The 57,671-nt window shown below is 45.8% G+C and carries 61 protein-coding genes (1 of these 61 cut by a window edge); 51 read left to right on the top strand and 10 right to left on the bottom strand.

Annotated elements, in window-relative coordinates:
* The 38 genes from JC525_RS09060 to JC525_RS08875 form a co-directional block, all read left to right on the top strand.
* Window positions 1–567, top strand: partial view of an MT-A70 family methyltransferase gene (locus JC525_RS09060; RefSeq protein ID WP_198815542.1) — the 3' portion only. It extends 6 nt beyond the left edge of the window; only the last 567 of its 573 coding nucleotides appear in the window; its start codon lies off the left edge, out of view; its stop codon occupies window positions 565–567.
* Complete coding sequence (locus tag JC525_RS09055; protein WP_198815541.1) at window positions 564–752, top strand: hypothetical protein; 189 nt, start codon at window positions 564–566, stop codon at window positions 750–752. Before JC525_RS09060 ends, JC525_RS09055 begins: the two co-directional genes overlap by 4 nt.
* The gene (locus JC525_RS09050) at window positions 752–1,186 is read left to right on the top strand and encodes a hypothetical protein (protein ID WP_198815540.1); all 435 of its coding nucleotides are present in this window, start codon (window positions 752–754) and stop codon (window positions 1,184–1,186) included. The genes JC525_RS09055 and JC525_RS09050 overlap by 1 nt, the downstream gene beginning before the upstream one ends.
* Window positions 1,183–1,338, top strand: a complete 156-nt coding sequence (locus JC525_RS09045) for a hypothetical protein (RefSeq protein ID WP_198815539.1) — start codon at window positions 1,183–1,185, stop codon at window positions 1,336–1,338. The genes JC525_RS09050 and JC525_RS09045 overlap by 4 nt, the downstream gene beginning before the upstream one ends.
* Window positions 1,335–1,904, top strand: a complete 570-nt coding sequence (locus JC525_RS09040; RefSeq protein WP_198815538.1) for a recombination protein NinG — start codon at window positions 1,335–1,337, stop codon at window positions 1,902–1,904. Before JC525_RS09045 ends, JC525_RS09040 begins: the two co-directional genes overlap by 4 nt.
* A 21-nt stretch (window positions 1,905–1,925) precedes the next feature.
* Window positions 1,926–3,086: a hypothetical protein gene (locus JC525_RS09035; protein ID WP_198815537.1), complete on the top strand. Its 1,161-nt coding sequence runs from the start codon at window positions 1,926–1,928 to the stop codon at window positions 3,084–3,086.
* Entirely contained in the window at window positions 3,086–3,367 is a 282-nt protein-coding gene (locus JC525_RS09030) for a hypothetical protein (RefSeq protein WP_198815536.1), read from the top strand. Before JC525_RS09035 ends, JC525_RS09030 begins: the two co-directional genes overlap by 1 nt.
* Window positions 3,367–3,891 carry a deoxynucleotide monophosphate kinase family protein gene (locus JC525_RS09025; protein ID WP_198815535.1) on the top strand — a complete coding sequence of 175 codons (525 nt, stop codon included), beginning with the start codon at window positions 3,367–3,369 and terminating at the stop codon, window positions 3,889–3,891. Before JC525_RS09030 ends, JC525_RS09025 begins: the two co-directional genes overlap by 1 nt.
* Before the next feature lie 12 nt (window positions 3,892–3,903).
* Complete coding sequence (locus JC525_RS09020; protein ID WP_198815534.1) at window positions 3,904–4,422, top strand: hypothetical protein; 519 nt, start codon at window positions 3,904–3,906, stop codon at window positions 4,420–4,422.
* Window positions 4,419–4,640 (top strand): hypothetical protein, encoded by a 222-nt coding sequence (locus tag JC525_RS09015; protein ID WP_198815533.1) that lies wholly within the window; start codon window positions 4,419–4,421, stop codon window positions 4,638–4,640. Before JC525_RS09020 ends, JC525_RS09015 begins: the two co-directional genes overlap by 4 nt.
* The gene (locus tag JC525_RS09010; RefSeq protein ID WP_198815532.1) at window positions 4,637–4,894 is read left to right on the top strand and encodes a hypothetical protein; all 258 of its coding nucleotides are present in this window, start codon (window positions 4,637–4,639) and stop codon (window positions 4,892–4,894) included. The genes JC525_RS09015 and JC525_RS09010 overlap by 4 nt, the downstream gene beginning before the upstream one ends.
* A 118-nt stretch (window positions 4,895–5,012) precedes the next feature.
* Window positions 5,013–5,324, top strand: a complete 312-nt coding sequence (locus tag JC525_RS09005) for a hypothetical protein (protein ID WP_198815531.1) — start codon at window positions 5,013–5,015, stop codon at window positions 5,322–5,324.
* A gap of 42 nt (window positions 5,325–5,366) precedes the next feature.
* Window positions 5,367–5,819, top strand: a complete 453-nt coding sequence (locus tag JC525_RS09000; protein WP_198815530.1) for a hypothetical protein — start codon at window positions 5,367–5,369, stop codon at window positions 5,817–5,819.
* Between the two features lie 104 nt (window positions 5,820–5,923).
* Window positions 5,924–6,340 (top strand): glycoside hydrolase family protein, encoded by a 417-nt coding sequence (locus JC525_RS08995; protein ID WP_198815529.1) that lies wholly within the window; start codon window positions 5,924–5,926, stop codon window positions 6,338–6,340.
* Entirely contained in the window at window positions 6,337–6,570 is a 234-nt protein-coding gene (locus tag JC525_RS08990; protein ID WP_198815528.1) for a hypothetical protein, read from the top strand. The genes JC525_RS08995 and JC525_RS08990 overlap by 4 nt, the downstream gene beginning before the upstream one ends.
* Complete coding sequence (locus JC525_RS08985) at window positions 6,567–7,067, top strand: hypothetical protein (protein ID WP_198815527.1); 501 nt, start codon at window positions 6,567–6,569, stop codon at window positions 7,065–7,067. The genes JC525_RS08990 and JC525_RS08985 overlap by 4 nt, the downstream gene beginning before the upstream one ends.
* A gap of 1 nt (window position 7,068) precedes the next feature.
* The gene (locus JC525_RS08980; protein ID WP_198815526.1) at window positions 7,069–7,308 is read left to right on the top strand and encodes a hypothetical protein; all 240 of its coding nucleotides are present in this window, start codon (window positions 7,069–7,071) and stop codon (window positions 7,306–7,308) included.
* The gene (locus JC525_RS08975; protein ID WP_198815525.1) at window positions 7,308–7,841 is read left to right on the top strand and encodes a terminase small subunit; all 534 of its coding nucleotides are present in this window, start codon (window positions 7,308–7,310) and stop codon (window positions 7,839–7,841) included. Before JC525_RS08980 ends, JC525_RS08975 begins: the two co-directional genes overlap by 1 nt.
* A gap of 3 nt (window positions 7,842–7,844) precedes the next feature.
* A complete protein-coding gene (locus tag JC525_RS08970; RefSeq protein WP_198815524.1) occupies window positions 7,845–9,284 on the top strand; it encodes a terminase in 1,440 nt (479 codons plus the stop codon).
* On the top strand, window positions 9,284–11,452 hold the full coding sequence (locus JC525_RS08965; RefSeq protein ID WP_198815523.1) for a cell envelope integrity protein TolA: 2,169 nt from the start codon (window positions 9,284–9,286) through the stop codon (window positions 11,450–11,452). The genes JC525_RS08970 and JC525_RS08965 overlap by 1 nt, the downstream gene beginning before the upstream one ends.
* Window positions 11,452–11,649: a hypothetical protein gene (locus JC525_RS08960; protein ID WP_198815522.1), complete on the top strand. Its 198-nt coding sequence runs from the start codon at window positions 11,452–11,454 to the stop codon at window positions 11,647–11,649. The genes JC525_RS08965 and JC525_RS08960 overlap by 1 nt, the downstream gene beginning before the upstream one ends.
* A gap of 28 nt (window positions 11,650–11,677) precedes the next feature.
* Complete coding sequence (locus JC525_RS08955) at window positions 11,678–12,505, top strand: hypothetical protein (RefSeq protein ID WP_198815521.1); 828 nt, start codon at window positions 11,678–11,680, stop codon at window positions 12,503–12,505.
* A gap of 197 nt (window positions 12,506–12,702) precedes the next feature.
* Entirely contained in the window at window positions 12,703–13,704 is a 1,002-nt protein-coding gene (locus JC525_RS08950; protein WP_198815520.1) for a N4-gp56 family major capsid protein, read from the top strand.
* 97 nt (window positions 13,705–13,801) lie between these two features.
* A complete protein-coding gene (locus JC525_RS08945; RefSeq protein ID WP_198815519.1) occupies window positions 13,802–14,206 on the top strand; it encodes a hypothetical protein in 405 nt (134 codons plus the stop codon).
* Window positions 14,206–14,841: a phage adaptor protein gene (locus JC525_RS08940; RefSeq protein WP_198815518.1), complete on the top strand. Its 636-nt coding sequence runs from the start codon at window positions 14,206–14,208 to the stop codon at window positions 14,839–14,841. The genes JC525_RS08945 and JC525_RS08940 overlap by 1 nt, the downstream gene beginning before the upstream one ends.
* Before the next feature lie 3 nt (window positions 14,842–14,844).
* On the top strand, window positions 14,845–16,449 hold the full coding sequence (locus JC525_RS08935) for a hypothetical protein (RefSeq protein WP_198815517.1): 1,605 nt from the start codon (window positions 14,845–14,847) through the stop codon (window positions 16,447–16,449).
* Entirely contained in the window at window positions 16,449–18,461 is a 2,013-nt protein-coding gene (locus tag JC525_RS08930; RefSeq protein WP_198815516.1) for a hypothetical protein, read from the top strand. The genes JC525_RS08935 and JC525_RS08930 overlap by 1 nt, the downstream gene beginning before the upstream one ends.
* Window positions 18,461–18,796, top strand: coding sequence for a hypothetical protein (locus JC525_RS08925; protein ID WP_198815515.1), 336 nt, complete (start codon window positions 18,461–18,463; stop codon window positions 18,794–18,796). The genes JC525_RS08930 and JC525_RS08925 overlap by 1 nt, the downstream gene beginning before the upstream one ends.
* Entirely contained in the window at window positions 18,796–19,221 is a 426-nt protein-coding gene (locus tag JC525_RS08920; RefSeq protein ID WP_198815514.1) for a hypothetical protein, read from the top strand. Before JC525_RS08925 ends, JC525_RS08920 begins: the two co-directional genes overlap by 1 nt.
* A gap of 106 nt (window positions 19,222–19,327) precedes the next feature.
* Entirely contained in the window at window positions 19,328–21,418 is a 2,091-nt protein-coding gene (locus JC525_RS08915; RefSeq protein ID WP_198815513.1) for a sialate O-acetylesterase, read from the top strand.
* On the top strand, window positions 21,418–22,071 hold the full coding sequence (locus JC525_RS08910) for an immunoglobulin-like domain-containing protein (RefSeq protein ID WP_198815512.1): 654 nt from the start codon (window positions 21,418–21,420) through the stop codon (window positions 22,069–22,071). Before JC525_RS08915 ends, JC525_RS08910 begins: the two co-directional genes overlap by 1 nt.
* 12 nt (window positions 22,072–22,083) lie before the next feature.
* Complete coding sequence (locus tag JC525_RS08905) at window positions 22,084–22,323, top strand: hypothetical protein (RefSeq protein ID WP_198815511.1); 240 nt, start codon at window positions 22,084–22,086, stop codon at window positions 22,321–22,323.
* An 85-nt stretch (window positions 22,324–22,408) separates the two neighbouring features.
* Window positions 22,409–25,024, top strand: coding sequence for a hypothetical protein (locus JC525_RS08900; protein ID WP_198815510.1), 2,616 nt, complete (start codon window positions 22,409–22,411; stop codon window positions 25,022–25,024).
* Complete coding sequence (locus JC525_RS08895; protein WP_198815509.1) at window positions 25,024–25,482, top strand: GNAT family N-acetyltransferase; 459 nt, start codon at window positions 25,024–25,026, stop codon at window positions 25,480–25,482. The genes JC525_RS08900 and JC525_RS08895 overlap by 1 nt, the downstream gene beginning before the upstream one ends.
* Entirely contained in the window at window positions 25,475–26,416 is a 942-nt protein-coding gene (locus tag JC525_RS08890) for a hypothetical protein (RefSeq protein WP_198815508.1), read from the top strand. The genes JC525_RS08895 and JC525_RS08890 overlap by 8 nt, the downstream gene beginning before the upstream one ends.
* Window positions 26,417–26,427: 11 nt before the next feature.
* Window positions 26,428–26,949 (top strand): hypothetical protein, encoded by a 522-nt coding sequence (locus tag JC525_RS08885; protein ID WP_198815507.1) that lies wholly within the window; start codon window positions 26,428–26,430, stop codon window positions 26,947–26,949.
* Complete coding sequence (locus JC525_RS08880) at window positions 26,942–27,961, top strand: hypothetical protein (RefSeq protein WP_198815506.1); 1,020 nt, start codon at window positions 26,942–26,944, stop codon at window positions 27,959–27,961. Before JC525_RS08885 ends, JC525_RS08880 begins: the two co-directional genes overlap by 8 nt.
* The gene (locus JC525_RS08875) at window positions 27,962–30,061 is read left to right on the top strand and encodes a hypothetical protein (RefSeq protein WP_198815505.1); all 2,100 of its coding nucleotides are present in this window, start codon (window positions 27,962–27,964) and stop codon (window positions 30,059–30,061) included.
* Here JC525_RS08875 and JC525_RS08870 read toward each other — a convergent pair.
* The 4 genes from JC525_RS08870 to JC525_RS08855 form a co-directional block, all read right to left on the bottom strand.
* Window positions 30,058–30,768, bottom strand: a complete 711-nt coding sequence (locus JC525_RS08870) for a hypothetical protein (RefSeq protein ID WP_198815504.1) — start codon at window positions 30,766–30,768, stop codon at window positions 30,058–30,060. The genes JC525_RS08875 and JC525_RS08870 overlap by 4 nt on opposite strands.
* A gap of 31 nt (window positions 30,769–30,799) precedes the next feature.
* Entirely contained in the window at window positions 30,800–31,063 is a 264-nt protein-coding gene (locus JC525_RS08865) for a hypothetical protein (RefSeq protein ID WP_198815503.1), read from the bottom strand.
* Complete coding sequence (locus JC525_RS08860; protein ID WP_198815502.1) at window positions 31,063–31,728, bottom strand: hypothetical protein; 666 nt, start codon at window positions 31,726–31,728, stop codon at window positions 31,063–31,065. The genes JC525_RS08865 and JC525_RS08860 overlap by 1 nt, the downstream gene beginning before the upstream one ends.
* Before the next feature lie 217 nt (window positions 31,729–31,945).
* On the bottom strand, window positions 31,946–32,749 hold the full coding sequence (locus tag JC525_RS08855) for a BRO-N domain-containing protein (RefSeq protein ID WP_198815501.1): 804 nt from the start codon (window positions 32,747–32,749) through the stop codon (window positions 31,946–31,948).
* A 380-nt stretch (window positions 32,750–33,129) separates the two neighbouring features.
* Here JC525_RS08855 and JC525_RS08850 point away from each other — a divergent pair, with 380 nt between their 5' ends.
* Window positions 33,130–33,429, top strand: a complete 300-nt coding sequence (locus JC525_RS08850; protein ID WP_198815500.1) for a hypothetical protein — start codon at window positions 33,130–33,132, stop codon at window positions 33,427–33,429.
* Window positions 33,430–33,567: 138 nt separating this feature from the next.
* Here the strand turns inward: JC525_RS08850 and JC525_RS08845 are convergent, their stop codons facing one another.
* The gene (locus JC525_RS08845) at window positions 33,568–33,966 is read right to left on the bottom strand and encodes a hypothetical protein (RefSeq protein WP_198815499.1); all 399 of its coding nucleotides are present in this window, start codon (window positions 33,964–33,966) and stop codon (window positions 33,568–33,570) included.
* Window positions 33,967–34,581: 615 nt separating this feature from the next.
* Between JC525_RS08845 and JC525_RS08840 the strand changes: the two genes are divergently transcribed.
* Window positions 34,582–35,574 carry an isoaspartyl peptidase/L-asparaginase family protein gene (locus JC525_RS08840; RefSeq protein ID WP_198815580.1) on the top strand — a complete coding sequence of 331 codons (993 nt, stop codon included), beginning with the start codon at window positions 34,582–34,584 and terminating at the stop codon, window positions 35,572–35,574.
* Between the two features lie 162 nt (window positions 35,575–35,736).
* A complete protein-coding gene (locus tag JC525_RS08835; RefSeq protein ID WP_120959734.1) occupies window positions 35,737–36,156 on the top strand; it encodes a CBS domain-containing protein in 420 nt (139 codons plus the stop codon).
* Between the two features lie 64 nt (window positions 36,157–36,220).
* On the opposite strand, the gene JC525_RS08830 is transcribed toward JC525_RS08835, so the two are convergent.
* From JC525_RS08830 to JC525_RS08820, 3 genes are all read right to left on the bottom strand, one after another.
* On the bottom strand, window positions 36,221–38,569 hold the full coding sequence (locus JC525_RS08830; RefSeq protein WP_198815579.1) for a phytase: 2,349 nt from the start codon (window positions 38,567–38,569) through the stop codon (window positions 36,221–36,223).
* A 5-nt stretch (window positions 38,570–38,574) separates the two neighbouring features.
* Window positions 38,575–39,693: a metallophosphoesterase gene (locus JC525_RS08825; RefSeq protein WP_233095082.1), complete on the bottom strand. Its 1,119-nt coding sequence runs from the start codon at window positions 39,691–39,693 to the stop codon at window positions 38,575–38,577.
* A gap of 81 nt (window positions 39,694–39,774) precedes the next feature.
* Window positions 39,775–42,480, bottom strand: coding sequence for a TonB-dependent receptor (locus JC525_RS08820; RefSeq protein WP_198815498.1), 2,706 nt, complete (start codon window positions 42,478–42,480; stop codon window positions 39,775–39,777).
* A 462-nt stretch (window positions 42,481–42,942) separates the two neighbouring features.
* Here JC525_RS08820 and JC525_RS08815 point away from each other — a divergent pair, with 462 nt between their 5' ends.
* The 6 genes from JC525_RS08815 to JC525_RS08790 all read left to right on the top strand — a co-directional run bounded on the left by JC525_RS08815 (window position 42,943) and on the right by JC525_RS08790 (window position 51,950).
* The gene (locus tag JC525_RS08815) at window positions 42,943–43,854 is read left to right on the top strand and encodes a diguanylate cyclase domain-containing protein (protein WP_198815497.1); all 912 of its coding nucleotides are present in this window, start codon (window positions 42,943–42,945) and stop codon (window positions 43,852–43,854) included.
* A 49-nt stretch (window positions 43,855–43,903) separates the two neighbouring features.
* Entirely contained in the window at window positions 43,904–45,157 is a 1,254-nt protein-coding gene (locus tag JC525_RS08810) for an AraC family transcriptional regulator (protein WP_198815496.1), read from the top strand.
* Window positions 45,158–45,432: 275 nt separating this feature from the next.
* Window positions 45,433–46,779 carry a Na+/H+ antiporter NhaC family protein gene (locus JC525_RS08805; protein ID WP_198815495.1) on the top strand — a complete coding sequence of 449 codons (1,347 nt, stop codon included), beginning with the start codon at window positions 45,433–45,435 and terminating at the stop codon, window positions 46,777–46,779.
* A gap of 100 nt (window positions 46,780–46,879) precedes the next feature.
* Window positions 46,880–50,887 (top strand): ATP-dependent RNA helicase HrpA, encoded by a 4,008-nt coding sequence (gene hrpA / locus JC525_RS08800; RefSeq protein ID WP_198815494.1) that lies wholly within the window; start codon window positions 46,880–46,882, stop codon window positions 50,885–50,887.
* Window positions 50,888–51,069: 182 nt separating this feature from the next.
* Window positions 51,070–51,372 carry a PilZ domain-containing protein gene (locus JC525_RS08795; RefSeq protein WP_120959722.1) on the top strand — a complete coding sequence of 101 codons (303 nt, stop codon included), beginning with the start codon at window positions 51,070–51,072 and terminating at the stop codon, window positions 51,370–51,372.
* A gap of 326 nt (window positions 51,373–51,698) precedes the next feature.
* Window positions 51,699–51,950, top strand: a complete 252-nt coding sequence (locus JC525_RS08790) for a DUF2061 domain-containing protein (RefSeq protein WP_198815493.1) — start codon at window positions 51,699–51,701, stop codon at window positions 51,948–51,950.
* A gap of 95 nt (window positions 51,951–52,045) precedes the next feature.
* Here the strand turns inward: JC525_RS08790 and JC525_RS08785 are convergent, their stop codons facing one another.
* Entirely contained in the window at window positions 52,046–53,239 is a 1,194-nt protein-coding gene (locus JC525_RS08785; RefSeq protein WP_198815492.1) for a class I SAM-dependent rRNA methyltransferase, read from the bottom strand.
* A gap of 151 nt (window positions 53,240–53,390) precedes the next feature.
* Here JC525_RS08785 and JC525_RS08780 point away from each other — a divergent pair, with 151 nt between their 5' ends.
* On the top strand, window positions 53,391–54,368 hold the full coding sequence (locus JC525_RS08780) for an NAD(P)H-quinone oxidoreductase (protein WP_198815491.1): 978 nt from the start codon (window positions 53,391–53,393) through the stop codon (window positions 54,366–54,368).
* Window positions 54,369–54,559: 191 nt separating this feature from the next.
* Here JC525_RS08780 and rnhA read toward each other — a convergent pair whose 3' ends face one another.
* Window positions 54,560–55,030, bottom strand: a complete 471-nt coding sequence (gene rnhA / locus JC525_RS08775) for a ribonuclease HI (RefSeq protein WP_198815490.1) — start codon at window positions 55,028–55,030, stop codon at window positions 54,560–54,562.
* 97 nt (window positions 55,031–55,127) lie between these two features.
* On the opposite strand from rnhA, the gene dnaQ reads away from it, so the two are divergent.
* The 3 genes from dnaQ (at window position 55,128) to JC525_RS20105 (ending at window position 57,623) form a co-directional block, all read left to right on the top strand.
* On the top strand, window positions 55,128–55,847 hold the full coding sequence (gene dnaQ / locus JC525_RS08770) for a DNA polymerase III subunit epsilon (RefSeq protein ID WP_198815489.1): 720 nt from the start codon (window positions 55,128–55,130) through the stop codon (window positions 55,845–55,847).
* 54 nt (window positions 55,848–55,901) lie between these two features.
* Window positions 55,902–57,398 carry a TIGR03503 family protein gene (locus JC525_RS08765; RefSeq protein WP_198815488.1) on the top strand — a complete coding sequence of 499 codons (1,497 nt, stop codon included), beginning with the start codon at window positions 55,902–55,904 and terminating at the stop codon, window positions 57,396–57,398.
* Window positions 57,399–57,494: 96 nt separating this feature from the next.
* Window positions 57,495–57,623 carry a hypothetical protein gene (locus tag JC525_RS20105; RefSeq protein WP_269822341.1) on the top strand — a complete coding sequence of 43 codons (129 nt, stop codon included), beginning with the start codon at window positions 57,495–57,497 and terminating at the stop codon, window positions 57,621–57,623.
* The last annotated feature ends 48 nt before the right edge of the window (window positions 57,624–57,671 follow it).

Raw genomic sequence — 57,671 nt, 5'->3', positions numbered from 1 at the left:
AAATACAAGGTTATTTACGCCGATCCACCTTGGGCGTTTAACAACAAGAAGACAGGCGGTTCAATGAAGTCCGGCGCTTCACAGCAATACGATGTAATGAGCCTTGAAGATATGAAGCAAATGGACGTTAAGAGCCTTTGTGATGATAACTGCTTGTTGGTTATGTGGTACGTAGGCGCAATGCCAGATGAAGCGCTTGCACTAGCTAGAGCTTGGGGCTTTAGGGTAACAAATATGAATGGCTTTGTATGGGATAAAGAAACCAAACACGGCAAAGACTTTTTTGGAATGGGCCATATTACTCGCGCTTCCACTGAGTCTGCATTAGTGGCCGTGAAAGGTAAAACCTCCACGCTCATTAAAGACCGCTCTATTCGCTCACGCATCCGCGCAAAAGTAACAGGTCATAGCGCCAAGCCAAACGAGTTTCGCCACGCTATTGAAAAGCTGTGCGGTGATGTACCTCGCTTAGAAATGTTTGCCAGAACGCAATCGCCAGGCTGGGAAGTGTTCGGTAATCAAGTTGACGAAAGCATTCAGATAGGCAGCAAGGAGCAAGCAGCATGAACTTAGAACAGATGAAAGAATCACGGGCATTACGCATTAAGCGAGAAACGCAAAGCGAAGAATTGCAAAGACGCAAACTGGCAAGAGAAAAAATCGAAGAAAACCGCCTTATGGCATCTTGCCCACTGTCAGAAGAAGAGCGCCTATCACGCGAGATAGATGCGCTAATGAGTGAGGTGGCGTAGTGAAAGGCCAGTTCCGAATCATCAATAGCCAGCATTCACTAGATAGCGCTATACAAGAAATACGCAGCACTTGGGAATTGGCAAAGTGGCTGATGATGCAGCTTACGACCGAGAAGCAGCGCAGTCAGTTACAAAACAATTCACTTCATCTTTGGTGCAATCAGTTAGCGCAAACGCTCAACGAATTAGGTTATGACGTAAAGCGCTTCATGGCTGAAGTATCACAACGCTCTGAAGTGCCATGGTCAGGGGGTAGCGTGAAAGAGCTAATTTGGCGCCCAACTCAGCTTGCTTACATGGGCAAGACCTCAACAACGCAAGCCAGCACTAAGGACTATGTAGTTATCGGTGACATTATCAATAAAGCCATAGGTGAAAACATGGGGATCTATGTGCCTTGGCCTAGCAAAGAGAATATGGGAGCAAGGCAGTGATTACACCAACAAGAACGGTTTGTTATGTGATTCACGAAAAGCCAGGCCATGAAGAGTGGGTGAGATTTAGCGTTAGGCAGTTTATGAGATGGGATGACTTTGGATGGTTGGGAGATATCAGGCGAATCATAGTTAGGGAAGAGCTTCTATGAAATCACGCCGTTGCTCACACTGCAAAAAGAAAGGACCACAAGAGGAAATGCTACTTAGGCAGCTAAAAGCTTTTTGCAATCAAGAGTGCTTTATAGGGTGGGCGGCAGCTAACGTTTCTAAACTGGCTAAAGAGGGGCGAAAAATTGAATCGAAGCGACTCAAGGCAAAGAAAGAGAAGCTTAAAACAAAGGGCGAACACCTTCGGGAAGCACAAACTGCCTTCAACGCCTATATCCGGTTACGGGATGAAAAAGAGCCGTGTATCAGTTGTGGTAGGTATCACACTGGGCAAAACCATGCTGGGCACTACCGAAGTGTAGGCAGTGCGCCAGAATTGCGCTTTGAAGAAAGCAACGTGTGGAAACAATGTGCCCCCTGCAATAACCATCTATCAGGCAATTTAACCAACTATCGCATTAATCTCATTAAAAAAATCGGACTCAAAAAAGTGGAGTGGCTAGAAGGCCCACACGAACCCAAACGTTACACCATTGAACAAATACAAGAAATCAAATCGCATTATCGCAAGCTATACCGCGAAATGCTTAAACAAAACGCGGCATAAGCCGTGCGCTAAGGTGAAATGATGGCAGCGAAGAAGATTACACACGAAGAACTGCGCGAGGAACTGCGAGCAGGCAGAACGGCAACGGAGATAGCTAAAGCTTACAACATGACACACAGCGTAGTGTTAAGGCGCATTAAGGCACTGAAGGCAACAGGTTACGACCCTGCTAACGATAGGGATTATAACAACCCTGAAAACCAATTAGTTTCTGGCTACTCAACCTTAGTTCGCCACAAGCACAAAGATGATAGCAGCACAGGTCGCGTCATGGAGTGGGTAAAAACTAATGTACACATTAGCAAACAGGTAGAAACCGCTGGCGCTATTGTTGAAAGCATGATTGCGGATGTTAAGCCTTTGCCGGTTATCCCCTTTGAAAACAAAGTTGCCACCTCTGACCAATTCACCGTAATTCCAATTGGCGATCCGCACATTGGCTTAATGACGTGGAGCAAAGAGGTGGGCGAAGATTGGGATTTAAACATTGCAGACCGCGTATACCGCAAAGTCTTCAAGCGCTTGCTATCAAATCTACCCGATACCGAAGAATGTGTTTTAGTTAATACGGGTGATTTCTTCCACGCCGATAACATTCAAGGTGAAACCAGCCGCAGTAAACACAAGCTTGATTTAGATGGGCGTCACGGTAAATGGCTCGATGCTGGCTTTGTCATTATCCGCATGTTTATCGATGCCTGTTTGCGCAAATACAAGAAAGTCGAGTTCATCAACGTGCCAGGCAACCACGATGATATTTTAGGTCGTGCTATCGGCTCTTACGTATGGCAGCTTTACCGCGACAATCCGCGCATTAATGTGCAAAAAGGTGATAGCCCCTTCCAGTACGTTAAACGCGGCAAAGTTCTACTTGGCTTTGCGCACGGCCACACATGCAAGCTTTCCTCACTGCCTGGCAAGATGGCAGATGATCAATACAAGCTGTGGGGTAAAACCACATACCGCCACTGGATATGTGGGCACGTTCACCACAACTCATGGACACAGTTTAAAGAACACCCTGGCTGCAAAGTCGAGACAGTTGGCATTATCCCCCCAAAAGACGCTTACGCGCACGGTGGCGCATACGGCGCAGACCGAGGCATTCAAGGCATCATCTTTGATAAGAAGATCGGCTACTCACCTAAACGTATTGAAGAAACGGTAAGGAGTACGGATTAATGAGCGCTCTAGTTATCTTCATCAGTCAATTCTCAGTGGTGTTCTTGCTGGGTATTCAAAGTCAGATGGTAAGGGATGCAAATTGCATTGGTGCCGCAGTGGGCAGTGTGCTTATTGGGTTTAGTCAGTTCTTTGTATTTTCTATCATAGGCGGGTTAGCGGCAGGGGATATGTTTACGCCGGAGGGAATAGCATTTATGACTTCAGGGCCATTAGCAATAGTAGCATCTATTAAAACTCACCCATACATGGTGAAGCACGTTTTTAAGGGGCGTAAATAATGATTATCGGTTTAACTGGCAAGGCCCGAAGCGGTAAAGATACGGTAGCTGAGCACTTAAAAGAGGCTTACAAGTTTCACCACTATTGGTTCAGCAAGCCGATGAAGGAAGCCGCCGCGTCAATATTTGGCTGGGATGCTCGACACTTGTATGGCGGCCTGAAAGAAGAAGTCGATCCGCTTTATGGCGTTTCACCTCGCGTAGCACTTCAAACGCTAGGAACTGAATGGGGCAGAAACTCTATCAATTCAGACTTATGGATATTACGCGCACAAAAAGAAATGGAGCAGCACACCAATATAGTAATTAGTGATTGTCGTTTCGATAACGAAGCTGAAGCAATCATTGAGGCTGGCGGCATCGTTATTGAAATATCAAGAGAGAGCGCTAATCAAGTAGCCGCGCATTCTTCAGAAAGCGGAATAGGCAGCAAATTGATTAACTATCACATTGAAAATAACGGCACGCTCACTGACCTATATCGTTCAGTGGATAATTTTCTTATTGATGCTATTGCAGCGTAAAGGTGAATCACTATGTCACACCCAATCAGAGAAATAAGCAAAATGACAACGAAATCAAAGCAGATTGACGGTATGGGGTTTGGTGGTATGGCTCCTGATGTGAATGAGGTTGCTGGCGCACTGGCAATGAAGCATCCCGATACGGGTAACAAGTTAAACCGCCATGCGTATTACTTAGCCAGGTTATTGTATGCTGATGATAGAAGTTCTCGCGTTCATGTTAAAGCCGGTGTAATGAGCGTAATGATAGAGAAAGAGATTGATTTGCCTGATGTGTCAGTAGCCAAGCTAATCAATTGCGCTATCCAAGAAATCCAATCGCCAATCATGCGCCTAAACCGTAAGACGGGCGAGCAAGAACTTAAACCAACCAGTAAAAGCGAAATATGCCGCAGGCTAGGCATTAAGGGTAATAAGCTTCCGGTTAAAATAGAGGATGCTTACAACGCGATACTTCAGCAGTTATTTGAATGGAACAGTGAAGCATTGAGCCACGTTAACGCAGCTATGAGAGAAGATGAAGCGGCATGAATGAGCAATTAATAGCAAGTGCGATTTTAGCGGCAGCGTATGTAGTCTTTGCTCCGATGCTACTAGTTATATTTAATCCAGTATGCAATGGGTTTAAGGAAGATTACAAAGAAGCTTTCATGGGCTTTCATCTCATAATGTTTTTCCTTGGGGGGTGTGTGAGCATTGTGCACGGCATATTTTGGGCGCTAGGTGTGCTTTTGGAGCAAGCAGCATGAGTAATGATAAAAAGGGGCGTGACCTAAGTGATGATGAGTTTTGGAGGCGTTTAGAGAAGCGAGCAGCAAAGCTCCATCAAGAGGGTGGCTTGAAGTATGACGAAGAAAAAGAAACAAAGAAAATCATGGAAGAAACTGGCATGAGCTTTTATCAGGCGCGTGAAATGGTGAGGGATGCGGCTCCCCATAACCAAGAGTATAAACATAGGAAGCCTGAGGGTATGTCTTGGGGAACTTACTGGAAGTGTTATTAAAAATAAATTTAAAATTATTTTATAATTTGTGTTGACAAATAAAAAATAGAGGTGTATCTTTAACTCATACCAACGAGGTATACCGACTCAGCGGAACTGAGAATTTGAGGAAAATAAAATGAACAACTTAAACGGAACTGAAAAACAAAATGCATGGGCCACTGACATTATCAGTAATAAAGGCGGCCTGGATACCATCGTAGATGGTGAGCGCAAATCTCTTTTCATTGAATTTGCATCAGCTGAGTTCATCATTGACAATCGTAACTACGCGCTCGATGCAATGATAAATCTCTTTTTTAACCCGCTTATCAGTCACGCGTTAAACATCGAATCAGCATTTGGCATCGAGGAAGATTCAGACGAATGGTTTGATAAAGAAGATGCGCTTGACGATCTCCCTGAGGCGCGCAAAGTAGTTAAATATTAATCACAGGCCCGCTAATTGGCGGGCTTTATTATGGGGCTTCAAATGATGAATAAACTTACTATCGCTCAGTTTGTCGAACATTTAAATGATTATGGGTTGACAGAATACACTCAGAAATCACAGATTATTACAGCCAAAACCGCGGATAGCCACGGCATCGTAATCGAGGAAGACGAAGAGATTCTTTGCACAGGTGAATCTGTTTGTAATTTTTTGGCGAATTATCCAGATTTTGATTTTGATAAAGAGGTTGACCCTAACGTTGTGAGTAAATGCATTAATGCAATGATTGGAATGGATAGCAGGCCACACCATAACGCGGGCCGTAGAAATGCGGCCAAGCCAGAATCAGAGAAAGCCACGGCAACGATACACATGCGTTGTCATCCAGATGATAAGGCGCTAATCGTTCGTAATTTAAAACCAGGCGAAACCATTGCCAGCTTTATGATTGGGGTAGCCGTTGAAGAGGCTGAAAAACGACAAAATCAGTAGTTGACTCACTGACGAGCTTTGCTTAATATATCCCCATACTAGCATTAATTCACTCAAAGCCCTGACCTAACCAGTCGGGGCTTTTTCGTTTCTGCCGGAAAATTATGAATTATCACGCCACTATCGAGCAAATCAAACGCCACGAGGGGTTGGAGTTGCGCCCGTACAAATGTACTGCTGGCAAATGGACGATTGGTTATGGCAGAAACCTAGAGGATAACGGCATTAGCCCCAGCGAGGCAGAGGAAATGCTACTCACTGATATGTGTGAGGTTGAGGAGCAACTTTTCAACGAGGGTTTACTTGATGGGTTAAACGATGCGCGTAAAGCAGTCCTCATTAACATGGGTTATCAGCTTGGCGTAAGTGGGCTATTCAAATTCAAAAACATGATTGCCGCACTCGATAGAAAAGAATACGAACTCGCTGCAAAAGAAATGCTTGATAGCCGATGGGCGAAACAGACGCCCAATCGGGCTAAAGAGTTAGCAGACCAAATGCTAACAGGTGAGTTTCAATGATCATTAATTTCAAGCCAATAAGCCAACTCCCTACCGTGCCAGAGAGTGACTACAGCCCTGAAGTGTTGCTTTACAGCTCTTGTGATGGTTATCACCTATCTCATGCCTTCTTTTGTCCGGTAAGCGGCGAGTTTCAGCACTTTGCCGACTTTACAGAAAGAAAAATAGAAAACCCGAATAATTATAAGGCTTGGGCATTTTTGACGGGCGAACCAGAGGTGATTAGATGAACTGGTCAGACTTAGGTAAAAAGGTTGCTGATGTAGCGCCTTTACTTGGCACCGCTTTGGGCGGTCCGGTCGGTACTGGCATTGGTTCAGTAGTTGCCGCTGCTTTTGGCACTGGTAACAATCCTGATGATATAGCCAAAGCTATTGATGCTGATATTAATTCGCACCTAATACTAAAAGAACTGCAGTTAACGCACAAGCAAAAGCTTGAAGAAATCGCGCTAGAAACTACACGAGCGGAATTGCAAGATAAGCAGAGCGCACGAACCGCTCACAAAGATAGCAAGATGCCTGCAGCAGTGACCATTGTTATGAGTATCTTAGCCACGCTTTACGGCATTGGCCTTTTCTTCATTGAGTTCCCTGATTCAAACAGAGATATGATTAACTACTTCGGCGGCCAGATGATCACATTATGGGTCGCCAGTGTTGTGTATTGGGTTGGCACGACTCGCTCAAGCAGTGATAAAACAAAAATGATGGCTGCTAGAGGTTAGAATGAGCAATGAAAAGTTTCACATTGAGAAATCAATCTCAGTCGGTCACATACTCACCACACTGGTTCTGATTATCGGCGCGTTCACGTATTTCACTGATTTTGATAAACGCATATCAGCCACAGAGCAGGAAATACAGTTCATCAAAGCGCAGCGGGTCGAGGACGCGAGGCGCATAGAGAAACGATTAGACAGTATTGACGCAAAGCTAGATAGAATCCTCGAAGGCAGTAACAACTAATGACCACTAAGAAGCTGACAGCAAAGCAAGAAATGTTTGTCAGTGAGTATCTAAAAGACCTCAACGCTACACAGGCCGCAATACGCGCAGGGTACAGCGAGAAAAGCGCAAGAGATGCAGGTTGTGAAAACCTTACAAAACCCAACATCCAAGAAGCTATCGCAAAAGGTAAAAAAGAGCGCCTAGAAGATAACAAGGTTGATGCTAACTACGTACTCAAACGCCTTATTGAAATCGATGAAATGGACGTGTGCGAAATTTTAGATAATACGGGCAACTTCAAGTCTATCGTTGAGTGGCCTAAATGCTGGCGTAGAACAATCTCAGGCTTAGACATTCAAGAGATAATGAATGGCGAAGTTGAAACCGTGATGCGCAAAATAAAATGGCCTGACAAAGTGAAGAACCTAGAGCTATTAGGTAAGCACATTGATGTACAGGCATTTAAAGAACAACACAAAGTAGAAGGTGAAATAGACATGGTTTCACCACTACTTGCAGCACGTAAACGATTAGAAGCCGCTAAAAAGTAAAGTATGGAAAACCCTGAAGTAGAACTCGTTAATGATATTGCTGAGTTTTACGCAGACCCGCTCGGTTACGTTTTATACGCATTCCCCTGGGGTGAGAAGGGTGGGCCACTAGAAGACTTTGATGGCCCTGATAAATGGCAGCGCGAACAACTCTTATCTGTTGGCAAAGCCATTCAAGACGACCCCGAAACCACGATTCAGGAGGCCATTGCTTCAGGTCACGGTATCGGTAAATCAGCAGAAACTAGCTGGATTATATTGTGGGCAATGAGTACCCGACCTCACCTAGCAGGCTGGGTTACTGCAAACACTCAGTCGCAACTTAAATCAAAAACATGGCGTGAATTATCGGTGTGGCACAAGCGCGCTATTAACGCGCATTGGTTTGAGTGGACAGCGACCCGTTTCTTTCATGTAGAGCATCAAACTACGTGGGGGCTAGACGCTATACCATGGAGCGAACATAACTCAGAAGCCTTTGCAGGGCTACATGCTGAATACGTTCTTATGATTATGGACGAGGCATCAGCAATAGCCGATGTGATTTGGGAAGTTGCTGAGGGCGCTATGACAACGCCACGCGCAATGTGGTTCTGTTTTGGTAACCCAACAAGAAACACCGGCAGATTTAGAGAGTGCTTTAGGAAATACCGCCATCGTTGGAATGGGCGCAAGATTGACTCGCGCACATGTAAAATGACCAACAAATCAAAATTGAAAGAGTGGGAAGACGATCACGGCGTTGACTCTGACTTCTTTCGCATTCGTGTTCGTGGTGAGTTCCCTAACTCAGACGTAAATCAGCTAATAAACACGCTGGCGATTGAACGAGCAGCAAAAACGAAGCAACTCGTATCCGGCCCGTTAAAAATTGGGGTTGACCCTGCTAGATTCGGTGATGATGAAACCTCAATCATTCGCCGCAGGAACCGCAGCGCATATAAAGTTAAAAGCTACAAAGGGCTTTGTACGATGACGCTAGCAGGTATCATCGTAAACATTATCAAAGAAGAAAGTCCTGACCAGGTTGCAATTGATGTGGGCGGATTAGGTGCTGGCGTTTACGACAGATTAGTTGAGCTTGGTTACAAAGATATTGTTGTTGCCGTTAATTTTGGCGGCACTGCTAACGACCCCGAGCGCTATTACAACAAACGCTCTGAAATGTGGGGTGAAATGAAGGATTGGATTGAGGACGATGTGCTTCCTGTCTCCATTCCCGATGATGACATGCTGCAAACCGACCTAGAAACACCGCTTTACTCTTATGACTCAAAAGGGCGTCTTGTTCTAGAGAAAAAAGACGACATGAAAAAGCGTATCGGACGCAGCCCCGACAAAGGCGACTCGCTGGCCCTCACATTTGCCGAGCCGATTAAAGTTAAGAAAAAACAAACTTCCGCACCCACTCACACTGTCATTGATTCGACCACAGGTTACTAATGCAATCAGAAGATTTACAACAGCAGCCTCTTTCTGAAGAGGAGCTTGCAGCCGAGCGCGAAAAAGCCGAACTCGAAATGGCAGAGCGTTTGAGTGTGTTTGGTACACGCCTATCACGCACCGCAGAAGAACAGGCGCAGAAACGTGCTACCACTGAGCAACGCTGGCTAGAAGACTTACGCCAATATCACGGCAAATACAGCGAAACCGAGCAAAGCATATTAAAAGACTCTTCGGGCAGTTCTGTTTTTGTAAACATTACGCGCAATAAAGCCAATGCTGCTGAAGCGCGCTTGCAAGATATGCTATTTCCTACTGATGATAGGAATTGGTCCATCAAACCCACACCCGTTCCTCAGTTAGATGATTTAGAGAAGCAAGGCGCAGAAGTCGCAGAGCAGGCAAGGGCAATTAAACGCCTAGCCGAAGAGCGCTGCGAAAAGATGCAGACTGAGATTGACGACCAGTTAACCGAGTCGAAATATCAAGCTAAGGCGCGAGATATGATCCACGACAAGGTGGTATTGGGTACTGGCGTTCTGAAAGGGCCGGTTATCGTTGGACGCACTAAGCAGCGTTGGGATACGGATGAAAGCGGCGTATCGATGCTGTCAATCAGTGAAGATTTACGCCCTGCCGTAGAGCATGTATCAATTTGGGATTTCTACCCTGATATGTCGGGCGCTGATGAATTTACATTCGAGCGGCACCGTTGGTCAAAGCGCCAACTGCGTGACTTCGCTAAATTGCCTGGTGTATTGCAACAGCAATTACAAGTAGTGGCTGGACTCGGCAAAGGCCAAACCTCCATACTCGACAGAATGAACGATGTGCGCTCGATAACGGGCCTCGATTCAATCAGTCAGTCGAATTACTACGAAATTTGGGAATATCACGGCCCCATCAAAAAGCGTGAGTACATCGATGCAATGACAAGCGCAAATGAGCCGCTTGATGATACTGAGATTGATGAACTTAACGATGAAATTGAAGCCGTGGTGTTTTTCTCTGGCAACCATGTGCTTAAAGTCGTGGTTAACCCGATGGATACGGACGAGCGCCCTTACAGCGTATCGTGTTGGGAAAAAGACGATGCCAGCCCGTTTGGTTTCGGCATTCCTTATCTATTACGCGACAGCCAAAAGATTTTAAACACCGCATGGCGCATGATGCTCGATAATGCAGGGCAGGCGGTAACCGACCAGATTATTGTTAACCAAGAGATTGTTGAACCGGTTGATGGTAGATGGACCCTAGGCCCCAAAAAGATTTGGAAACTCACCGACCCAGCGAGAAACGTACAAGAAGCGTTTGCGGTATTTGAAACGCGCTCACATCAAGGCGAGTACGCCAATATTGCGCAAATGGCCCGACAGTTTATTTCTGAAGAGTCAGCCATGCCGGATATTGCATCAGGCGAACAGGGGGATGCGACCAGCACAGCCAGCGGCATGAATCTTCTCATGAACTCGGCCAACATCGTATTACGTAGAGCCGTGAAAAATTGGGATGATGATATCACTGAAACACTAATCCCACGTTTCTACGACTGGAACATGCAATACAGCAACAAGCCTGAGATTAAAGGCGATTTCAAAATTAATGCGCGAGGCAGTTCAGCACTGCTAGAAAAAGAGCAGTTAGCCGACAAGTTAATGATGTTCGCTAACCTCACCGCGCAAAACGAAGAGCTTTCCATGCGCCGTGATTGGGTAGGCTTTGACCAAGAGCTATGCAAAGCGCTCGGCATTCAATATGAGCCGGTCACGCTCTCTGATGAAGATATCGCGAAGAAGCAACAGGAAATGGCGCAGCAACAGCCACCGCCTGACCCCATGGCGCAAGCCAAGCAAGCCGAAATGCAAATCAAACAACAAGAGCTTCAACTTAAAGCGCAAGAGTCACAGCAGAAAGCACAGCGCGAAGACGCCAAGCTTCAACTTGATGCTCAGATGCAACAAGCCAAGCTTCAGCAAGAGTATGAATTAAAAATGGCTGACATTGCCGCTCGCGAGAATATTACCGTAGCGCAATTACAAGCCCGTATTCAATCTGATGCCATGCGCGACAAGACAGCGCGTGACACTGCCGCTGCCAAGGTGAGCATTGAAACCGCCAAGACCAATTTACAAGCCCAAAACCTCAATAAAGGGTACGACACCTTCTGATGAAAATCGATATCCACTCTGATACCTGGGCGCTATTAACTGACACGCTAAATGCTGAACGCAGTAAAGCCGTGAAAAACCTGATTGCAGATAGAGACAGCGACAAACAGCGTGGCCGCATTGACCTGATTGACCAACTTTTAAAACTGCCTGATACGCCCAAGCAAGCGCCTATCAAGCAAGATACTTACCTCTAGCCGCTAACTAGCCGCAAAGGAAAACAACATGACTGATGAAATCGCAAACGTAGATGATAGCGAATATGAAGACGCATTTAATGAAATGGCTGGTGATGCCAGTGAGGACATTGAAGCACCTGAGCCAGAATCAAATGGCGGGCAGGAAAGCGCAGGCACTGATGAAAGTGAAGCGGAAGAGCCGCAAGAGCCTGATGAACTCACCAAGCTCAAAGAAGAAAACCAGCGCCTTCAGCATCAATTTAATTCAGTGAATGGCCGCGTATCAGCGTATCAGCGCCAAGCTGAACAGTACAAGCAACAACTAGAACAGCGCCAACAGCCGCAAGTCGGTGACAATCCGCAAGGCTCTGGCATGAGTGATGAAAAGTGGGAGCAGTTAAAAGAGGACTATCCCGATATCGCTGAAGCCATGGAATCGCAATTAAACGGCATTCGCTCGCAATACGAAGGTGAACTGACACGCATCAAAGGCGAAGTGGAGCCGCTTAAACAGTATCAGCAGCAAGCGCAGCAAGAGCTACACATTAGCTCTCAGATGCAAGCGTTAGAATCACAACACCCTGATTGGCGTGATGTAGTGCAAACTGACGAGTATGGACAGTGGCTACAAACGCAACCGCCAAGCGTTCAGGCACTAATGGAATCAACCGATGCGCAGGATAACATTTTCCTGCTCAATACATTCAAAGCCACTCGCGCCCCACAAGCGCCAGTGCAAAACCCTGTCATTAGTAAACGTGAGCGACAGCTAAGACAGTCTCAAACCGTTCCTAGTCGCTCAACCAAAGGTGGGCAAAACGACATCGCTGATGATGATTACGAAGCCGCCTTTAATTATTACGCTGAAAAGTAAATAAGTAAGCCGCACCCTCTGCCGCTGAAATAAACGCTTTTCAATAACCCTTAACCCTTACCCGAAACAACCAACTTCAATAGACGACCAACTAGCCAAGAGCCGCGAAAGCCGCTCACACGGGCTGCGCTTGTCCTCTGCGAAAACGGTTCAACGGTTTTTATCTCGTTTAACTCAATTCAATTTGGATAATTATTATGCCTAATACTACTTTCTCTGGCTTATCGCAGCGTACAACTGCGTGGGCTGTAAAAAATATGCTTGACCATGCGCGCCCTATCGAAGTGCTTGCGCAATACGGTATGACACAACCCGTTCCTAAGAACACTTCGGACACACCAAAGTTTCGCCGTCCTATCCCTCTTCCATTAGACACTATCACTACACCACTGACTGAAGGCGTGTCACCGTCCAAGCGTGCAATGCAGTATGAAACTGTGCCTGCGCAACTGAAGCAGTACGGTGATGTAGTGGGTATCACAGACCGCGTGCAAGATATTGCAGAAGATCCGGTGCTGAAAGATGCAACGGAACTCTGTGGTGAGCAAGCCGCAGAAATGAAAGAGCTGTTGTTATGGGGCGCTATCTGTGGTGGTTCAAACGTGTACTACGCAAACGGCACGGCTCGCAGCGCGGTAAACACCAAGCTTACTACCACGCTACAACGCGCTGTGGTTCGCCATCTTAAAAATGAGCGCGCCAAGAAGGTCACCAGCAAAGTGTCATCTACTGTGAAGTACGGCACTGAGCAAATTGCGCCAGCGTTCCTAGCGTTTGCACACACTGACTGTGAAGCGGATATTCGTGAAATGGCAGGCTTTGTACCGTGCGAGAAATACGGCTCAATGGAAGCATTGCCGCATGAAATCGGCAAGGTTGAAGATGTGCGCTACATCTGCTCGCCGGTTCTTAACCCATTCGTGGGTGAAGGTAGCACAACTGCTAACGGCATGGTTCAGTCAGATGGCTCAAACGTGGACGTATACCCTGTGGTTTACATCGGCAAAGACGCATTTGGTCACGTTGCATTGCGTGGCTCTAAAGCGTTCTCGCCAATGGTTGTGAACCCTGGCACCGCGTCAGATTCTGATCCGCTAGGTCAGCGCGGTTCAGTAGGTTGGAAAACTTACTTCGATGCGTTGATCTTAAACCAAGCATGGCTATGCCGTGTGGAAGTCGGTATCACCGACCTCGCATAACACCTAATCACTAAAGGGGCTTAACGGCCCCTTTTTTTGTGTCTATCGGTTAGCCAGCCTAACCCATGTACATAACCCTCCCTTGGAGCAAATAACAATGAGCGATATCAATATCGACGCGCTAAGCGCAGCAGAACTAAAAGAACAACTTGATGCGTTAGAGGCAGACTACAACCCAAAAGCCAACGCGGAAACCCTGCGTAAAAAGCTAAAAGAAGCACTGGGTAAAGATGATGCAGACAACGCCGATAACGCACCACTTGAAGGTGAGTTGCAAAGTAAGTTTGTTGAAATCATGTTTCAAAAAGACAAAGACGATAAACAGCCGGTTTACGTGGGCGTAAATGGTAAGTCATTCCGTTTTAAGCGCGGTGAACGCGCGAAATGCCCTCGCTACTTACTGCCAACCATAGAGAACATAAAAAAAGACGTGCTTGATGAAGACACGATGGAAACCATCACCATCCAGCCTTACGCCTATCAGGTTCGCGAGGTACGCTAGTGAATTTTCTTGAGTTGTGTCAACGTGTGAGGCAAGACGCTGGCGTATCGGGAGAAGGGCCGACAGCCGTTACCGGCCAATCAGGCATTCTCTCTCGTATTGTGTCGTGGGTAAAACAAGCTAACAATGAGATACAACTCAAAAATAAAGACTGGCGTTTTCTGTGGGCGCAGGGTAGCGGTAACACTATCAAAATGGTGGGGGAGTATTTCCCTGCCGATTTTGGCTTAGTCAAACCGCGCAGCATTGCTACGTTTCGCTACAACACCAAAACGCTTATTGAGCGTGATTGGGATTGGTATCAGCGTGAAGTGAAGGCCGCAGGCAAAGATGATGAACACGGTATACCGACCTACTTCATTGTTCGCCCTGATGAAAAGATATTGCTGTTTCCTATACCAGCCGAAGTTGGCACCGTTACGATTGATTATTACCGTAAGCCGGTGCAGTTGGTCAACGGTGTAGATAAACCCCTTTTGCCCGAAGAATACCATGAAGCTATTGTATGCCGCGCGCTGATGCTCTATGCGCACTACGAAGAAGACACCTACCTATTTCAAGTGAAGTTGGCCGAGTTTAATCAATGGATAAACCTCATTAGCCAAACCGAACAACCGCAAATCACTTTCGAGTAAGCCATGCCATCAAGAACGCAAACTGCCCCTGTGCTTTTCAGAGGCGGTCTAAACCTTGGCGCGTCCGTGTTAGAAATGGAGCCAGGGGAAGCGATACAGCTATTTAACTACGAAGTGAATACGCTGGCACGCTATCAGCGCATTTTAGGCTATGAGCGCTTTGACGGAAGGCCAGCGCCTAGCCAAGTATTAGCGAAAGACTTACCAGGGCATCCGTTTAGTGATGATGTTACTGAGTTTGATGCGGTGCAGGCTGAGAAGGCCACGCGGCGAAGCGCTATTGATATTGTGCCAGGTAGTGGCCCTATTCGCGGTGTCGTGCAATACAAAGACACTGTGTATGCGTTTCGTGATAATGCGGCGGGTACCGAATGCGTTATGTATAAGTCCAGCAATACAGGCTGGCAAGTCGTCACAACGCCTACATTAAACCCTGGCGGCAGATACGAATTTGCGATTGCGAACTTCGCTGCGGGTACAGACACCATTTATCTGTATGGCGTAGATGGTAAAAACGATTTATTTGAATTTACCGGTACCACGTTTACACAGTTAGCAGGCCCCTTTGCAGGGAAATACCCCACACACATTGAAGTGCTTTCTTCTCAAATTATGGTGAATAGCTATGAAGGCGGTACGTTTGTCACTTCAAAAGTGGGCACACCAGGCGGCACAAACAACTGGAATGCGGAAATTGGTTGCGGCGATGAAATCACGGCGCTGGATTTACAGGCTAATAATTCTATGGCTGTGTTTTGTCGTAATCGTACATATGTGCTGTATGGCACTTCGATTGATGATTTTCAGCTACAAGATTTGTCGAAAACTACCGGTGCAGTCGAGTGGTCGGCGCAAACCATAGGCGATTCCATTTACCTCGATGACAGAGGTATGACGCGCCTTAACCGTGTTCAAGAGTTTGGTAACTTCGACATGGCTACCATGAGCCAGAAAGTTGAGCCGTTCTTAAATCAATACGCTCGCCGTGTTACAGCTTCTTTTGCGATAAAAGAAAAGAACCAAGTACGTTGGTGTTTCGATGATGGTACGGGGCTTATTTGTACTTTCTTCGGGCGTGAAGTGGCAGGTTTCTCAACGTTTGATTTTGGCAAGGTTATTCGCTGTGCCTATTCGGGCGAGGATGAAAACGGCAAAGAAGTTTTATTCTTTGGCTCTGATGATGGCTTTGTCTATCAGATGGAGCGAGGATTTAGCTTTGATGGCAACCCTATCGGTTATGTATTGCGCCCCGCTTTTGCGCACTTTGGCGCACCGGACATTAAAAAGCGCTGGCGTAAAGTCGTCATAGAAGCCGACACCGTAGGCACGGCAAGTGTAACGTGCATCCCTGATTTTGATTACTCTGAACCTGATGTGCCTTATCACCGCCCTAAAGACATTACCATAACTGGTGGCGGCGGGTATTGGGATGAGGCCACATGGGATGAATCCCGTTGGTCTGCCGCATCCGTGTTCACCTCTGATTTTTACATTGATGGCGTTTCTCGCAATGTCTCAATGGTCTTTTCTGGCAGTGCCGCCACTGAGCCGCCGCACATTGTCAATTCCATGATAGTTCACTTCACACCAAGAGGGCGCAGGCGCTAATGGCAAACCCCTACTTTACCAGACCGGCATCGGTCACATCGGGCACGGTTATTCGTTCCGACAAATATAACAGCGATTTAGATACGCAAGAAAGCGCATTTAACGCACTTCACGATAGACTTCAGCACGCGGTATTTCTGCCTGAAACTTTCAGCGGCAATCCGAATATACCAGAGCAAACCGTTAACGATACGTTTATTTACATCGACACTTCGGGCGATATTGCGCTCTATCCGATTGCAACCATCTTAGAGCAATTTGAATTAGTCGAGCAGCGGTACAACCAAATTGAAGCATGGCGAGCGCAAGTGGCTGAAGATGCGCTAGAAGCACAAGAATCTGCCACGCTATCACAGCGCTATGCCAATGAAGCGGATAATGTTGAAGTTGAAAACGGCTTTTACTCTGCAAAGCATTGGGCGAATCACGCTGAAGCGCAAATCCCATTAGTGGAAGCCGCAGGGCAAGCTAAGGTAGACGCGGCACAAGTTAAGGTTGATGAAGCGCAAACAAAGGTAGCGCTGGCGCAAAATTACGCTAACGCTGCAAAGAATGTGCAGGTTGAAACAGGCTTTTACTCAGCCAAGCATTACTCAATTATCGCGCAAGAGCAGCTTGCTATCGTGCAAGCAGCAGGACAAGAGAAAGTCGATGATGCTGCAACGCAAGTCAGCCTTGCCACAACACAGGCAGGCAACGCCACAACGCAGGCAAATAACGCAAGCGCGTCAGCCACAAAAGCCGACAACTTTGCAAACTACGCACACAACCAATTCGTGCCTAACAGCGGGGGCAAATACTCTTCCTACCATTGGGCAAAAGAGGCAGAGGCTTACGCACAACAAACTCTTGATACGGTCAATGGTGATTTTGTACCCAGCACACGCACCGTCAACGGCAAGGCGCTATCATCCAACATCATTATTGGTACGGGCGATATTCAAGGGTTATCCACCGTTGCAACCAGCGGAAGCTATACCGATTTATTAAACAAGCCTACGGCGGCTGATGTGGGCGCGGCAGCGGCAAGTCATGGGCACGGCGATTACGTTGTTAAAAGCAGTAATGCAACACTAAACTCATTAACAACGCTTGGGGGGGTGGTATTTAACGGCAAGGCAACTATTAAAGATGATGGTACAGACAGCCTTTTAATCATGCCTCAGACTTTGAATGAGTACGTAGGCATAACATTTGCCGACAGCGCAGGCACGACACGCTGGCTTTTTTATACCGCCAACAACTCAAGTGGTGACTTGTCGCTCCAAGGTAGAGATGATTTGGGCGATTACCAGCACACCACTTTTACCATATCAAGAGCAACGGGTGATGTGTATTTTAAGCGAGATGTAGTTTTTGAGAAGCCCGTAACAATTCAAGGTGGCACACCTCACACAACCGCTAACCTACCTAACCCAGTACAAACCACCGATTTAGCTACCGTTGCGGCAAGTGGCAGTTACAACGATTTAAGTAACAAGCCTAATGCGGCAAGTTTAGGCGCAGTACCCACAACCAGAACAGTAAATGGCAAAGCGCTTTCGACCAATATCACACTAAACGCCAGTGATGTAGGGGCGTTATCTAGCTCAACGACACTATCAACACTAGGCGGTGTGCCAACCTCGCGGCAGGTGAATGGCAAAGCCTTAACAGGCAATATCACATTAACATCCAGTGACGTTGGCGCATTGCCCAGCTCGCAAAAAGGGCAAGTAGTTACACGAGTATCGGGCAGCTTTACCGCTACGCGCCTAGCAGGTGTCACCGAGTATGTCACCACGTCAACGGGTAATACAACCTGCACCATCAACGACAGTGCCTTTGCCGCAGATGAAAAGCTAATCATCCATAAACAAGTGAAGAGCGGTCAACTTAACCTTGTTGCAGGACAAACTATGTATATGCCTAACGGCTCAGGCGAATCATCCCATCACATACCCGCAGGTGTAGCGTGCACCGTTGAACTGGTGTTTACGGGCGGTCACAGTCTTTTGAGGATTTATAACTAATGGCAGATTTATCGCAATTTTTAAGCAGTGGCGGGAAGCGGTATCGCACCGCTGACATTCAAGCCACTACCACCACAGTAGGTAGTACGTATAACGCCACATTTACGCCAGCATCTAATGAGTTTGTCACGCTGATTGCTGATAGTTATGGCACAACCGCTGGGCAATTAACTGTTACGAGTGGCGGCAGAACCGTAATTGATAATATCCAGCCAGCAAGGCTTGAAGTTGTGGGTGGGGTTGGTGAAGCAATTTCAATCAGTAAGGCGATAGGAACAGGTAATGCTAATGGAAATATTGGGTTTAGCATTTACTTTTACGAGGAAGACGCATAATGACTACAACTACTTTTACTTATCGCAATGAAGAGTGGGTTGAAGCAGAGCCACAAGAAGGTGAGCGCTATAAAATCGTGACCGACAAGGGCGATAAAGGCCAGCGCATCATTGAAGGCGTTAAAAGCACTCCCGTAGAAGATAAGCGTATTACTCCTAAATCATTTCTCAACCGCTTCACTACCGCTGAATATGTGGCGATTGATTTAGCCTCTATTGATAATCCACAAGGCACACAGCAATCAAGAGAACAAGCCGCCATGCTTAGGCTGTTTCTCGCTAAAGTCAACTCAGCACGGTTCATAGACCTAGATGATGATGAGGCCATTGATGGTATTAATTCGCTCGTGCAATTTGAGCTACTCACTTCAGTAAGAGCATTTGAAATTCTTAATGATGAAGTGAAAGAGAAAGAGGGAATTTAAGATGGCGATACGCATCTTTAAATCCGTAGGCGGCATAGCGTTGAGGGGTGACTTTTTCACCTACTTAAAGCGAGTGCTAGGTTTATTAATTTTATAGGGGCTTGTAATGGCGTCAGTATTTCAAACATACTTTTCAGAATATCCAGATGGCACGTTACTAAAAGACGTTGCCGGCTGGACCGTTTATGGTCAATTCTCTGCTAACGTAAATGCGGCCAGGATAACAGGCGCGCAACTTGTCCTAGACGCCACTGACGGTACAGTGATGAGCTACAATACTAGCTCAACGTCCATGTATTCAGAAGTTCGGATGAAGTATCAGTTTGCAGGAACTAATAGAGATGGCGGACCCGCAGTAAGGACAGAGTCCAGCCTGGACTGGGTATCAATAAGACTGGGTGGTGCGTCATCTGTTAGCATCCTATCAAGTAATAACGGAAGTAGGGCTATACTGGCAACTTACAGCGTACCTGTCGTTATAGGTGATATTGTTCGACTTGAAGTTGACGGAGAAAATAACACAGTAGAACTTTTCGTTAACGGGGTGAGCGCAGGTTCACCAGTAGATATTTCATCTGTTTCAGACAACACCAGCACTAACGCTGGCATGTATGGTAAAACATCGGACCCATTCATTGACGACCTTGATTTGGGTACAACAGCAAGCGACCTAATTACACTTGCTAATGAACCGTCTAGAAAAGTCTACGCAACGTTTGGACCTACCTATAACTACACAATCAGCGGAACTTACGAGGGTGTAACTACGCCAACAGTCATCGAGTATCGCGTAGAGGAGTTTGTGAGCGGCACTGTTGTTACTGATTGGACTACATTAGATGCAGCTCCAACAGGCGGCACATTCTCAGGTGCAGTTGATATCCCGCGCGGCCCTTACTACAAGATTCTTGTTAGGTACTCAAACGCCACAAACATTCAATCATCCTCTTTACGTATCGGGTTTGGTTTAGTTATAGAGCTTGCGGGACAGAGTAACACAGACAATATTTGGAATAGTACGCTTACAGCCACGCCAATAGACGACGTGGTTAAGTTTAACGGTTCTGAGTATCAGCAGCCAACAGATAGAGGCTGTATTTATGCAGGGCTTAACGCTATATCTCAGTCGTTAGGATGCGTTGTGGCTGCGTATGAAACAGCAGTTGGCGCAACGGCAATTGAACAGCATTTAATCGGAGGCGATAACTACGCCAATAGACAAGCGGCATTGATAGCAGCAGGAGGGAAGCTTAATGGTTTTTGGTGGGGACAGGGGGAGTCCAATACTGGCACTACTCAAGCAACCTATGAAACGCGCCTTAGTGAATTAAGGGCTGATATATTATCTCGCACAGGGCAGACAAGTGATACGCTGCCTATGTTTATCGTGCAACTTGGTAGAAACGTTGGTGGGTCTGGTAGTGAATCAGGATGGGATGGCGTTAGATCTGCGCAAACCAAGTACGCAAATGAAACTAGCGATGTTTATATATCACATCAGTCTATGGACTTGCCTATGGATGACGGGTTACACCGTACAAGCCAAGGCTATGTAACTGAGGTGCTTAGATTCTCTGATTCATTCCTAGCAGCGTTTAATGGCGCAGGGAATAGCGGACGCGGGCCAATCCCAACATCAGCGACGTATAGTGGTAGCGATGTAACTATCACGCATAATCTGAATGGTAGTACAGGGTTAACAGTTCCGGCGCTTGCTACAAGTCTATACGAGTTAACTAACGATGATTTCTCAACTACGACTAACCCGACAAGCATTTCATACGTAGCGCCCGATAAGATTGTGTTAACTTTCGCGTCAATTCCTACTGGAACAGTTAAGCTACGGAGCCACCAAGGGCAAGACTTAGATGAAACTACATTTCCTACGGGTGATGAGTTGCATAATTCGCAAGCCGTAATGGTTGAGCCTATCACGATTGAAACTACTGTTACTGAGGGCGTACCACCTGTAACTGTTGATATTACTTTAGATATTGGCGCACCTGATGGGACGTATAAAACATACCTGATGGACGTTGACGACAATGAAGTATTTAGCGGCAACGTTGCATACTCAGGTGGCTCTGCGACTATAACAGGACTGTCAGTAGCGGCTGGTACACTTCTTCGAGGTTATGTTGATAGTGGTAATACACTTGAGAGTGAGGGTTGCGGAATAAAAGGGGTGACTGTTTAATGACTTTTAATCAGTGGGGTACTTTCAACCAGTGGGTATCTGCTGAGCCTGCCGGAGACACCGCAAAGCCTGTTATCATATTACTTGGTGATGCCAGCGTCACAATCACAGAAGGTGATACATACACTGATGCAGGTGCAACCGCGAGCGATAACGTAGATGGCGATATATCGGGCAACATTGTTGTTGCAGGCTTGGTTGATACGTCAACGCCAGCTACGTATATCATCACCTACAATGTGTCAGACAGTGCAGGCAATCAGGCTGATGAGGTAGTAAGAACGGTTATCGTTGAAGCGGCATCAACAGATGCGCCTATATCGCTTGCTTCACCGGTAACAGATAGAAATGCGTATATTGATAGTGCGTTTAGCTACGACTTGACCGCGTTTTTTGATGGCACATTTACACCATTTACATACGTACTTACCGGCACGCTACCCGATGGATTAACCTTTAATGCGTCTACGGGCGTGATAAGTGGTACCGCAACCACCGAAGAAATAGAAACATTAACCATTACTGCAACAGATGCAAATTCTAATGAAGTATCAGATGCGTTTGTAATAACCACAAAAACCCTTATACCCTCAGTTAATATTGGCGCTACTGGCTTAATTCGCCCAACGCTACGTGAAACACTACGTTCTTAAAGGAAGTATAAAATGCGAGAATTACAACACAACGAAACCTTTTCAGGTAGCAATGAAACACGCAGTATTGCGCTAGTGGCAGCAGGGGCAACGCTAGAATTGCAACTGGATTGTGATGGTACATTTGTCACTATGGGTACTTACGCGGAAAATAAAGCCATCGATGTTGATTTAAAAAGCGGCATGACATGGCGTGTATCAATGTCAGACAGTGGCGCTTCAGCAAAGGCGTTTATCAGTAACAAACGCTAATTGCAATTACCGAGCTTTGCTGTAAAATTAACCATGATGCGGTTCTAGCATCTTCATTTTCTTTCCCCGATAGAGACTTTCAATTATGCAATTGCCCAACTTGCAGGCGAATAAGGCTGCGAGCAGCACAGTCGCGCCTAAAAAACAACAATCTATTCGCCCACAAAGCGGGGGATTGATGAAAGCCACCATGACCAAGCAGCTCATGCCCGATGATGGCAGTAAGATAAAGCCCACTTCATCGACTCCTAAAGCGCAAAATATGATGCGCACTACGATGATGACACCGCCCACTCAATCAACTTCAGCGCAACCTAACCGCTACACGCCACAGACAATGGATGTGACTAGTAATATGCGCGTTGAAGACAGGGTAAATGGCTTATTAAGCCAAGATAACCCGCTAATGCAAAAGGCGGTAGAACAGGCTAACCGCTATTCTGCTTCACGGGGCTTGCAATCAAGCTCTATCGCTAATGAGAATGCGTTAAACGCCATGTTTAATACAGCGTTGCCTATTGCGCAGCAAGATGCCAACACGTACAGCACCGTAGCGCAGACAAACAATCAAAACGCACAAGCGGTAGGGATGCAAGATAATGCCGCGCTTAATCAATTGTACTTAAATAAAGACAGTCAGCAATTCACCGCTGGCGAAAGTGCCGCAGATAGAGCGTTACAAGAAAGGCTTCAAGGTAATCAGTTTGATTTTGAGTCAGGGCAATCTAGCGCAGACCGAGCGCTACAAAAAGAATTGCAAGAGTCGCAACAAAATTTCCAATCGGGCGAGAACAGCCAAAACCGCTCGTTTGAAAAAGAAATGCAAGAGCTTCAGTATAAAAATCAGTTAGGTATTTTATCCGCTGAAGAAGCGATTAGAATGCGTGAGCTTGAATCTCAACAATCCTTTCAAGGCCAGCAGAACACCGCAGATAGAACACTACAAGAAAGGCTTCAAGAGTCGCAACAAAGCTTTCAGTCTAGTGAAAATCAAGCAGACAGAAGCTTCCAGCAAGGTATGCAAGACTCGCAACAGCAGTTTCAAGCCGGTGAAAATGCCGCCGACAGAACACAGCAGCGTGAGCTTGAAAATCTGCGTGCGCAAAATGAAGCAGGATTACTGGACCAGCAAGGTCAGCAGCGCCTTCAAGAGCTTGAAGTGCAGCAACAGTTTCAGTCTGGTGAAAATGCCGCAGATAGAAGCTTTCAGGTTGAACTTGAAGAGTTACGCGCTAATAACGAAATGGGCTTATTGGATGCCCAGGGTGAGCAGCGCCTAGCGGAACTAGAAAAGCAGCAACAATTCCAGTCAGGTGAAAGCCAAGCCGACAGAGACTTTCAAGCCAACCAGTCGCAAGCGGATAGAGAGCTTACTACACAGCTTGAACAGTTGCGTTATGAAAACTCATTAGGCTTACTGGATGCTGAAGGTGAACAGCGATTACAAGAACTTGAAAAGCAACAGCAATTCCAGTCGAATGAGAATCAAGCAGATCGAAGTTTCCAACAGGAAATGTCAGAACTGCAATATCAACAGCAACTTGGCATTTTAACCCAAGAGGGGCAGCAGCGATTAACTGAGCTTGAATCACAACAGACCTTCCAGGCTGGACAAAATCAAGAAGATAGGGCGTTTACCCAAGAGCTTGAGGCGCTACGAAATGATTTCGCTATGGGGCAACTTGATGCTCAGGGTCAGCAAAGAATGCAAGAGCTTGAAGCGCAGCAAGGCTTCCAGTCAGGCGAAAATGCCGCTGACCGCTCATTCCAGCAAGAACTTGAACAGTTACGCTATGAAAACTCATTAGGCACATTAAATGCGCAGGGCGAGCAGCGGATGCGTGAACTCGAAGCGCAAAATCAAAACCAACGCGGCTTAATGGAGCTTGAACAAGATTTTCAATCTAGCGAGAATGCGGCCAACCGCGACTTCCAAATGGAAATGGAGCAGTATAAAACGGCCTCACAGCTTGAAGTTAATATGGCGCTTCAAAACGATATGCAATCGTTTAACAAAGAGCTTGAAGAAATCCGCAACGCCAACCAAATGGGTATGCTAGATGCGGAAGGCCAACAGCGAATGCGAGAGCTTGAGCAGCAAAATCAAAATGCGCTCACGCAAATGGACAGGTCTGCCACAATTCAGTCAGAGCGCGATAACCTCTTACAGTCATTCCAAGGCGACAATATGCAAATGGAAATGGCAAACCGCTTGACTGAGATTGAAGCGCAAACCAAAGCCAACATGGAAATCCAGGCCTCACAAAACGACTTCGCACAAAAGATGGAATACTCCAACGCGGTATCTAATGCCGTTAATCAGGGGATTGCATCATTGGGTGAAGCCTTTATGAACCCTGAAATTGACCCTAGCCAATACAGCAATATACAGCGCCAAATTCAAAACATGGTGCAGCAAAACATCAGTACCTATGCCGATATTTATGGCATTGGGGGAGCCACTAACACTAGCGAGCCTTATGGCGGCAATGATAATAGCGCAGGCGGCAACACCACTATTCCAGGCGGTAGCACAGGTGGCGGCACCACTAACGGCGGCACGACAGGGCGCAACACTAACGGCGGCACCATTCCTTCACCTGGCACGACAACGCGGCAGCAAAGCGTGGCTGGCGGCTTAATGGGTAGTGCTGAAAATGGCCGCTTCAATACCGACTTGCCACCAACGGCGGTACGATAATGGGCGTAAGACTCGCAACACCTGAAGATATCACGCAGGCCATAGAAGTGGGCAAGCGCATTCTTGCTCGCTCTGTCTATGGTGCCGATGTATTTGATTTACAGGCGCGTAAAGTCATGCTTCGCGCTATCAATGACAAGTCAATGGCGTTATGGGTAGCAGAACACAAAGGCAAGATTGTCGGCTTTTTCATGGCAATCAAAGAGCAGCACTGGTTTAGCAAAAAGAAATACGCCGGTGATATGTGTTTTGTGATGGACGAGCAGCACGGCAATTACGCAGCGCCCATTATTCGCCGTTTCATCAAGTGGGCCAAGTCAGATGAAAAAGTGGTTGATATCCAATTGGGTATCACATCAGGGCTAGATAACGATGGCCGCGTAGGTCGCATGTATCAGAATTTAGGATTTACACACGTAGGCGGTGTTTACGCCTATTTGGAGAAAGAGAATGTCTAAGGTTGTTAAAGGTGTAAAGAAGGTTTTTAAAGGTGTTGGCAAAGCCGTAAAGGGCGTTGTTAAAGGCGTAGCCAAAGGTGTGCGTAAAGTCGTTAAATCAAAGGTATTTAAAGTTGCGTTAGCGGGTGCCGCTATCTACTTCGGTGGTGCGGGCATCTCCTCAATGATGAATGGTGGTTCATTTATGACGGGGGTGGGTAGTGCCGCCGGTAGTTTATCCTCGGCAGGCTCTAGTCTGATGGCGGGTAATTTTGGCACAGCCGCAAGCACAGTGGGTAACGCATGGGGCACAGCAGGTGCAGCGGGTGCAGCACAGGCAGGCGGCACAATTCAAGCTGGCTTTGCTGCGGGTAGCGGGTTTGCAAGCTCAGGTGGTACAGCAGGCATCACAGCAAGCAAGGCAACCACAGCCGCCGTCAATGGTATTAATACAACCGCGAGCGGTGTCAATTCAGCAGTTGCAAATGCGGGTAAACTCACGACTAATCAATTTGGCGGCACGGCAGCGACCAATTTCTCAAGCAGTGTTGGGGGAACTCAAGGCGCATCTATGGGGGCAAACGTAGCAAGCAGTGCAACGCCTTCGCTGGGCGGCACCTCGATGGCACAAGCAGGCTCAACATTTGGCCCAACCACATCCCAAACATTTAGCACACTTCAATCTGGCGGCAATTTAACCGCAGGCATTCAAGTTCCCGCCGCTGGTTCGGGAGCAGGGTCGGCTAATCCTGGCTTAATGTCAAAAGCCTGGAATGGCCTAGGTGAAATGGGTAAAGGAGCCGTAGTTAGCACCGCAATGCAAACCGGCGCCGGTTACTTCCAGCAAAAAGCCGATGAAGAAGAGCAAGAAGAAGAATTAGCACGCAGACGCTACAACATGGGCAATAAGCAATACTCGCCTTATCAGTTCAACGTAAATTCAGCATTTAGTTAATAGGTGGCCTTATGGACTTATCAAAAATAGAAAATGAAATTGGAACCGAAGAGGCCACTGATGAAGAACAGGCAGAATATGAACAAGCCTATGACGTAGCATTGCGCTCATTGCATGGCGGTGAAGTGGCTAAGAATACAGTTGCGCGAGTGTTAAACGCAGAAACCCCACAAGAGGGTGTGGCTAATGCGGTATTTGTGCTGATACGCCGCACCGAAGAGCAGTTAAAAGGCTTATCCGATGCGGTGAAAATTCAAATCGGCGAAGACCTGGTTGAAGAAGTGTTGAGCCTAATGACTGAATCAGGCCGCATGAGTGAAGGCGAAGTGACTGATGAATTTATCAGTGAAGTCGTGAACACCATTTACCAAAAGTATGTCGAAGATGCAGAGCAGCGCGGCACACTTGATACTGATGTTATTGAACAAGACGTTAGCGAAGGCGCAAAAGCCGTAGGACTCGACAAGCCACAAGGTTATGCCGCCATGTCTAATCAAGAAGCACAAACGCGGGGGTTAATGCAAAATGTCTAAATCAGCACTCTTTGCAGGGTTAGGCCAAGGCTTAATGGCAGCCGGTCAAAATATCGGTGAAGCCTACCGCATGAAAGCCATTGAAGAATTGCGACAAGAAAACCTTCAGCAGAATTGGGCGCGTGAAGATAAGATTCGTGAACTCGATATTGCGAGAGAAGATAAGCTCCGCACCGAAAAATACGCAAGAGAAGATGCGAATAAAGTCACCAGTACCCTTATTGAAAAGAGGGATGATGGCAGTAAATTCAAGATTGGCAAAAATGCCGCAGGTGAGCAAGTCACAAGTGAGCAGATGGAAGTTAAGCCGAAGGTTGTGCAGACTCGCATCAAAACCACCGAAACCGGTGAAAAGTTTATTGAGAGTTATGACCAAAATGGCAATCTTGTTTCTTCTGAACAGAAAGATACCTCTCAAAACCAAAAACAAACATCAACGCATCAAGACCTCGTCAATATGGGCAAGGTGCCTGGAACGCCAGAGTATCAAGAGGCTTATGAGGTACTATCTGGACTAGCTCCCAACGCAGCAGAAAAGGAGCGTCTTAGCAAGATGGCAGCGCAAAAGGCGCAAGATGAAACGAATGATCAAACGCTGGCAATGCTGATGGGAGATAAGAACGGTGATGGGACGTTATCACGCAGCGCCCCAATTGATGGTGCGGCTGGATGGTTTGATGATACCATCTGGACGCCAATTCAAAGCTTATGGAATGGTGATGGATACATCGATAACAAAACCCTTACTCGGGTAGCATCGAAACTAAAATCTGAAGCTCTCGCAGCTGCTAGCGGGAACCCTTCAGATAAAGATTTGGAAATGTATGCCGGTTCAATCCCAACTCCAGATGATAGTGAAGAGGTTTGGAAAGAGTGGTACCGCAATGAGTACCTTCCAAGACGGCAGAAACTTGTAAGCCACAACTCAAGTTTAGGTGCCACTCAAACGCAGGGGACGCAAGACGATAGCTCTCCCCGCATAGGTCGCTTTAAAGTGGTGGGGGTTAACTAGATGGCAGTTTATACCATTCAAGATCCAAACTCAGGCCGCACAGTAAGCCTTGAAGGTGATAGCCCACCAAACGAGCAAGAACTAGAGCAAATATTCTCGCAGTTAGGCAGTTCAAGTCAGCCAGAGCAAAGAAACTTGCCACAAGAGACTATGAGCACCTTTGAGCGTGGCGCTGCTGGGTTAGGTCGATTTATGACTGAGGTTGGTCAAGGTGCTAAGCAGATAGGAATGGAAGCGGGTGAGGCTGTCGGCATTGTTGACGAAGGTAGTGCGGACGCTTACCAGCAAAAAATAGCCGAAGAAAAGGCGCTATGGGATAAATACAGTGAAGGAGATACAGCAGCAAGGACGGGTGAGGTTGCAGGGGCTGTTGGCGCCGCTTTCCTACCAATGGGGGCTGCAACAAAAGGGGCTGGCCTACTAAAGAGCACCATGCAAGCTGGAGGTGTTGGAGCTATTGAGGCTGGTCTTCAGCCTGTCTATGAAGGTGATAACTTCATTAAAGAGAAAGGCGAGCAAGCTGCGGTTGGCGCTGCGTTTGGGGCTGGCGCTAATGCTGGACTTGATGCGCTAGGTAGAGTGGTTGAAAACGTGCTCCCCAGCAATGTGATAACAAGAGGCGTTAACATTGCGGCCAACAAGGCCGATGATGAATTTGTCAAACAGGGAAGGGACATTATAGAAAGAACGGGAATCGAGTTAACGCCAGGAGCTCAAACCGGATCTAAGTCTCTTACCTTTCTAGAAAACAGAGCAAGGCAGTCTTTTTTCTCAGCAGAAAAAGCATTTAAAGCGGATGAAAAAATAGGTAGGCAGGCTGTCGAGCATATTGAAGATCTAGCCACGCGCATGAAAGGCGAGGCTATAGATGCAGAAGGCATGGGTAATGCTTTACGTAACTCGATTAAAAAGTCTGTTGATGACATTCTTGATAGTCGCGACAAAATGGCCCAAAAGAACTACGGGATGATTCGAGAAGCTTTACCTAATGGCAACTTCAACACAAGCAATGTTGTAGAAGAAGCCAAGCGAATATTAGACGAATATGAGGGTGTCTCAGGCTCAGAAGCACTTAAAGTTCGCAGAGAAATGAAGCGCGTAGTTAAAGATTTACAGGGCAAAAAGGTAAAAACAAAAGACTTTGACCCTATAATGAACACCCCCGCCGAGTTTAAGTCGAACAACATTGACTTATCGACAGCGCTGAAAAATAGAAGCTACTTTAGTCGAGTTTCGAAAGGGGCTGCTAACTTGTTCAAAGATATTCAGTCAGCAGAGCAAAGGCGAATTGGGGCAAGGCTGACGCAAGCCATAGAGCGAGACTTTGATGATTTAGCAGAAACAGCCGGTAGTGACGTTGGCGCTTTACTCAAAGAGGCTAATCAAAGCTATCGACAGCACATGCAGAGCATTGATTACATCGAAAAAACCGCCATTGGTAAAATGCTGGGGGAAGATACAGTTGCGCCGTTATTCGGCGCTAGTGGAAACTCAATTGCGCCAGAAAAAGTAGCGCAGAAGTTTTTATCATTAAAGCCATCTGAAATGAAATCAATAGTAGGTGTATTAGAAAAGCACTCGCCTGAAACTGTCAAAGCCGCCAAATCATTTATGCTTACAAATGCGCTTAGCGCGGCTAAGAATTTTGCGCCATCGCATGGTGCAAAAACACTACACTTGTCTGGGCCAACCTTTATCAAGGAGTTACGAGGCACGAATGGGCGAAATGCAGAAGAAGGAATGAAGAGGATAGCGTCACTTTTCGATAAAACAGAGGTGGAAGAAATAAAGCTCACTATCGAAGCGTTGGAGCGATGGGGAGATAAGTTTGGATATAATTTCTCTGGCACAGCAGCAGCAAATGAATTTGTAAAAGCCTCTAGTGGTGGAATTGTTGGGGGGTTAAACACATTGGTACATGGCCTTGGAGCAAGAAAGGTTGCTGAAGCGATGGCAAATCCCACTGTCAGGAAAAACGCTATTGCATTAAACAGGCTGCCGCCACAAAGCGCTAGAGCGAGGCAGTACCTGTCAATGCTAGCACCATTCTTTGCTGATGAAGCAATGGAAGATGAAAAGCAAGATCAAAACTCAATTTAGAATCCAAACTCGATATAGTCACAGTCTTTTTCTATCGTCTTTTGGCCAGACCAGCTGTAGGTCATAGTTTCATTGATTGATTGGAGCTTTGCGCACATTTCTGAGCTTGTGTTTGTGTAGTGCCTAACTTGATTAAATGTCCATAAAGGCCTGTCACTACTTTCCCTCTCTATTGAAAGGATAAGCACGGCGCCGCACTTTCCGATTGGTTTATTGGTGCTAACCCATTTATTCTCACTGATTTGATCAAACAGATAGGAGCCAGTGTCGATGTTATTAACCTTGCATGTGCGGAGCTTAGCCTCATGCATGTTTGCATAAACACTGACCAATTCTTGTTTGCTTGAAGCTCTACAACTACCCGAAATTACCTCTTTTTGCAAATCAGTGACTTGTAGATTATCGAAATCGGATTGACACAAATCGCCGAACTCATTCTTCTTGAACTGTTCTATGCTGATCCCTTGCATCTTTTCATCAAGTTCCAGCTGGAGGATTTTTCTAAATTGTTCACTGGTGTATTCGGGCTTGTTCTTCATAACAGAAGTTTGGTTGAAATGACATTGAATTTTCTGATCAGAATATTCATCGCAAACCATAGAGAGGGCAGAGCTTTGGCCTGAACTGCTCGGTAAATTGTTAAAATGCGGTAATGCGCAGTACGCCGACCCCGAGAACCAAAGCGTGGAAACCAGTACATACTTCATAAAATCGCCCTTAATCAAAAATTCTAAATCTTCACCAAATTTTTCGAGGTTTAGTTAAAAACTGCCCAACTTTGCCACCATGCCAGCGCAAGTAATAGGCCACTGAATAAATGGCTACTGCGAGGACACCGTAAAACACAGATACGCAAGCTACAATGATAAAATCATAATCTATACCTCTAGCCATGACCATTGCCGAGCCGAAGAAGAAGCACCCAGTAACCCATTTAAAAAATACTTTTTTAGCATTGCGCTTAAATCCCCAGTAACGCTGATCAAAGTCAATGTCATACATTACGCAGCCCTCTTTATTGGTCTTGCGGGTTGAGTGATAGCTCTCTCAACATCCCAACCAGCTTTAATCCTGTGAAATATGGTTGTGTGACCAATGCCGTAATCGTCAGCCCATTGGCAAAGGTTTTTCGTCACGCCGTTAATCGTTATTGGTCGGTTATTTCGCTTGTTATTGTTTTGGGTATTGCGATCAGCCCACTTGCAGTTATCTGGCGAATAACCTTTGTTGTTATCTTTTCTTTCAAGAGATGCGCCTTTAAATGGTCGCTCCCCCATATCTCTAAAAAAGTTTTCGAACCGCAACCAACTATCGCAAACAGAGATACCTCTACCACCATATTCAGGATATTGTTTATTCTTCGGGTTGCGACAGCGCTGCTTCATACTGTTCCAGATGGCGTACTCTCTTGAATTTCCACCTTTTGCTGATGTAGTAAAACCATGTGTTTTCAATGCTTCATTTTTTGCGCAGCCGCAACTTTTTGAGGAGTTGGTAAAAATTTTTTCTGAGACTACTGGCTTAACCACTCCGCATTTACATCGGGCAAGAGCGTACCACTTAGCCCTAGATGGAGATTCCTCTTTGCTAAGCAGTCGAATGATAGTCCAGTGGTGTACGGTTTTACCGATATTATCTAAAACAAGTTGTTTGTATTTACTTGGCATAAGTGCTCACTTTGTTAATGAGCCTTCCGCGCCAATTGGTTTTTGTATATGGAAGCAAAAAGCAGTTAGTACATATATTAAGCAACAATTAAAGCATTGTTCAAGAGGGGGTTCAATAGTAAAGGTGACATTTAAAACAATAAAAAATGAATGCCAGTAAAATTGAGCCCATTAATAAAAAACAGGCTCAATTTGCTCTAATTAAGATTTGTTGCACTTAATTTATCAAATTTTGATGATGTAAGCTTTCACTCAAGCCTTTGCTTGCTCTTGCAAGAGACTCAACATGCTCATAAGTGTTAGCCCAAAGATCCCTGTTAATTGCTTTCACTCCTTCACTTATGCCCTCATGCCAGCGCTTATGGAAAAAACTTGAGTGAGTGACAAGCAAATGGATTTTATGAGCCTGCTCTCGCGTTATTTCAACGCAGTCTGACTTTTTGGTTTTTGGTAGCCATTCACCTTCGATAGCATAGGAAGCAATAAAATTCCTTGCGCTATCTAGTTTACATGCTGGAATGTCTTGCGCAGAAACCACACTAAAAGCCTTGTGAACTTGTGACCAAATATGGTTTTTTATCCGCTTTCGATCATCATTTGGTAAAAGTCTCAATTTACCGTCCAATACAGCGGCTAAACAGTGGAAGCCATCGGTTCCTATCGTATGGCCTATTAATGTGTTTAATTGATTTCCTTCGTCGGTATAGATGCCATGCTCGCGGATAGAGGGTAAAACCTCAGAAGTCACCCATTTTTTAAATAGCTTAGCTTCTTTTTTGCGGCTGCGTAAAATTGCAGAGTAGAGGCCAGATTCATTAATTATCAATGCGCCCCTATTTCCAAAACCGACAATTTGTCGGGTTTGAACTTCGTCAGCATCAAGCTTTCTTGTCATGGCTTGAGTGTCGGTATAGGAGAGGGCATTTGATACATCCATCGCTATAAACCAAGGCTGATTATTAAGCATGATGGTGCGAACTTCATTTGATTTGAATTTGAATGGTATAACTTGAAAAGGCATAAGGCCTCCTTAGATTTTTTTGAGTAAAACGCCACATAGTGGTGTCGGGAGGCTCAAAACGGCTCTAAGAGACCGCGGAGTTATTTCCCATAAAGGGTGTTTTATTCCTCACCCTCCCGACATAGTAAATTTTTAACTGCAAACTTAATAGATTTTTGACATAAAAAAACCAACGCTATCGGGGCTGGAATATACCGCTTAGAGAGGTTTTGAGTCCTCGTTATCTAAGTTAGCTTTAATTATTTTATTTGTCAATTAGTAACGGCATTTCGTAATTGAGGTGGGCTAAGATGATCACGTGAATGTTTCAACGGCGGGTTATATAAGTATATGCAAACAAACAAAAACGCCAAGCTTTTGAATCGGCGGCTACGCTCCAATTGCGTCTAGGCTCTACCGAACAAAATCTTGGTGATTTCAAACAAAGTGTATTGGACGAAAATGATCTTGTCAATTTTGAAGAAAATAGCACTCCACTATTCCGCACTGCTAACGAACAAGCCCCACGCGCTACTACTCCGGTAGATAAGCGCATGAAGCTATTGCGCAAACAACGTGACCGCATTGAAATCGATGACTCGCTATCGTTTGTTGAGCGTGAAGAACGACTTCAGCGCATAGAAGACAAGATGAAATCAGCGGTAGCCACGTTTAATGAAAAGTGGTACGAAACGGAGTAATAAAAAGGCCGCGTAGTTGCGGCCTCCTTTCAGTTCATTTTCAAATAGAACTCAATCGAGAATATGGTAATTAAAAATACAGCTATGTAATAAAATCGCCATGTTACCCAGTGTTCTACGAATTGTTTTAGTTTTGATTTACCAGCCATCGTCACTATCAGTTTCGCTAAATGGATCGCTATACACTTCTAATCCATCCCCATAAGGATTGTTCGGGCTGTCATTATCATAGACGCTACCGGCACCATACGGGTTATTAACACTATCCGCTGAATATTTACTGCCATATCGACCATACGGGTTCGATATCGAATCAGCACTATATTTATTATCACTCAGTTTGCCACGGTAATTGCCTTGGCTGTCATAGAGTTTTGGCGCACTCCCGTTTTTGCCTAACGTTGGATTGTAGTTAGAGCTATACGGGTTTGTTACTGACTTACTGTTATACGGGTTCTTACTGTATTGGCCCTCATACTGCTGTGCTTGAACACTTCCAGCCATTAACAACGCACCAATCACGATTACTGTTTTCATGTGTCTTCTTCCTTATTAATAGTACACATATAGAGAATAGTGGCGATTGGTTAATTATTCAACTGTGCGTGGGTATTGAATTGGATCTAAAGGTGATTTTTTAAAAATGTGTCGAAGGTGTGCTGAATCATTTTTGAATTAGGCTCTAGCCCTTTAAATACGTGGTGGTTTCTAAAACGTGCCACAAAAATGTAGGTGTATGCATAACCACAAGTGTGTTCTAAGTGAAATATTGAAGGCAGTGTACACTGCGTAAAATACAATACCAAATACTGGCGGTTATATAGCCAAATTGGAAACCGACAAGTGCTGATAAAGCGGGTTTAAATATCCTTTTCACGCATGGTTATCTTCTCAACAGCACAGTATCAGATTATCTACGCATTCACCGACACCTGTGACTCAAACCATGCGACAACCTAGCTTGTCTTCTATTATTGTGCCATTTTATTACATCACTGCTTCAAAGCATTGTTTTCAGATACGTTAAATTAAAAGCAATAAATTAAGTAATCGTTCTTATTTTGATAGGGAGTACACACGTTGAAAAAAATTCATTGTTCCACCCAAGTTAAAAGACTGTGCAAAACCGTTGTAGCCCTAGGTGCAGCAGCGATGACGGCTGTTGCGATAAATGGACATGCCTTGGCTCTAGATGGGGACCAAAAGTCTTCTAAAGTAGCGATTGCGATACACGGAGGAGCCGGCACTATCTTGAAATCGTCGATGACACCAGAAAAAGAGGCGGCGTACAAAGAGGTATTGTCAAAAGCGGTAAAGCATGGGTATGCGCTTTTGCAAGAGGGCAAAAAAGGTGAAGTTGCCGTGGTGGAAACTATCAAAATACTTGAAAGTTCGCCCTTGTTTAATGCGGGCATTGGAGCAGTGTATACCTTTGACGGCGAACACGAACTCGACGCCTCTATCATGCACGGCGGCAGCAAAAACGCAGGTGCAGTTGCGGGTGTTAAAACCATTCGAAGCCCTATTGAAGCTGCGCTACTGGTTATGAATGAGTCACCCCACGTGATGCTATCTGGTAGCGGTGCAGAAGAGTACGCAAGAGAAAATGGCCTTGAGCAGGTCGACAATTCTGTTTTTGATACAGAGTTTCGCAAAGAAGCGCTTGATAGAGTGAAGGCGCGAATGGAGCAAGCATCGAACGGTTATGGCTCACAGCAAGGTAACGAACGCTTTGGAACGGTAGGCGCTGTGGTATTGGACAGTGACGGCAATATTGTCGCTGGAACGTCAACCGGCGGCATGACGGCAAAGCGCTATGGAAGAATAGGGGACTCACCGATAATTGGCGCAGGTACCTATGCTGACAACGAGAGCTGCGCTGTTTCAGCCACCGGGCATGGGGAATATTTCATTCGTTATCATGTGGCAGCTGATATTTGTGCTCGCATGAAATATCAAGAAGTAACGCTAGTGGAGGCGGCCAACACAGTCATTCACGATGTGTTAGTTGAAGCGGGGGGCGATGGTGGCGTTATTGCCATTGATAACAAAGGTAATATTGCTATGCCATTTAACTCAGCTGGTATGTACCGCGCTAGCATAGATACCGAGGGAAAAATAACCGTAGCTATCTATAAGAACTAGTTGTTATTTTTATGTTAAATGTGCTGGCTTGTCGTTCAGTAAAGGACTAGTCTTTAAGAGTGGGGGAAATTGCTTTCACGTATACTTAAAAATAATTAAAGTGCCGTATCGCCAATAGTTAGCAGTGTCGGTCAAAGTAGGCGCCGCGGCTGGAGAATGAAAATGGAATCGTTGCAAGTCAGTGATTATATGAACACTCACCCAGTAAAGCTTAACGTTGATATGCCTGTCGCGCAGGCCGTTGAGGCCTTATTAGCCAGCGGTCAGAGTGGTGGCCCGGTAATTGATAACAAAGGTAAAGTCGTTGGTTTCCTGTCTGAGCAAGATTGTATTGCTCAAATGATTGCTTCGAGCTATTACCGCGAGCAAATTTGTAGAGTAGGGGAAATCATGAAAACCCCCGTGGTTTCTGTAAAGCCTTACATGTCGGTGATTGAATTGGCGCAGTTGTTGTTAAAAGAAAAGCCCCGGGTTTACCCGGTAGTCGATGACGATGGCGTGCTTTTAGGCTGTATCAATCGAACGGCGGTGCTGCGGGCAATAGACGTTCAGCTAAACGATGGGTATCGTCGCGCAGGTTGATAATTGATGTAAATAGGTAGCCAAGGACGAGTGTACTCGCCCTTGGCTGCTTTATTAGCGCGTGCTAGTTGTTCAGTTCGCGAGTATTGTTTGCTAAGCGTCTTATCGCTTCTTTTAAGGTCGCGCCAGAGACTAGTTTGAAGTTTTGTGTTTCTGATGGCATGACGTTTCTGCCGTCTTGCACCACCCAAAGACCTTCACTGTAAACACCACCTAAGTTGGCGTTGGTAGCTTCCAGCCCATCGGTTTCGGAAACGCCATCAATTCTATTATTTACATCGGCAGTGATTCGTATGAGCCCTAAAAACGTAAGCTGGCCGGCGTCTTGTTTGTTGATACCGTAGATCGCATAGCTGTTATTTCCTTGACTGGATGCAATAAGATATTTTTGCTCATCGACGGTAAATAGCGCCAAGCCCTCAATATCAGCTTCAACTGGCGGTGTGATTGCTGCAATAAATGTAGGTGTATTATCAATAGAGCTGATATCTAGCGCCCAAATGCCAGCAGCTTCCTCACCAAAGTAAGCGGTATTGGTGTGGATATCTACCACGCAGCCTTCCGGCTGTGATAGAAGAGAAAACGACTGGCTTAACTTTCCTTCCACTACCTTATTTTCGTTGATTAATAATTTGTATCGCTCGAAGCGACCACTGGTGTCGTTCGCAAACACATGGGCTATACCGTCATCCACGTAAAGGCACATCCCGTAAATGTCGCTAAGCGTTGTTTTGATCTCGCCTAAATGGGCAAGATTGCCGTCTTTATCTATATCGAAAACAGACAAACTGTTGTGTGTGCGGTTTGAAGCAACAGCAATGTCGGTAAACTTTTTATGGCCACCGGTGTTCACACTGTTTACGGCAACCTTATACCCAACGTCCACGTTATTGACTCGTCCCACGGCTAGGCTTTGATGTTGCTTACCCGAAAGATCATAGGTATTCAACGCGCCTTTTTTATCAGTGCCCACTATGCGGCTTTGCGAAGGGGCCAGTGCATTCACCCAGATAGCAGGGTCGTCTGCCGCATCTCCGTAGTTTTGCACCGGCTGCGTTTCAGCTGATGGAAAGACGGCCGCCATAGCATGCTTTTCCGTCTCGTCATTCTTGCTTGCTACTGTTGCGTTTTTATTAGCAAGACACCCACCGTTAAAATAAGCAGCAGACAATTCAATAGGCAGTTCTGCCGCGTAAAAGTTGCCCGATGCGTCATCGTCAACGATTAGTGAAAAACCTGGCTCTTTCCCACGTGAAGATATGGACAAGTGGAGAAATTCAGGCTTAATGGGTTCGGCGTTTTCTTTTAGGTCGTGCTGCAAGGTGATGAATTCAGAATGACATTGATTTTGTAGCCATACGCCGCTTTTATCCGGGCTCACCCAGCCAACAAGGCTGCTGTTTGAATGTAAGATGTTGTTCGACACAGTGCTCACGCCTTCAACCGGCGTATCTGCGTCATGAAAAATAAGCGTTTTTTCTAGCTCACTTTCAATGTGGGCATCAATCTTCCAAACCCCAGCAAACTCATCCGCCAAATAGATGTTTTGCGCGTTAAGGTCGACACTACAGCTTTTGATTCCTGGGCCTATGGCAAAATTACGAAGCCGTAAAAACTGGTCATTGTGCAGTTCATACTGGTTGAGGGTGCCAGTGGCATCAACATTTACAATGTGGGGCGTTCCGCTAGCACTAGTGGCTGCGCATAATGCTTCTGAGCCTTTAGTCGGTTGGCTAAGTCGTTGCTGCTCGTCCAGGGTATCAACAGACAAGCGATATACCTCTATATGCTGCGTATTGTTGTTAAACACTACCAAAGACACCCATTGCTTGTTTTCTGAAGTAATTACTTCAGCGTGTGCAAGCGCAAAGCTGCCCTCAATAAATTGAGTTTTACCTAGGCGGTTAGTTAGCGAAATGCCTTCATACTCGTTTATTTGAAGGTTAATGGCTTGGGTGTCTTCGTAAGAATGACTTTTTTCTGAGGGCGTTACTTCAAGCGTGTCGTTGCCATGTGTGTCACTATAAGTCCGTGCTTCAAGCGTGTCGTTGCCATGGGTGTCACTATAAGTCCGTGCTTCAAGCGTGTCGTTACCATGGGTGTCACTATAAGTCCGTGCCTCAAGCGTGTGGTCGCCATGGGTGTCATTGTAAGTTCGTGACTCAGGTTCTGAGGTTTTTGTGCTGTTAGCCTGGGTGTCTTTATAAGAGTAATCATCGCTTTGGTAATAGAGCGTTTGCTCAAAACCTTTTTTGAGGTGTGTAAGGGTAAGTACAGTGCCGGTGGGCTCGGCTTCGGTTTTTGAGGCTGTTTTATCTTGCGCTGCACAGCTAAAGAGTGTGGTTAGAGCGCCGGTAAAAACTACGGTCTTTGCTAATGCGCGGTGTAGCGCTTTTGTTTTTTGATTATCCATTGTCATTATTGATCCTGAATCGTGGTCGTCGAAGACGCTGTACTGGCTTTATTGATTGTGTGGGTGTAAATCGTCTTCCCATTGTGATCGATATAATTAAGGAAGATGTTGTTAGCTTTAATGCTCACACTGACAAAGCCGCCCGTCGATTTTGCGAATTGTGTAAAGTCGTAGTTACCAACGGGGCGCACTTCTGAGCCGCCACCGGATACTACGTGCACCAGGTCATCCCCGGGTAATTGATTGTGCTGAAGGTCGTGCTCGTGCCCGGCAATATAAAGGTTCACGCCATGTTTGTGAAAAATGGGTTCTAGTACGTCCTTGATAGCTTCTGTTTTACCGTAGCGTTTGCCACTTGAATAAAGTGGATGATGTCCAATGACAACTTTCCAGGCGTATTGCTGTTTGGCCAGCATAGTATTTATCCAAGAAAGCTGCTCAGACGCCCCTTGTGAATACGCTTCCCGATATTTAGTTTCATCTGCATAGTCTGGGTTTAGCGGAGACGTATCGATAAACAACAAGAGTGCTGAGCTTCCATCGTCAAGCTTTAAAGTCTTACTGTAATACTGCGCCGGCATTTCCCAACGTCGACTCTTAGTGCTGTAATCTATTTGCGCCTGCCAGTTACCTCGATAGTCATGGTTACCCAGCACAGGGTACCAGTCGATGAATAGGTGAGGTTGATGATAAATGTTTTCGTAAGAAGACAGCCAGTAAGGGTCGTCAATTGACGCAATGCCATTGTCGTAGAAGTTATCGCCGGTGGTTGCGATAAATTCGGCATCTAATTGGTAGCTTGCAACATCTAGCCATTTAGCAACGTGTTTTTGATAAAAGTGACCGTTGCGGCCCCAGTCACCTAGCGTTAAAAAAGAAACCGCGTCATTCGGTACCGATAAACCTTCAATAGTGGTTTGCGCATAATAATTATGTGAATACTGCTCGTTGGTAGCCTTCGCATTATTAATAGCAGCGTTAGTTTTTGCCGCGGAATGAGCGGGACTTGTTTGCTCTGCCTTTACAAAATCTGAGGTAAGGCTGCAGGTGAAACAAAACGCAACCGCAAACAAGGTTGCGAATGTTGGCTTTGTGGTAGGGAGAAATGTGGATAAACCGTGCATGAAAGACTCTCAAAAGCAGATGACGCAAGCCCCATGATAGAAGCTTGCGAACATCTGAACATTAACAACAAATAAAAGTGACTAGTTAAGCTGCCAAGTAAAACCTAGCTCGAACGTACGGCCATACTCTTCGTACTGCGCGTTTTGACTACGCGTATCGAAATAGTTATAGAAAGGCTCGTCACCTAGGTTAATCCCGTTGAAATACACCTGCATGCTGTCGTTAATGTAATAACGGGCCATGAAATCTATCTGTACGTGGTCATCTTCAAATCTCAACATATCACCATCAATTTCTTCAAAGTTTTCACTTTTATACGTGGTGGCAAGACGTACGCTGAAATCATTCGCTTCGTAACCAATGGTTAAGTTACCAATACGATCTGACTGATTAGGTAACTGAGTTTCGAATGTTTCGCCATCTAAGAATGTGGTGGCCTCAGAGTCGGTGAATGTCGCGTTGGCAGATACGATGAACCCGTTATTAAAGGCTTTAACCCAAGAAAGTTCCAAACCGGTTAAGTCAGCAGAGTCGCCGTTAATTGGCTGAATAACTTCTTCAAAGCCTTCCCAGCCGATGGTACCTGCAACATCTGCATACACAACAAAGTTGTCGATATTCTTATAGAACAACCCTGCTGAAATTACGCCAATGTCGCCAGGGTAGTATTCAAGTGACAAATCGACGTTTTGCGCTTCATAAGGTTGAAGGTCTGGGTTGCCCACTTCTGCCTCACGTTCCGTAACAAATACGCCGTCGTCTTCTTCGGTTTTACTTTCGATAATTTGAAATGCAGCCACATCTTCAAATTTTGGTCGTGAGATGGTTTGAGTGTAGGCGGCTCGAAGCTGCAGCTTGTCAGAAAACGTATATCTGGCGTTTACACTGGGTAGCCAGTAGTCATAGTCGCGTTCAGCTTGCCATGGTGTGTTTACCACTTCTTCTACATCGGTTTGTTCATTTTCAACAAGCTCTACACGCATACCTGACGTTGAAAAGTCAGTGCGCTCGTAGCGAACACCGGCAACCAAGTGAAGCTTTTCAATATCTACGCTGGCCATAACGTAGGCGGCAAAGATATCTTCTTCATTGACGTATGTGGCACCGCGAGATTCAACTTCTGAATTAAGGCTGTCTACTTCAAGGCTTGAGCGGTTATCGTTGAAGTAGCTGCGCATTACGCCGCGATTAAGTCCAGGGCCGAAGTCATCGAGTGCATACTCTGGGCTAGCAGTACCAAACACAGAGGCATCTAGCCCATCAAAGTCGCCATCAAAAATCGTGATGCTGCTGTCCCTGTCTTTTTCTCGGCTGCGGTATTTTGAACCGAATTTGAATTCACCAATGTACCCACCTAGGTTAATAGGGCGTGATGCGTCAAATTTAATACTGGTTTCGGTATCTTTGGTATAGTTGTCTTCAAAACTTATTTCGTCTACCTCATAGGTAGATAAATCCATAGCATCAGCGTTTTGCGAAACCGTCGGGCGCATGGTATTTAGATCAGCGTCGATGCTGTCGTTTTCTGTTTTAAATACATAGTACAAGGCGTCTGGTTCGTCTTCATCAGACTTTGCATAGCCAAGTTGCCAGTTTGCTCTCCACGTCTCTAATTGGTGCTCACCACCTAGTGCCACAGTAAAGATGCTTTGACTTTCGTAACGGTCTTTACTTTCCCTTTCTATTTCCGAGTCTTCACCATCAAAAGTGAAAATGTTGCCTTGGCGGTATTCGTCGTCAGAAAACTCGCTATACAGTGTGCGAAGGAAATACTGGTTGTTGAAGTCGGGGCGAAAATCAATGTTTAATGCACTCCCTAAACGCTCGCGAGTGATTGTATAGTCTCTTTGCTCAAGCTCGTCATCGCCGTTGCTTTCAACGTTATCAGAACCAAAGTCTCTGTCAAAATAAGAGATTGCACCGGCAACACCCCATTCGGACGAAAGCTTTTTGGTAAAAGTACCGGATAGCTTTGGACTGGTTTTATCTACCAAATCGTTTTGACTTGCTTGTACGGTAACGCTTGCAGTATCACGGGCTTTATCGAAGGCGCTCACGCTTTTAACCGCCACCGAGCCACCAATGGCGTCACCATCCATATCTGGCGTAACAGATTTCGATACTTCTAGAGTCTGAATGAGTTCTGAGGGAATAACGTCAAGGGCAACCGAGCGCACGCCAGATTCCGGCGACGGAATATTCAACCCGTTGATGGTTACATTGTTCAGGTTCGGATCGATACCGCGAATTCCCACAAAGCGACCTTCGCCTTGGTCACGTTCTATTGAGAGACCGGGCAAGCGTTGCAGCGATTCTGCAGCATTCTGATCAGGGAATTGACCAATAGCGTCTGCCGAAACAATAGACGAGATACGATCAGATACGCGTTGCTGGTTAATGGCGCTTGCCTGTCCGCTTCGTTGTCCGCGTACCAGAATCTCATCGATAGTATCGCCGCTACCAAATTCGACGGCAGCGCGGGAAATACCATTGTCTGTCACGACAATCGTTTGCGTGACGGTGTCTTCACCAAGATAAGAGATTTCTAGCGTGTAAGTGCCTTCAGGAATAGAAGGGAAGCGAAACGTGCCGTCTCTGCCTGCTTCAGTGGTAAGGCCTAGCTCGATAAGTTTGATTCGTGCGCCGGCATAGCTTCGGGCCTTGGCTGCATCTTTTACTGAGCCAATAATAACACCATCAGCCGCCATAGCAGGTGAAGCAATGCTTAGGCCTAGTGCCGTAACGCAAGCGAGTGCAAGGGAAGAGTACGCGGTTTTAATTTTCATTTGTTTTCCAATCAATTAAGCAGTCAAAAGGAGTGTTAAGTAAGTGCTAAGTTAACGAGTGGGTACCCTAAGAATCCTGCATGACAGTTATATGACGATTTGATGTTGGTAAAAAGACTTGGCGGTGAAAACCATATTGACGAAGCATTTCGTGAGCTAAATTGACCCTTTCTTATGGTTATGATTTTTATGGATTTTTTGTTAAATAGAGACAGAGGTGGAAATAATTGCCATGAAGATGTCACATTGATGAGCCAAACTGACCCTCGACACTACAAACTTACTTAGGCAAGACTCCTTGCTTCAATTTTGAAAATTGGATATCGCGCGGCGGCATTTGATAGCGATTTTTCTGTGTTTGACTGACAAGGTCTACGCAACCTAGCGCGCTTATCAAAACGCGTTTATCAAAAGTAGAACAGCTTGCAGTGTGCAAATTATTAAGAGATACCAAGAGGCATTATGTTTACCTTTACCAATAGCACCCAGTTTGGACATCATAAATTGTGGCTCGCGTTTACCATTAGCGTTGTCGCGTTTGCTATGTGTTTATCATTTTCTGTCGGTAACGCTAAACAAAGTGCCGACATTTCAGGGTTAGATATCGTAGGGGAGGGGAGCATCGTCTTGCTTACGCTTGCTTGGATACTCGCAGCACTTGCGAGCCGACCTCCCGGTAAAGTTACAAGCCTTCTTGTTTTCGGGCTAGGGTTCTTCTTGTTCTCGGCTACGTTAGATTTTTTAGATGAGTTTTTACATTACCCTGACGATGCACATTGGATAAGCATGATTGAGTCTTATCCTGCAGCCGTTGGAATGGTGGTGATGACAGCTGCCCTTTACCAGTGGCATCTTGAGCAGAGAGCGCTCAATTTACAGCTAAGACGCCGTGAATGGGACTATCGCGACCATGATAAAATTGATCCGATAACCCAACTTTATCGCGCAGAATACTGGAAAGAACAAATTCACAAGCTTCAGCAAGTTAATAAAACAGCTGTGCTTGCCATTATAGATATCAACAACTTTTCTTTGTTTAATCAGCAGTATGGATATGCGGAAGGCGACCGATACCTCCATGAAATCGCTCAGTTAGTGGTGATGAACTTGCGTCAACATGATTTAGCCTGCCGCTACGCTGGCGATCGCTTTGCTATTCTTTTGCCGGATGTGTCGCCGACTCAGGCAGGTATCATTATCAATGAGATAAAGGTCAGTATTCAGCATCTCGCTTTCAGACACAATTTAAATGCGAATGCTATTTATACTAATGCCCGAAGTACGCACGTAACGCTGTTGCCCAACCAGAAACTGTCCGCAGTGTTAAACGCCATGCTTTTTGAACTTGAACGGCCTCAAAAAAGCGCTGCGTAATCGACAAGACGATGAATAAAGAAACGATTTTTAGCGCAGCAAAAACCAGATGGAATTGAGCATACCAAGTTTTACCGTAGAAGCGACACCGTCACAACATGATGATGGCAGCGATATGCTTTATGAAAAAAAGCAGCGCTCAAGTGAGCGAGCTTCAATGGATGTCCATGTAAAAAGTAATGCTAGCATGGGTGTCTCTGTAAGAGACACGTATCTAACAGTCGATGAGGACGCAGATAGCGTGGATGTCTTTGCAAGTTCTGATGTTGCGCAGTCAATTCACGACAAGGTCATTGCGGGCTATTGGTTGGTTAAGGCTGTACTTGACGTTTCAATTACCCGTGGCGCGAACAAAAACAACTTGTTCAGAGGTACAGGTATTTTCGAAGACACGCTAGAGCCAGATTCTCTGATAAGCGTTAAACAATATCAGTCACTACTAGCCAATGTTCAAAGTCAAACTAAAGGCGCAGACGTCAGCTTTTTACTGGGCAATGCGTTGGCCTCTCAGTGGTTGCGTAGCCCCTTACACGTCTTACAAACCTGCGATACGCTGCAGGAGCTGCTGACCCACCTTGCACAACATCAGGTATTTCGATGGTGCAGTATGCCCTTATGTCAGTATCAGCGCTTTGACATTCACGATAAGATAATTTTGGTTCCTCAACTTACACTGGGTAATTCGAAAACCTCGCAATTTGTCAGAGAAATGGGATTTGCCACCTTAATTGCACTCGTGAAAGGTATCGGGAAACGACGCGTTCCCGCGTCTTTTTCTTTTACCTGCACTCGGCCAAAAAATATCGCTGATTTTGAGACCCATTTAGGGCTTAAACTTACCTTTAATTGTCCAGTCAGCAGTATTAGCATCGAAAAAAGCGCGCTAGATGAATCATTGTCAGCGTCTATTAATAGTGCATCGGATATGACCAAAGAGCCTACATTAGACACGCATATTGGCCATAAACTGTACCCACTTATTTCCCTTCCTGACTATGTAAGAAGCCATGTTTACCAATCGATAAGAGCGGGGCATTCGGGAAGTGCACTGCCCGAGCTTGCCGAAAATTTAACCATTAGCCCAGCTACGCTCAAGCGCAAATTGAAAGAGTTTAATACCAGCTATCGTCAATTGTCAGAAGAAGTCTGGCGTAACTACGCGTTAATTTTGCTGTCTGTGTGTAAAGCCAATAACGAAGAGGCGGCAAGTAGAATGGGCATCAGCGATTTACCCAATTTTCGCCGAACGATTAAGCGACTGACGGGCAAAACACCAAGCGAACTAAGACTCTCACATGCGTAAGTTGTGTAAACCCGTGTAATTTTCTTTTCAATAGCAGTAAAAACTTTTATCCTCTCCCGCTTATATTTTTTACGTTGTAAAGCCATTACAGACGCAACTTTTTATTGCTTTACACTATTGAATTAATATCCTTTAAGAGCAAAGCGAACCGCGCCTATAAAAGACTTAAGTACTTAGATAGTGTGTGTTTGCGAACCTTTGGGTCTAAATCCAAGACAGCATTGTTGTCGCTAATCATTTGTAGATAAGTCATAAAATCAAAAGAGAGTTTTCCTGTGCGCGAAAATAACGCTACTGCACCACCGTCTGTTTTGCCCAATGCGATGGGTCTAACGCCAATACTCCTTTTCGTGGTTCTTGTCGTCGTTACGGGGATCACAACGAACGACATTACAGCAATGCCAATTCTAGTGGCATTCTTCATTAGTGCTGGTTACGGACTGTGTTTAAACCCCAAGGGCAAAAAGGTGAGTTTTTCTGAAAAAGTGCAAACCTTTTGTAGAGGAGGCGGCGATAAGAATATCATCTTATTGGTACTGATTTTCCTGCTGGCGGGGGCATTCTATGCCGTCACTATTGATATTGGCGCAAGGGATGCCACGGTGAATATGGCACTACAATTTGTGCCCTCTGCATTGATATTGCCAGGCCTTTTTTTGATTTGCTGTTTTATATCATTTTCTATGGGTACATCCATGGGAACTATTACTGCTTTATCGCCCATAGGTGCAGGCCTTGCTACCAGCCTAGGGCTGCCGGTTGAAATGGCGTTAGGTATTGTCGTGGGCGGGGCGATGTTTGGTGATAACTTATCGTTTGTGTCAGACACCACCATTGCTGCAACGCGTACACAAGGGGTACAGTTAAAAGATAAGTTCCGTGCGAACTTAATGGTGGCGGTACCAGCGTGCATCGTTACCATGGCGCTGTTACTCATGGTCGATGTAGACACGTCAGGTATCGTTGAAGGTGGCAGCTATGATTTCTGGCGTATAGTTCCTTATCTGTGCATTATCGCTTTCGCGCTTACCGGATTCAATGTAATCAGCGTTTTAGCGGTTGGTATTGCCAGTGCCTGTGTGGTTGGCTTGGTGCAAGAAAGCTTTACCATGCTTTCAATGACGCAGAGTATCCAAAAAGGCATGGGCTGGATGCAAGACTTGGCGATGATTGCTATTACCATAGGTGGTATTGTAGCGCTTATGCACGCTAATGGCGGCATTGCCTGGTTAATTGAACGTTTAACTCGCAGAGTGACGTCTAAAAAGGGTGCCGAGTTTAGTATTGCTGGGTTAGTCAGCTTTTTAGATATTACCACCGCGAACAATACTATCGCGATTGTTACGGCAGGCCCGATTGCTAAAGACTTGAACGAAAAGTACGGCGTTGACCCTCGTCGTACCGCATCGTTACTGGATATCTTTTCCTGCAGTTTTCAAGGTTTAGTACCCTACGGTGCGCAGCTATTAAGTGCTGCCGCGGTAGTGGGAATTTCACCTTTAGCCATCACGCCTTACTGCTGGTACCCCATGCTTATATTCGTGTTTGGTGTGGCGGCGATATGGTTTGGGTTTCCGCGTTTTAAAACCCCACAAGACGATGAACTAACCCAAAGCGCGTAAATTCACGTAACGCTTAACACACTAGCTTTTAAGGGCGGTATTTTCTAGGATCACCGCCCGAATTTTATTGATGTATAGAAAAACTCTGTAGGATGCGACTTTGTCTTCACCACTTGTGATAAAACCTCTCTATAACAAACTTGATGACTGCTTAAGCGCCGATAAATTTCGTTTAAAGCGCCGCATAACGCAGCTTGTACAAAAAGCAAATGGCGCGTCTTTGGGTAATAAAGTACAAGCCGAAAATGGCGGTTCGTTGAATAAAGGCACGCCTAAGCCAGCCAGTGAAGACCCGCAAAATAAGACCATGCTTAGCGAAGACAGTCTACGAGCGCAGTTTGAAAAGCTAAATGCAGATATCGATGCATCAATAGAAAAACGCAATTGGCGGAAGGCGAATTTACCCAAAGTAGAGTACCCACCGCTGCCGGTGAGCGATAAGAAAGAAGACATTAAGGAAGCCATTGCTAATAGTCAGGTGGTGATTGTTGCAGGTGAAACCGGGTCGGGTAAAACAACCCAGTTACCTAAGATTTGCTTGGAATTAGGCCGTGGGGTTAGCGGCATGATTGCTCATACTCAGCCAAGACGATTGGCGGCGCGCAGTGTAGCAACCCGCATCGCCGAAGAGCTCAACACCCCTTTAGGTGAGAAGGTAGGCTTTAAAATTCGCTTTAGCGATCAGGTCAGTGAGCGAAGCTACGTGAAACTGATGACCGACGGTATGCTGCTGGCTGAAATGCAGCAAGATCGTTTTTTAAATCAGTACGATACTATCATAATAGATGAAGCCCACGAGCGTAGCCTTAATATCGACTTCTTGCTGGGCTATCTTCGACAGCTTCTGGATAAGCGCCCTGAGTTAAAGCTTATCATAACGTCTGCTACCATCGATCCTGAACGTTTTTCAAAGCACTTTAGCGACGCACCTATTATCGAAGTAAGCGGTCGTACTTACCCGGTAGAAATTCGCTACCGCGCTCCTGAAGATATTGATGAGGAAATGGACCAAAGCGATGCTATTGTTCATGCCGTTGACGAGCTTATGCGTGAAGCGCCGGGTGATATTTTGGTGTTTTTAAGCGGCGAGCGTGAAATCAGAGACACGCAGGATGCGCTCAGCAAGCAACATTATCGCAATACTGAAATCGTGCCCCTTTATGCAAGACTATCTGCCGCTGAGCAAAACCGTATTTTTCAGTCGCACAGCGGCAGGCGAATTGTGCTTGCTACCAACGTGGCTGAAACCTCGTTAACCGTACCAGGGATTAAGTATGTTATAGACCCGGGATTTGCGCGTATTTCACGATACAGCGCGAGAAGCAAAGTACAGCGCTTACCTATTGAGCCAATATCACAAGCGTCAGCAAACCAGCGGGCAGGGCGATGCGGCCGTGTTTCAGACGGTATTTGTATTCGTTTGTACAGTGAAGACGATTATTTAGGGCGCCCGGAATTCACCGACCCTGAAATTCTGCGAACCAACTTAGCATCGGTTATTTTGCAAATGCTCGCTTTAGGTTTGGGCGATATTGCGGCATTCCCTTTCGTTCAGCCACCGGACAACCGCAACATCAACGATGGCTTTCGCTTACTTGAAGAAATTCAGGCAATAGCAAATGGGAAAGGCAGGCAGCAAGGCAAAATGCAGCTTACTTCGTTAGGGCGCCAAGTGGCACGATTGCCCATCGACCCGCGCTATGCGCGCATGGTGATTGAGGCAGATCGCACCAATGCTTTAAGTGAGGTTATAGTGATCGCCGCTGGTCTTTCTATTCAAGACCCGCGAGAGCGCCCTCAGGAAAAACGCCAGCAAGCGGATGAGAAGCATAGCCAATACCACGATAAAGACTCTGATTTCATTAGCCTATACAACTTATGGATGGCGTTCAGAGAACAACAAAATGCACTGAGCCAAAACCAATTGCGCAAATGGTGTAAGCAGAACTTTATTAACTATCTGCGTATGCGTGAGTGGCAAGACATCGTGAGCCAGCTTAAAAAGTCTATCGCTGAGCTAGGTTTTGGTATTTCCAAGCAAGAAGCCGACTATCAGGCTATTCACCAAGCCATTGCCAGCGGCTTATTGTCACACATGGGCTTTAAAGACAAAGAGCGCGAGTACATGGGGTCGCGCAATTCCCGCTTCTTGATTTTCCCTGGTTCTGGCTTATCAAAGTCTCAGCCAAAATGGGTGATGGCGGCCGAACTCGTTGAAACGTCTAAGCTGTTTGCACGAGTGGTGGCGAAAATAGATCCCGCATGGGTCGAGCCCTTAGCCGAGCACGTGGTGCAAAGAAGTTATTCTGAACCGCACTGGTCGAAAAAGCGCGGTGCGGTTATCGCGTTTGAAAAAGTCACGCTGTTTGGCCTGCCTATCGTCATGAAGCGGGCCAAGGTTTATAGTCTGATCGACCCAGCAATTTGTCACGAGTTGTTTATTCGAGAGGCCTTGGTTGAAGGTAATACCAAGTTAAATTATAGCTTTTTGCAAGATAATCAGGCGCTACTTGAACAAGCCGATGAGTTTGAACAAAAGACCCGTCGGCGCGACCTCATTGTCGATGACGAGGAGCTAGTTAGTTTTTACGCTAAGCGTATTCCTGTTGAAGCGAACAACGATGCCGCGTTTAAGAAGTGGTTCAGGCAGCACGGTAATAGCGACACCTTAACCTTTAAGGAAGAAGACGTTTACCGTCAGCAGCCAGGTCAATCGGTAGCCAATGCTTTTCCGGATGTATGGCGCCAAGGCAACATTACTTTGCCGCTGCGCTACAATTTTGAACCCAACGCTGAAGATGACGGTGTCACCGTGGTTATTCCACTGCCAGTGCTTAATCAGGTGGACAACGTCGGATTCGATTGGCTAGTGCCGGGGTTAAGGCATGAGCTTATTGTTGGCTTAATTAAAACCTTGCCTAAACGCCTTCGCCGCAATTTTGTTCCGGCCCCCAACTTTGCCGAGGCGTGTCTTGCTGATATTAGCGAGACAGATAAGAACAACCGCCCTGTGCCCATTCTTGATGCTGTTACCGATAAACTCCGCAAGATGACAGGGGTTGTTATTGAAAGCGAAGAGTGGAACCTGTCACAGCTTGATAAGCATTTAACAATGCACTTCGCCGTGGTCAATGATAGCGGTGACGATATTGCCAAAGGCGATGATCTTCATGCACTCAAACAGCAGTGCGCAGGCCAGGTTAAACAAACGTTTGAAAAGGCCGCGACCCCAGAATTAGAGCGTAGCAACATAGAGCAATGGGATTTTGAAAGCTTACCAGAGACATTCGTTCAAAAAGTCGGTGGTTTTGAAGTGCAGGCTTTCCCTGCACTGGTCCAAAAGGGCGAAAAGGTCGACATTGCTCTAGTTGAAGAAGCAGACAAGGCTCGAGCACTACACAAGCAGGGCGTTAATGTGTTGATTAAAAATGCCATGCCATCACCACTTAACTATCTGCAAAGCAAGCTTCCCAATAAAGCAAAACTCGGCCTGTATTTTAACCCGTTCGGCCAAGTCAAAGCGTTAATCGATGACTGCATTTTTGCTGGTATTGATGCCATAGTGAGTGATTTTAGCCAAGCTAACAATACAGACATCCGCAATAAAGCTGACTTTGAAGCATGTTTAGACATTGCACGAGCGAATATCAACGACAAAGTATTAGAGATAGCAAAACAGGTTGAACAAGGGTTAACCCTTGCCCATCAATGTCAAAAACAAATGAAAGGTAATGTGCCTTTGACCATGATTAACGCGTTAGGTGATTGTAAAGCGCACTTGGCATCCTTAGTGTTCCCTGGTTTTGTTTCAGAGATTGGTGAGTCAAGGCTCGATGACTGGAATCGCTATATCAAAGGGCTTGCTCGCCGCTTAGAGAAATTGCCTATCGACCCCAATAAAGACAGAATGCACCAAATTACGATAGAAAAATCGATTAAAGAGTGGGAAAAAGCGTGTTCGAAGTATCCAAAAGGTAAGGTACCTCAAGACTTACTCGACGTGCGATGGATGATAGAGGAGTTACGTGTTTCTTTATTCGCTCAGCAGCTGGGTACCGCTTATCCTATATCAGCCAAACGGATCACCTTGTACCTCGCTGATTTTTAGGGAGAAGGATTGGCTTGTTGGGCGTGTTTTCTTCTTTTTTCGAATAAACATCAAGCTATAGGGTTAAGGCTTTTTAGTTTTGTTGAATAAATATTGAACAGTTAGATTGACAAGTTATGCGCATCACCCTATAACAACAGATGTAGTCGTAAGCGAAGAGCTAAAAATCAGGAGAAGTAGAGATGTTGGGATACGACGATAAGCGAAATTTTTTCAGGATGATGGTAAATTCGCCGTGTCAGTTGCAAATTACTGACGATGAGTCGAGCCGGACCATGCAGGCGCTGTGTAAAGACATCAGTGCAACGGGCATGTCATTAGAAGTAGATGAACCCTCAATTGAAGTGGGTACGCAAGTGAGCGTTGCTATAGAATCTTCAAGCTCACAAATACCGTCTCTTGCAGCTTTAGCAACCGTAGTGCGCTGCGAGCCTGAATCAGAGTCAAGCTGTATCATAGGCGTTGAAATCTCGCAGATGAAATAGCCATCTTCTTTCTCGTTGGCGACGCTTTCGCTTCGCCTTTGTGATTGCCGCTATGCTATTTTTTGCCTTGATGCAGCATTGTCGTTGCACGTCTTTGTTTTCGCGTTTAGGGAATGGCAAATTAGGCTGTTCTATTGCAACGCTGTCCAGTTAATGCGTTGCCCTATCAAAGTAAACGTTCACTACTCTTCAATAAGTATCTAAACTCTCATCTACTTTAACGAATAGCACGTTTAGTTTTTTCTATTTTCTAATCATCTTCTAATTGATAATAATTCTCAATATTGAGAAAGCATCCTGATTTCAACGTAAAGAGAGTTACCACTATGAAAAAAACTATAACCTTTGCCGTTATGCACTTTACCGTAGCGTTTACCGTCGCTTATTTACTTACTGGCAGTGTTGTAGTCGGTGGGGCCGTTGCACTTGTTGAGCCAGCAATTAATACGGTTGCCTTTTACTTTCACGAAAGGGTTTGGAAAGAATTAGAAGCACGACAAGAAGGTACATCATTTGAAGCCATGTCTGTCAAGACGGCGTCGCGAGCTGACAACCAAGAGATTAGGTTTGCCTCATAATGGCGCGAAGCTAAGAGCTATCTCATAGGAAACACTGTCTTTATTTAGTAAGTATAAAAAAGCGCCTGTGCGTATTCTATACAGGCGCTTTTTTATTAATCGTCAGTTACTTCACATACTAGGCCTTTGAGGTAATACCCTTCGGGGTAACTTCCGATAATAGGGTGGTCTGACGCTTGATTTAAACGTGCGATTATCTTTATGGTACGACCTGCGTCGAGCGCGGCATCGGCGACGACCTTTTGAAAAAGATCCGCAGGCATTAGCCCTGAACAGCTAAACGTAAGCAACAGTCCGCCCGACTTAACCGCGTGGATCCCGTACATATTGATGTCTTTGTATCCGCGCGCAGCGCGGTTCAACGTTGCTTTACTATCCACGAACTTTGGTGGGTCAAGAATAACCATATCGAACTGTTTACCTTGTTCGTGATACTCGCGAAGCGCTTTAAACACATCTTTATTGATATATTGCGCTTTGTTTTCGTCTAAACCGTTTATTGCCACGTGATGCTTAGCCAAATCTAGCGCTGGTTGAGACACATCAACGTTGGTCACCGAGTTTGCGCCGCCTGATAGGGCGTAGCATGAAAACGTACCGGTATAACTAAAGCAATTGAGTACGTCTGCGTCTTTTGCGTAATGAGCGGCGGCTGCACGACTGTCCCGTTGGTCTAGATAAAAACCCGTTTTATGGCCGTTTTCGATATCCACTACAATGTTGATACCGTTTTCTAAAACCGTTACCTGCATGGGCGGTTCGCCATGAAGCACGCCTGTCACAGGATCCAACCCTTCTTTTTTGCGCACATCCACATCGCTTCGCTCATAGATATGAATGTCGGGCATAAGTTTGGTGATAGCCCAGACTATTTTGTCCCTGTGTTTCTCACCGCCAGCGCTTAACAACTGAACCACGGCGACATTGTCGTAAAGGTCTATCGTTATCCCTGGAAGGCCATCACTCTCTGAGGCAACCCAACGAAAGGCATTGGTTTTACTCGGGTCAAAAAGGCGTTTACGCAATGTTAAAGCGGTTTCTAAACGGCGCAGAAAGAAACCATTATCAATACTTTCCTCTTTCTTAAACGTCCACATGCGAACCCGAATTTTTGATTCTGGCGAATATGCACCTTTGCCTAACCAGTCGCCTTCTGAATCGTATACGTCTACTGTATCGCCAACGCGAGCCCGTCCTTTTAACTCAGCCACGGCGCTTTCAAAAACCCAAGGGTGTTTGCGGCGTAGTGATTTATCTCTAGATGGTTGTAATATAACCTGTGCTGACATATAGGCTCTCGTAAAATGTTATGCGGTACTGCGAATGGTCGCGATTATACGCAATTTCCTATGCTCTGTGTTGAATAAACTCGAAAGAAACCCAAACTGTTCGTTAAGAAAACACGTACCGAATCTTTTATGAAAAGGAATAAATATCATTATGCAATATGTCGATTTCGAAAAAGGATGCAGACCCGATGCGCTGGTCGTCAATGAACGCGAAAGCTATTCATTGTCACAAGGCAAAGTAAAAGTAGACGTAAAGGCGTTTGGGATAAACAGAGCCGATACACTGCAGCGCCAAGGCAATTACCCGCCACCGCAAGGAGAGAGTGAAATCTTAGGCTTAGAAGTAGCTGGCGTGGTTTCTGAAGTCGCCAGTGATGTGAGTACTTTTAAAGAAGGGGATAAGGTCTTTGGTTTAGTTGCAGGTGGCGGATACGCAACAGAAGTATTGGTAAACCCCGCTCACCTTATGCCTGTCCCTGAAGGAATGCCGTTTTTCGAAGCTGCCGGTCTTACCGAGGTGTTCCTTACTGCATTTCAATGCTTGCGTACCATAGCTCACATTAAACCTGCCCAGCGCGCTCTCATTCATGGCGGTGCTAGCGGTGTTGGGTTGGCGGCTACGCAATTATGTCGCTATTGGGGAGTACACAGCGCAGTGACGGCATCAAGCGAAGAGAAACTGTCGCTGTGCGAGCAAAATGGTGCGGAACACTTGATAAACTACAAACAACAAGCGTTCGATGATGTGCTTAAAATGGAATGGCCCGAAGGTGTAGATATGGTGCTGGACATGGTGGGAGGAGACTACCTCAATCGCAATCTTAAAGTGCTCAAACAAGACGGCAAAGTGGTTTATCTTGCGATGTTAGCGGGACGTTATGCAGATAACCTCGATATGGCCTTGTTGCTTGGAAAGCGGGCCTCAATCATTGGTACTACGCTGCGAAATCGCAGTGATGATTATAAGGCTGATCTTATTCGAGATTTTGCGGCTGTGTGCCTATCCGCGTTCGAAAGCGGTGAGTTAAAAGTGAATATTGATACACACTATCATATTGATGACATCAGTAAGACCCATGCCAGATTAGAAAATAACGATACCCAAGGGAAATTAGTGGTTTCTTGGTAGGGAAGACTATTGGGAAGCCTACTTGCCAACGTAAAAAATAGAGGGGTATTAGGGTATTCAAAGGAGCGTTATCTCATGTGAGATATCGCCCCGCTTTCTTTCTAAATATAGATTGGGTTGGGCAAAACCGTTATCAGTTGAAAGGGGCATGAGGTAATCTCAAACCAAAACGTTTTGCCTTTGTGCCCATGCTAACTACTGACGAAACCCTCATCTACCTTCGTTGGATTAGCTTCAGCCGCGCCTCGCGCTAAGTCGTCGCATCGTTCATTTTCTGGATGACCAGAGTGGCCTTTAACCCAATGCCAGTTCACGTCGTGTTTTTTAACCGCCTCATCTAGACGTTTCCATAAATCCGCGTTTTTCACTGGTTTTTTATCTGAGGTACGCCAGCCATTTTTACGCCAGTTATGGATCCACTGGTTTATACCGTTTTTCACGTATTGACTGTCGGTAGTAAGTTCAACCTTACAAGGTTCGGTAAGGCTGTTCAGTGCTTCAATAGGCGCGAGAAGCTCCATGCGGTTATTTGTGGTATGCGTAAACCCGTCGCTCAATTCTTTTTTGTGCTGCTTATAAATGAGTACGGCACCGTAACCGCCGGGCCCTGGATTACCTAAACACGAACCGTCGGTATATATATGGATGGTTTTTTGAGCCACAGCGCTTCCTTTAATTTATCTTGTCTTTTCCCTTAGCGGATTGCGAAGGGGTTGATATACTATCAAAAAATGAAAGCGTAATTATAGTAGAGGTTCCATGCGCCAAATTGTACTCGATACTGAAACCACCGGTATTGACCCCAAAGAAGGCCACCGTATTATCGAAATTGGTTGTGTTGAAGTCGTGAACCGCCGGTTAACGGGGAATCACTTTCATGTATATATCAACCCTGGCCGCCATATAGAGCAAGAGGCTATTGAAGTTCACGGTATCACCAACGAATTTCTTGCCGATAAGCCAACGTTTTCACAAGTTGCTCAAGAATTTGTTAGTTTCATCAAAGGTGCTCAGCTGGTTATTCACAACGCGCCGTTCGACGTGGGCTTCATGGATCATGAATTCAAAATGGAAGCGTCGACGTCGGGCGTTATTACCAGCAAAATCTGCGACGTACTTGATACACTTACCCTTGCTCGCCAAATGCACCCCGGGCAGAAAAATAACCTTGATGCTTTGTGTAAGCGTTACGGTATAGACAACAGCCACCGTACCCTCCACGGGGCCTTGCTAGATGCTGAGATACTCGCTGATGTTTATCTACTGATGACGGGCGGGCAAACAAAGTTAAAACTCGCATCATCAGGAGGCAGTGAAACCGACTCTACCGCAATTCGCAGGGTCGCTCGCAGCACAAATAAATTAAAGGTTGTTAAAGCTTCCGCCGATGAGTTAGCAAAGCACGAAGCTCGCCTGGATATTGTTGAAAAGGCGGGGGGCAAATGTCTATGGCGTCCTCATCAAGAAGAGGTGTCCTAACTTTTTTCACATCATCAGATTTAACACACCATTAGAGTGCAGGAGCAACGTAGCGTGAGAGTGTGGTTTTATTGGGTATTTATTCTGGCATCATTGATTCACACTAGTGCTGCTGCGCAGTCTCAAGAAGATGAGCGAGACGCTGCGCGCCAGCTTGCTGACAGCGCGCTTCAAACTACTCAAGAAAACGATCAGTCTATAGATACGTCCGTGCTTACCGAACTCGGCGACGACTACACGAATTCGATAAAACTCTTACAGAACCGTTTCCGGGTTGACTATAACGTAAAAGAAATCACCATGGTTTTCTTTCGCGAGTATGGCTCCGCTCCCGTTGTTCTGGTTAGGCCAGATGGCTCAAAGCTATTTCAAGGGCGTTTCGATGAAGAAAAGGTCCAGTGGTTTGATTCTGATACCTTTGACATGATCACAATTAAAGATCCAGTACCAGGGCCATGGCAGGCAGTCGGCCAAGTGCTACCAGAAAGTCGAGTCATGGTTTTATCGAATATTGAACTTCACGCCGACCCTCTGCCTGAGGTACTGTTTGCCGGTGAGATTCTGAAATCAACGGCCTACCTTACCAACAACGGCAAGAAGATTGAGCATAAACAATTCAGAGACGTAGTGGAGCTTGATATTGAGTTTAAAAGTACCAACAACCCTAATTTTGGTAACTTTGGTACTGGCGATCAAACTATCGCCACCTTTCGTGATGATGGTAGGGGAATGGACGAGCGACCTGCTGACGGTATTTTCACGGGGCAATTTAATCTAAAAGTTGCTGCAGGCGAATGGAAGCCTGTCTTCAGAGTCAGTACGCCCATGTATACCCGAGAGGAAGAGGGCTCGCCTATCGTGCTTCACGACAACCCTGTGTCAATTAATGTCGAGATGAATGGCGGCGGTGATGGCTATCATAAAATTGTTATTGACGTTAATAGGGAACTGGTAGACATCGAATCTTTGTTGGTGGACGGAAAAGTTAAGTTCCCTAATGCAGACATGCAGAACTTCTCTCTTACTGAAGGAGGTAGCGAACCGCGAGAGCATTTGATTGTTGCCTACGAAAGAGGAATTTTTCGCGTAAAAGTTACCGCATATGGGGCTACCGTTGATGGAAGAGACTTTATTTTAGATGTGCCTGAATTTAGTTTTGTAGCAGAAGGACCGATAGAGCCTGAAGTTGAAGACCCGTTAATAAATGGGGAAGACCCGATAGTTGACGGTAGTGCGCCTATCATAGCGCCAATAGCCGATAACACGGTGACTGAAGATAATGTTATCGATGAAGATGAAATGGATGAAGGCACCTTGACGCTTTTGTTGGTTGCGATTAATGGTTCAATTGTTCTTATTGGTGTTATTGCAGCGGTTGTGATTATTGTTGTGCGTAAAAAAGGAAGCGCAGCTAAATCAAAGTCAACGTCTAAACCTGGGGTTAAGCCCACGCAAACAACTGATGCTGACATTACGATGGAATCACAACCTAAAGGCTTCAAAAAAATTCTGGGTATGTTTAAAAAGAAGAAAAAAACAGACGGCGCATAGTCAAATCGGTTTAAATGAGAGGTCTAGCGTCGCTAATTTATTCATATTGAATTTTATTTCGACATAATGCCTATTTAACAGGCAAACAAACCGCAGATGACAATTTTATTAATAAAAAGCGTTGACTCCACATGGGGGAATACGTATTATCTGCGCCGCAGTCAGGGGACAGGGCAACATCAGCCAGGTCAACTTACTGATAACATTGAAGATGTGGAGCGGTAGTTCAGTTGGTTAGAATACCGGCCTGTCACGCCGGGGGTCGCGGGTTCG

The sequence above is a fragment of the Alteromonas sp. IB21 genome, assembly GCF_016405965.1.
Lineage (GTDB): Bacteria > Pseudomonadota > Gammaproteobacteria > Enterobacterales > Alteromonadaceae > Alteromonas.
Note: the sequence above shows the minus strand (reverse complement) of the source record. Positions and strands in the feature narration are given on the sequence as shown.

Bases quoted from the DNA above. Each gene is read 5' to 3' on its own strand.
- JC525_RS09040 (WP_198815538.1), top strand. From the start codon at position 1,335: ATGAAATCACGCCGTTGCTCACACTGCAAAAAGAAAGGACCACAAGAG.
- JC525_RS08915 (WP_198815513.1), top strand. From the start codon at position 19,328: ATGGCGTCAGTATTTCAAACATACTTTTCAGAATATCCAGATGGCACG.
- JC525_RS09030 (WP_198815536.1), top strand. From the start codon at position 3,086: ATGAGCGCTCTAGTTATCTTCATCAGTCAATTCTCAGTGGTGTTCTTG.
- JC525_RS08790 (WP_198815493.1), top strand. From the start codon at position 51,699: ATGAAAAAAACTATAACCTTTGCCGTTATGCACTTTACCGTAGCGTTT.
- JC525_RS08880 (WP_198815506.1), top strand. From the start codon at position 26,942: ATGTCTAAATCAGCACTCTTTGCAGGGTTAGGCCAAGGCTTAATGGCA.
- JC525_RS08845 (WP_198815499.1), bottom strand. From the start codon at position 33,966: ATGAAAACAGTAATCGTGATTGGTGCGTTGTTAATGGCTGGAAGTGTT.
- JC525_RS08855 (WP_198815501.1), bottom strand. From the start codon at position 32,749: ATGCCTTTTCAAGTTATACCATTCAAATTCAAATCAAATGAAGTTCGC.
- JC525_RS08860 (WP_198815502.1), bottom strand. From the start codon at position 31,728: ATGCCAAGTAAATACAAACAACTTGTTTTAGATAATATCGGTAAAACC.
- JC525_RS08995 (WP_198815529.1), top strand. From the start codon at position 5,924: ATGAATTATCACGCCACTATCGAGCAAATCAAACGCCACGAGGGGTTG.
- JC525_RS08830 (WP_198815579.1), bottom strand. From the start codon at position 38,569: ATGGATAATCAAAAAACAAAAGCGCTACACCGCGCATTAGCAAAGACC.
- JC525_RS08835 (WP_120959734.1), top strand. From the start codon at position 35,737: ATGGAATCGTTGCAAGTCAGTGATTATATGAACACTCACCCAGTAAAG.
- JC525_RS09005 (WP_198815531.1), top strand. From the start codon at position 5,013: ATGAACAACTTAAACGGAACTGAAAAACAAAATGCATGGGCCACTGAC.
- JC525_RS08975 (WP_198815525.1), top strand. From the start codon at position 7,308: ATGACCACTAAGAAGCTGACAGCAAAGCAAGAAATGTTTGTCAGTGAG.
- JC525_RS08895 (WP_198815509.1), top strand. From the start codon at position 25,024: ATGGGCGTAAGACTCGCAACACCTGAAGATATCACGCAGGCCATAGAA.
- JC525_RS08905 (WP_198815511.1), top strand. From the start codon at position 22,084: ATGCGAGAATTACAACACAACGAAACCTTTTCAGGTAGCAATGAAACA.
- JC525_RS09055 (WP_198815541.1), top strand. From the start codon at position 564: ATGAACTTAGAACAGATGAAAGAATCACGGGCATTACGCATTAAGCGA.
- JC525_RS08990 (WP_198815528.1), top strand. From the start codon at position 6,337: ATGATCATTAATTTCAAGCCAATAAGCCAACTCCCTACCGTGCCAGAG.
- JC525_RS08960 (WP_198815522.1), top strand. From the start codon at position 11,452: ATGAAAATCGATATCCACTCTGATACCTGGGCGCTATTAACTGACACG.
- JC525_RS08965 (WP_198815523.1), top strand. From the start codon at position 9,284: ATGCAATCAGAAGATTTACAACAGCAGCCTCTTTCTGAAGAGGAGCTT.
- JC525_RS08920 (WP_198815514.1), top strand. From the start codon at position 18,796: ATGACTACAACTACTTTTACTTATCGCAATGAAGAGTGGGTTGAAGCA.
- dnaQ (WP_198815489.1), top strand. From the start codon at position 55,128: ATGCGCCAAATTGTACTCGATACTGAAACCACCGGTATTGACCCCAAA.
- JC525_RS08970 (WP_198815524.1), top strand. From the start codon at position 7,845: ATGGAAAACCCTGAAGTAGAACTCGTTAATGATATTGCTGAGTTTTAC.
- JC525_RS09010 (WP_198815532.1), top strand. From the start codon at position 4,637: ATGAGTAATGATAAAAAGGGGCGTGACCTAAGTGATGATGAGTTTTGG.
- JC525_RS09020 (WP_198815534.1), top strand. From the start codon at position 3,904: ATGTCACACCCAATCAGAGAAATAAGCAAAATGACAACGAAATCAAAG.
- JC525_RS08900 (WP_198815510.1), top strand. From the start codon at position 22,409: ATGCAATTGCCCAACTTGCAGGCGAATAAGGCTGCGAGCAGCACAGTC.
- JC525_RS08875 (WP_198815505.1), top strand. From the start codon at position 27,962: ATGGCAGTTTATACCATTCAAGATCCAAACTCAGGCCGCACAGTAAGC.
- JC525_RS08930 (WP_198815516.1), top strand. From the start codon at position 16,449: ATGGCAAACCCCTACTTTACCAGACCGGCATCGGTCACATCGGGCACG.
- JC525_RS08785 (WP_198815492.1), bottom strand. From the start codon at position 53,239: ATGTCAGCACAGGTTATATTACAACCATCTAGAGATAAATCACTACGC.
- JC525_RS08935 (WP_198815517.1), top strand. From the start codon at position 14,845: ATGCCATCAAGAACGCAAACTGCCCCTGTGCTTTTCAGAGGCGGTCTA.
- JC525_RS08925 (WP_198815515.1), top strand. From the start codon at position 18,461: ATGGCAGATTTATCGCAATTTTTAAGCAGTGGCGGGAAGCGGTATCGC.
- JC525_RS08840 (WP_198815580.1), top strand. From the start codon at position 34,582: ATGACGGCTGTTGCGATAAATGGACATGCCTTGGCTCTAGATGGGGAC.
- JC525_RS08810 (WP_198815496.1), top strand. From the start codon at position 43,904: ATGGAATTGAGCATACCAAGTTTTACCGTAGAAGCGACACCGTCACAA.
- JC525_RS08885 (WP_198815507.1), top strand. From the start codon at position 26,428: ATGGACTTATCAAAAATAGAAAATGAAATTGGAACCGAAGAGGCCACT.
- JC525_RS08980 (WP_198815526.1), top strand. From the start codon at position 7,069: ATGAGCAATGAAAAGTTTCACATTGAGAAATCAATCTCAGTCGGTCAC.
- JC525_RS08865 (WP_198815503.1), bottom strand. From the start codon at position 31,063: ATGTATGACATTGACTTTGATCAGCGTTACTGGGGATTTAAGCGCAAT.
- JC525_RS08780 (WP_198815491.1), top strand. From the start codon at position 53,391: ATGCAATATGTCGATTTCGAAAAAGGATGCAGACCCGATGCGCTGGTC.
- JC525_RS08870 (WP_198815504.1), bottom strand. From the start codon at position 30,768: ATGAAGTATGTACTGGTTTCCACGCTTTGGTTCTCGGGGTCGGCGTAC.
- JC525_RS09025 (WP_198815535.1), top strand. From the start codon at position 3,367: ATGATTATCGGTTTAACTGGCAAGGCCCGAAGCGGTAAAGATACGGTA.
- JC525_RS09015 (WP_198815533.1), top strand. From the start codon at position 4,419: ATGAATGAGCAATTAATAGCAAGTGCGATTTTAGCGGCAGCGTATGTA.
- JC525_RS20105 (WP_269822341.1), top strand. From the start codon at position 57,495: ATGACAATTTTATTAATAAAAAGCGTTGACTCCACATGGGGGAATACG.
- JC525_RS08825 (WP_233095082.1), bottom strand. From the start codon at position 39,693: ATGCACGGTTTATCCACATTTCTCCCTACCACAAAGCCAACATTCGCA.
- JC525_RS08955 (WP_198815521.1), top strand. From the start codon at position 11,678: ATGACTGATGAAATCGCAAACGTAGATGATAGCGAATATGAAGACGCA.
- JC525_RS08950 (WP_198815520.1), top strand. From the start codon at position 12,703: ATGCCTAATACTACTTTCTCTGGCTTATCGCAGCGTACAACTGCGTGG.
- JC525_RS08985 (WP_198815527.1), top strand. From the start codon at position 6,567: ATGAACTGGTCAGACTTAGGTAAAAAGGTTGCTGATGTAGCGCCTTTA.
- JC525_RS08945 (WP_198815519.1), top strand. From the start codon at position 13,802: ATGAGCGATATCAATATCGACGCGCTAAGCGCAGCAGAACTAAAAGAA.
- JC525_RS09035 (WP_198815537.1), top strand. From the start codon at position 1,926: ATGGCAGCGAAGAAGATTACACACGAAGAACTGCGCGAGGAACTGCGA.
- JC525_RS09000 (WP_198815530.1), top strand. From the start codon at position 5,367: ATGATGAATAAACTTACTATCGCTCAGTTTGTCGAACATTTAAATGAT.
- JC525_RS08815 (WP_198815497.1), top strand. From the start codon at position 42,943: ATGTTTACCTTTACCAATAGCACCCAGTTTGGACATCATAAATTGTGG.
- JC525_RS08795 (WP_120959722.1), top strand. From the start codon at position 51,070: ATGTTGGGATACGACGATAAGCGAAATTTTTTCAGGATGATGGTAAAT.
- JC525_RS08890 (WP_198815508.1), top strand. From the start codon at position 25,475: ATGTCTAAGGTTGTTAAAGGTGTAAAGAAGGTTTTTAAAGGTGTTGGC.
- JC525_RS08910 (WP_198815512.1), top strand. From the start codon at position 21,418: ATGACTTTTAATCAGTGGGGTACTTTCAACCAGTGGGTATCTGCTGAG.
- JC525_RS08820 (WP_198815498.1), bottom strand. From the start codon at position 42,480: ATGAAAATTAAAACCGCGTACTCTTCCCTTGCACTCGCTTGCGTTACG.